Here is a 57671-nt window from a genome sequence, read left to right on the forward strand (position 1 = left end):
GGGGCGTTTGCCAAAAGTGACCCGCTGTAAGAGCGGAACCATAAGTGGCCGTTACCTAAATAACGGATATACACCCGAAAACCCAGCAATCGCAGTTAAACCTTTCCCCCACCCCACAGGTCTCTGAATTACACCCCCAGAGCCCCAAGCATGGCCAAATCCCGCAATTTCGCCAAAGACTGGTTCACCGCCAAAAACTGGAACCCATTCGCCTTCCAGAAACAGGTATGGAAGGCCGTGAAGGAAGGCCAATCAGGACTACTCCACGCCAGCACCGGCGCCGGCAAAACCTACGCCCTGTGGTTCGCCGCCCTCAACCGCTTCGCCATCACCGAAACCACCCCCCGCAAACGCAAAGCCCCCGCCGAACCGCTGACAGTCCTGTGGATCACCCCAATGCGCGCCCTCGCCGCAGACACCGCCCGCGCCCTTGAAGCACCGTTGGAATCCCTGAACATCCCCTGGACCGTCGGCCTGCGCACCGGCGACACCAGCAGCAGCGAACGCGCCCGCCAGAGCCGCCGCCTGCCCACCACCCTGATCACCACCCCGGAAAGCCTCACGCTGATGCTGGCTCGCGCCGACAGCCAGACCAGCCTGTCACACCTGCGCATGGTGGTAGTGGACGAATGGCACGAACTGATCGGCAACAAACGCGGCGTGCAACTGCAACTGGCCCTCGCCCGCCTGCGACAATGGCGTCCAGAGCTGATTGTGTGGGGCATTTCCGCGACCCTGGGTAATCAGGCCCACGCACTGGAGGTGTTGATCCCACAAGGCGGCGGGATCAACGTCCAAGGCCAAACCACCAAACAGTTGCAAGTGGACACCCTGTTGCCACCGGTTATCGAGCGCTTTCCATGGGCCGGCCATATCGGCCTGAAAATGCTCCCGCAGGTGGTAGCCGAGGTCGATGCCAGCAGCAGTTGCCTGGTGTTCACCAACACACGAGCGCAATCGGAAATCTGGTACCAGGCCCTGCTCGACGCTCGCCCCGATTGGGCCGGAGTGATTGCCCTGCACCACGGCTCGCTGTCCCGGGAAACCCGGGATTGGGTGGAACGGGCCTTGAAGGAAGGGCAACTGAAGGCCGTGGTGTGTACGTCGAGCCTCGACTTGGGGGTGGATTTCCTGCCGGTGGAACGGGTGCTGCAGATTGGCTCGGCCAAGGGCGTGGCGCGCCTGATGCAGCGCGCCGGGCGTTCCGGCCATGCGCCAGGCAGGCCGTCGCGGGTCACGCTGGTGCCGACCCACAGCCTCGAGCTGGTGGAAGCCGCCGCCGCGCAGGACGCTATCGCTGAACGGCGTATCGAAGCCCGTCAGTCACCCCACAAGCCTTTGGATGTGCTGGTGCAACATCTGGTGAGCATGGCGCTGGGCGGCGGTTTTGTGCCGGATGAGCTGCTGGCGGAGGTGCGTACCGCATGGGCCTATCGTGACTTGAGCGAGGCAGATTGGGCCTGGGCCCTGGGCTTCGTGCGTCATGGTGGGCTGTCGCTGACGGCCTACCCGGATTACCGGCGGGTCGAGCCGGACGAACACGGCATCTGGCGCGTTCCCGACGCACGACTGGCGCGACGCCATCGCATGAGCGTGGGCACCATCGTCAGCGACGCCAGCATCCAGCTGAAATTCTGGAGCAAAGGCGGGGGTGGCAAGACCTTGGGCAGTGTCGAGGAAGGCTTTATTGCACGGCTGAAGCCGGGAGATGGCTTCCTGTTCGCCGGGCGCTTGCTGGAGTTGGTGCGAGTAGAAAACATGACCGCCTATGTGCGACGCAGTACCGCGAAAAAGGCTGCCGTGCCGCGCTGGAACGGCGGGCGCATGCCGCTTTCCAACGAGCTGGCCCAGGCGGTGGTCGAGCGCTTTGATGCGGCTGCCCATGGGCAATTCCTCGGCCCGGAGATGCAGGCGGTGCAATCGTTGCTGGACACCCAGTTGCGCTGGTCCGGGCTGCCAACCCGCGAGCATTTGCTGGCCGAGGCCCTCAAGTCCCGGGAAGGCTGGCATCTGTTCCTGTATCCGTTCGCCGGGCGCCAGGTGCATCTGGGGCTGGCGAGCCTGCTGGCCTGGCGCGTCAGTCGGCAGCAGGCGGTGACGTTCTCGATTGCGGTCAATGACTACGGGCTGGAGCTGCTGAGCGCGACCGAGGTGGACTGGCCTGAGTTACTGAGCGGGGAGTTGCTGAGTGCGGATGATCTGCTGGATGACGTGGTAGCGAGCCTGAATGCCGGTGAGCTGGCCCTGCGGCGCTTTCGCGAGATTGCGCGGATCGCCGGGCTGGTGTTTGCCGGCTACCCTGGTGCGCCGAAAAGTACGCGTCAGGTTCAGGCGTCCAGCGGCTTGTTCTTTGAAGTGTTCAAGCAATATGACCCGCAGAACCTGTTGCTGACCCAGGCCGGAGAAGAAGTCCTGCGGGAAGAACTGGATATTCGTCGGCTGGAAGAGACGTTGCGCCACTTGTCGGGGTTGAAATTGGACCTGCATCGGATAAAACGGCCTACGCCGCTGGCGTTCCCTTTACTGGTGGAACGTTTTCGGGAAAGCCTGAGTTCGGAAAAACTCTCGGAGCGGATTGCGCGAATGGTCAAGGATCTGGAAAAAGTCGCCGATAACGGGAAGCCCTGATGCCCGCTCATTACCCGATACACTTGGCGGAAGAAGCGCTGTGGTTGCTGGCGGACAAGGCTGTGTATTGGCCCGCGAGAAAGTGCCTGCTGATCGCCGACGCGCATTTTGGCAAGGCGTCAGCCTATCGCAGCCTGGGCCAGCCAGTGCCCCAAGGCACGACGACGGACAACCTTCAACGCCTGGACCGGCTGCTGGCGGCTTTCCCATGCTCGCAGGTGATCTTTCTCGGCGACTTTCTCCACGGGCCCGGCTCTCACGCCAGCGGCACCCTGAACGCGCTGAGAGCCTGGCGTGAGCGTCATGCAGACGTGGGACTCACGCTGATTCGCGGCAACCATGACAAGCGCGCTGGCGACCCACCGGTAGATCTGAACATTGAGGTGGTGACCGAACCCCTGCTGATAGGCCCGTTTGCGTTGCAGCACGAGCCCGACGCCCACGCCAGCCACCATGTGCTGGCTGGGCACGTGCATCCGGTGTATCGCCTGCGGGGCAAGGGCCGGCAAAGCTTGCGCCTGCCGTGCTTCCTGCTCGGCAACCAGGTCAGCCTGTTGCCGGCGTTTGGCGCATTTACCGGGGGTTATTCAGTGACGCAGGAAGAAGGCAGCCGGATCTTCGTGATCGGAGACCATGAAGTATGGCCAGTGCGTTGAGCATCTGACCATTGGCGACACGTGCAGGAAATCAAGCCACAGGGGCGGGAGGCGGTTCGTCGGGGAGCGTAGGTTCGCCAGGCTCTTCAGGCTGGTTGGGCCAGGGATCATCCGGGCCGGGCTGGCCGGGAATGCCGCCTGCGGCGGGATCGGCCATCAAGGACCAGGCCATCACACCAATCTGATTGGGTTCAAGCCGGGCGAGTTCGGCGCTGATTCGCGGATCGAGCTTCATAGGGGACTCCTCAAGCGTGGCCCGGCGCGTTGTGCACGCGTCGGGGCAGTACACTCAATAGAGTGCATGCCCGCTGACAAATTCCCTTAGCCTGTAAGACGATTCGATCAGGTGCGTGGGAGAGTAACGCCGCGCTGGCCCTGATACTTGCCGCCGCGGTCCTTATAGGACACTTCGCACTCTTCGTCGGATTCGAAGAACAACATCTGAGCGACACCTTCGTTAGCGTAGATTTTTGCCGGCAACGTGGTGGTGTTGGAGAACTCCAGGGTGACGTGCCCTTCCCATTCCGGCTCCAGCGGCGTCACGTTGACGATGATGCCGCAGCGCGCGTAGGTGCTCTTGCCCAGGCAGATGGTCAGGACGTTGCGCGGGATACGGAAGAATTCGACGGTGCGCGCCAGGGCGAAGGAGTTAGGCGGGATGATGCAGACGTCGCTCTTGACGTCGACGAAGCTTTTTTCGTCGAAGTTTTTCGGATCGACGGTTGCCGAGTTGATGTTGGTGAACACCTTGAACTCATCGGCGCAGCGTACATCGTAGCCGTAGCTGGAAACCCCGAACGAAATCAGCCGCTCAGCGCCTTCGCCGCGCATCTGGCGCTCCACGAAGGGCTCGATCATGCCGTGCTCTTGCGCCATGCGGCGAATCCACTTGTCCGATTTGATGCTCATGGCGGGTGTCCTGAATAGCGAGGTGAAAAAATTCTGTTGGGCATCTTACCGGGGCTGGCCCCGTGGTTCAAAGGGGCGGCTGTTTTTCTTGGCGCCGCGCAGCCCCTGCTGGGCGGGACGCACCTTCAATTGCGGGGTATTGGTGCTGTATCAGGCTGCCGCCAGTCACGAAAATAGAGAAACCTTCGGAAATACCATTGGCACGTTCCGGAAAAAGGGTTAAGGTGGCGCCACTGTGCTGCTTGTGTCACTGAGAATCTCTACACGATATGTTGAATTTCGATCCAACCATCTCCAAGAATTTTTCCTGCTCTTTGCACTCAGTCTCGGCCAGGGCTTTTCCTGAGTCGCAGTTAACTTTGTCCAAGGAGATACACCATGTCTAATCGCCAAACTGGTACCGTTAAGTGGTTCAACGATGAAAAAGGCTTCGGCTTCATCACTCCACAATCCGGTGACGACCTGTTCGTTCACTTCAAAGCTATCCAATCCGACGGCTTCAAAAGCCTGAAAGAAGGCCAACAGGTTTCTTTCATCGCTACCCGCGGTCAGAAAGGCATGCAAGCTGAAGAAGTTCAAGTTATCTAACTTGTACTGATTTAGTCGAAAAGCCCCGCCCTTAAAAGCGGGGCTTTTTTGTGCCCGCTCGTTCCCACGCAGAGCGTGGGAACGAGCAATCACACGATGTAATTCCATGCACAAAGAAATGTGGGAGCCCACCTATGTGGGAGCCGGGCTTGCCCGCGATAGCATCACCTCGATCTATCAGTTGCACCGAGGTGATGCTATCGCAGGCAAGCCAGCTCCCACACAAGCCCGCTCCCACATTTCGTCCTGCGTCGTTTACTGGAACAACGACTCACTCGACAAGCCATTCTTCTCCAGGATCTCGCGCAAGCGCTTGAGACCCTCGACCTGGATCTGCCGCACCCGCTCACGGGTCAAGCCAATCTCCAGGCCAACATCTTCCAGCGTGCTGCTTTCGTGGCCGCGCAGCCCGAAGCGGCGAATCACCACCTCACGCTGTTTGTCCGTCAGCTCCGAAAGCCACTGGTCGATGCTTTGCGACAGATCGTCGTCCTGCAGCAACTCACAAGGGTCCGTAGGACGATCATCGGTCAGGGTGTCCAGCAGGGTTTTATCCGAATCCGGACCCAGCGAGACATCGACTGAAGACACCCGCTCATTGAGACCGAGCATGCGCTTGACCTCTCCCACCGGTTTTTCCAGCAGGTTGGCGATTTCTTCAGGCGAAGGTTCATGATCGAGTTTTTGTGTCAGCTCGCGCGCCGCCCGAAGGTAGACGTTGAGCTCTTTGACCACATGGATCGGCAACCGGATCGTACGGGTTTGATTCATGATCGCCCGTTCGATGGTCTGACGAATCCACCAGGTGGCGTAGGTTGAAAAGCGAAAACCCCGCTCAGGGTCAAACTTCTCCACCGCCCGGATCAAGCCGAGATTGCCTTCCTCGATCAAGTCCAACAGGGACAGCCCACGATTGACGTAGCGTCGGGCGATTTTCACCACCAGCCGCAGGTTGCTTTCAATCATGCGCTTGCGCCCAGCCGGATCGCCCTTTTGCGACAAGCGCGCAAAAAAGACTTCTTCTTCGGGAGTGAGCAGAGGGGAAAAGCCGATTTCATTGAGGTACAACTGAGTCGCGTCGAGCGCCCGGGTGTAATCAATGTACTTGTGTTGCTTTAACGCGGTGGAGTTCTTGGATTTGGTGCGAACTGAAGGTACAGCAGGTCCCTCATTCGACATCGATTCCGTAGCAATGCCGGTCTCCATAAGGAGAACCTCATCGTCGATGTCAAACTCCGGCGCTTCTTTACTGAGAGCCATTGTTATAGTCCTTTGGTGAGTTCGACCTCAAGCTCAAGCGACGCCTTTATCCTTGGCAACGCTGGAGCCTGTTCCTTCTACGTGAGGGAACAGGCTGTGCAACATATCAACGACGGGGAAGGAATTGCAGCGGATCAACAGGTTTCCCTTGGCGGCGAATCTCAAAGTGCAGTTTCACCCGGTCTGTACCAGTTGACCCCATTTCGGCAATTGTCTGTCCGACTTTGACCTGCTGCCCCTCCCGAACCAACAGCCTGCGGTTATGACCGTAGGCACTGACGTAGGTATCGCTGTGTTTGATGATGACCAGCTCGCCGTAGCCCCGTAAACCACTCCCGGCGTACACCACTGTCCCATCAGACGCAGCTAAAACAGGCTGTCCCAAATCTCCGGCGATATCAATGCCTTTATTCAAACTACCGTTTGAAGAGAATTTTCCAATAAGAATGCCATTTGAGGGCCATCCCCAACCCGTAGGAGCAGGCCCTGCTGGCGGCAGCGGCGCAGGTGCCGGCTTGCTCGCAACGCTAGGCGCGGCGGTGCCTGCAGGCCGGGTGATGATGGTGGTTTTGCTCGAAGACGACGGCGAAGAAGCTGTGTTTGTGACGACGGCGGTCGGTGTTGAACCGGTACGGCCATCGAAACGAATGGTCTGACCTGGATGTATCGTATATGGCACAGGAATGTTGTTACGGGCGGCCAGCGCTTTGTAATCCCAACCATAACGGAAGGCAATCGAGAACATCGTATCGCCCTTGCGCACGACATATTGCCCGGTGGTAACCGTAGGCTTTTGCGGCACCGCATTATTGCGGTCGACCACCCGGGCACCACCGGATGGCGTGCTTGAGCAAGCCGCCAGCAAGGAACTCAAGACAAGGCCAATCACCAGTCGCTGAAAGCTTGTTTGACTCATACGCTGTGCAATGACCGTGAGACTCACCCGCCGCTCCCTTTATGGTGGCTGACTATGAACGCCTGTATCAGGCTTGAAATATGACGCAAGTATAACTGGCCATTGGGTTTTTACTGGAAACACGATTCTAAAGAAATTTTCATCATGTTTAATTCCCACGGCGGATCACGTTGACTCAATAGACCCCGCTGTAAGACACATACCCGGCAATAGAATTCAGTACGCAGGAATAATTGATCAGGCCAGCGGACCGTTAAGCAACGGGACAAAACGCACCGCTCCGAGCACATGCCGGGAAAAGCCTTCTTCCTCGCGAATGATCAACATTAATTGTTGCACTTCGCCGGAGCCCACCGGGATCACCAGGCGCCCGCCGGGAGCCAGCTGATCGAGCAAGGCCTGGGGCACGTCGGTGGCCACGGCGGTGACGATAATGCCGTTATACGGCGCCAGCGCCGGCCAGCCTTCCCAACCGTCGCCCCAACGAAACACCACATTGCGCAGGTTCAGCTCCACCAGGCGTTCCTTGGCCCGGTCTTGCAACACCTTGATGCGCTCGACCGAAAACACCCGCTCAACCAGCTGCGACAACACGGCCGTCTGGTAGCCGGAGCCGGTCCCGATTTCCAGCACCTTGTCCAGCGGGCCCGCCGCCAGCAACAGCTCACTCATCCGCGCCACCATATAAGGCTGGGAGATGGTCTGGTTGTGGCCGATGGGCAGCGCGGTGTCTTCATAGGCACGATGCGCCAGGGCTTCATCGACAAACAAATGCCGCGGGGTACGCCGGATGACTTCCAGCACCTGGGCGTTGGACAGCCCTTCTTCATACAGGCGCTGGATCAATCGCTCGCGGGTGCGCTGGGAAGTCATCCCAATGCCCCGTCGCAGCAGGTCGTCTTGTTCGCGCGCCATCAGAGCACTCCCTCCAGCCAGCCATCGAGGCTACTGAAGGCATCACTGAAGGTGCGATCAAGTTGCAACGGAGTAATCGAAATATAACCTTGCATCACCGCATGAAAGTCCGTGCCTTCGCCGCCGTCTTCGGCATCGCCGGCAGCGGCAATCCAGTAACCTTCCTTGCCACGCGGGTCCACCACCTTCAGCGGTGCCGCAGCGCGGGAGCGATGGCCCAGGCGGGTCAGCTTGAAGCCGCGAATATGCTCAACAGGCAGGTTCGGAAAATTGACGTTCAGCACCGTACGCGGCGGCAAATCCAGAGTGTGATGGGCCTCCACCAGCTTGCGGGCGAAGTAGGCCGCCGTCTCCAGGTTGTCCAACTGACGCGACGCCAGCGAAAACGCGAACGAGGTCCGGCCCAGGAAACGCCCCTCAAGGGCCGCCGCCACCGTGCCGGAATACAGCACGTCGTCACCGAGGTTGGCGCCCAGGTTAATCCCGGAAACCACCAAGTCCGGCTCGCGGTCCAGCAGGCTGTTGATTGCCAGGTGCACGCAATCGGTCGGCGTGCCATTCACGCTGATAAAGCCGTTGGGCAACGTCTGTATGTGCAACGGACGGTCGAGCGTCAGCGAGCTGCTGGCGCCGCTTTTGTCCTGGTCCGGGGCTACCACCACGCACTCGGCGTAATCCGCCAGCGCAGCATGAAGCGCGGCAAGGCCGGGTGCGGTGACCCCGTCGTCGTTAGATATCAGAATACGCATGGGCTGTCCGTCTGCCCCACCGGCACCAGATCTACAAGCTCGCGCACCAAGACAGTGGCGAAGCATCCGGCCGGCAGGACGAATTCCAATTGCAGAATGTCAGGTTCGGGATAATGCCACGTCAACCCGCCAATGGGCAGTCGAAGAATGCGACGTTCCTGGCTCATGCCGGCATTCACCAGCCAATCCCGCAGGTCAGCTTCACCGTCGGCGATCGCCTGTTCCAGAGCGAAGGTTGCCCCCGACGCCGGCGAATCACCTTCGCCCCACTGTGGACCTGTGGGATGCAAGTCGAGAATCGCCAGGCGCGGGTCGCTGCATTCAGCCTCCCCCGCCGGGAAAAAGCTGCGGCTGTCGGTAAACGCCAGCAAGTCACCGACCTGGGCGCACTGCCAGGAACCGTCGGCTACCCGCGCCGCCAGCACTTTATTGAACAGGAAGCTGCGGGCCGTCGAGAGCAAGCGCGAACGCACATTGCGCTGCTCCGGCAAGGCCTTGCGCGCGGCCCAGTCGCGGGCATCGACGACGTTGCCGCCGTTATGACCGAACCGCTGGGCGCCGAAATAGTTGGGAATGCCTTGCTTGGCGATCAGTTGCAGGCGCGCGTCGATAGCCGCGGCATCACCGGCAAACTGGGTCAGGCGCAAGGTAAAGCCGTTGGCCGAATGTGCGCCGCGCTGCAGCTTGCGCTTGTGACGGCCGGTCTTGAGGATCTTCAAGGTCTCGTTTTCTGCAGCGCTCAGGTCCGGGTCCGCCTTGCCCGGCAATTGCACACTGAACCACTGCCGGGTCAGCGCCTGGCGATCCTTGAGCCCGGCGTAGCTGACGGTGCGCAACGGCACGCCCGCCGCCTTGGCAATCCGCCGTGCCGCTTCTTCGGTATTCAGGCCGCGCTTTTCCACCCACAACCACAGGTGTTCACCCTCGCCGGTCAGCGGGATATCCAGCACTTCATCCACTTGGAAATCTTCAGCGATGGCCTTCAGAACAGCGCTGCCCAGGGCCTCGCCATAGGCACGCGGGCCCAGCAGTTGCAGATCATTCATGCGCGCAGCAACAAGGCAACGGAGTGCACGGCAATGCCCTCTTCGCGACCGGTAAACCCGAGCTTTTCGGTGGTGGTGGCTTTTACGTTCACTTGATCCAACTCAACTTGAAGATCCGCGGCAATCAGCGCGCGCATCGATTCGATATGCGGGGCCATCTTGGGCGCCTGGGCGACGATGGTGTTGTCGACGTTGCCGACCTTCCAGCCCTTGGCATGGATCAAGCCGACCACGTGACGCAACAGCACACGGCTGTCCGCGCCCTTGAAGGTCGGGTCGGTGTCCGGAAAGTGCTTGCCGATGTCACCCAACGCGGCGGCGCCGAGCAAGGCATCGCTCAAGGCATGCAGCACCACGTCGCCGTCGGAATGAGCCAGCAACCCGTGGTGGTGCGCGATCCGCACGCCGCCCAGGGTGATGAAATCGCCTTCGGCGAAACGGTGCACATCATAGCCGTGGCCAATACGCATAAAAAAACGCCCCGATTTAATTCAGGGCGTGATTCTACCTACTTTTGCCTCACATTAACCGAGCAAAGCGCGCGCGTGATGGCGTAAATGGTCTTCGATGAAGCTGGCGATAAAGAAGTAGCTGTGGTCATAGCCCGGTTGCAGGCGCAGCTCCAATGGATGGTTCGCCGCCCTGGCCGCTTGTTGCAAGGCTTCAGGCTTGAGCTGAACGGCCAGGAAATCGTCACGATCGCCCTGGTCCACCAGCAGCGGCAGCTTTTCCGAGGCTTCGCTGATCAACACGCAGGCGTCCCATTCGCGCCACTTCGATCGCTCTTCCCCGAGATAGCGGGAGAACGCCTTCTGGCCCCACGGGCAATCCATCGGATTGTTGATCGGCGAGAACGCCGACACCGACTGATAACGCCCCGGGTTGCGCAAGGCACACACCAGTGCGCCGTGGCCGCCCATGGAGTGGCCGCTGATCCCGCGTTTGGCCGACGCCGGGAAATGCGCCTCGATCAATGCCGGCAATTCCTGCACCACGTAATCATGCATCCGATAGTGCTGGGCCCAGGGTTCCTGGGTGGCGTTCAGGTAGAAGCCGGCGCCGAGGCCAAAGTCCCAGGCATTGTCCGGATCACCCGGCACACCGGGGCCGCGGGGGCTGGTGTCCGGCGCAACAATGATCAACCCCAGCTCGGCCGCCATGCGCTGGGCGCCGGCCTTCTGCATGAAGTTCTCATCGGTGCAGGTCAGCCCCGACAGCCAGTACAGCACCGGCAATTTTCCGCCCTGCTCCGCTTGCGGCGGCAGGTACACGGCGAAGGTCATGTCGCAACCCAGCACGTCGGAATGGTGCTTGTAGCGTTTATGCCAGCCACCGAAGCTTTTCTGGCACGACAGGTTTTCCAGACTCATGGCCGACCTCAGAAGTGAATGACGGTGCGGATGCTCTTGCCTTCATGCATCAGGTCAAACGCCTTGTTGATATCTTCCAGGCCCATGGTGTGGGTGATGAAGGTATCCAGCGGGATTTCGCCGGCCTGGGCCATCTCCACGTAGCTTGGCAATTCGCTGCGACCCCGCACGCCACCAAACGCCGAACCGCGCCAGACGCGACCGGTCACCAGTTGGAACGGACGGGTAGCAATTTCCTGACCCGCACCGGCCACGCCGATGATCACCGACTCGCCCCAGCCTTTGTGGCAGCACTCAAGGGCCGCACGCATCAGTTGGACATTGCCGATGCACTCGAAGGAAAAGTCGACGCCGCCATCGGTCAAATCGACAATCACGTCCTGGATCGGGCGATCGTAGTCTTTCGGATTGATGCAGTCGGTAGCGCCCAGTTGCTTGGCGATTTCAAACTTGGCCGGGTTGATGTCGATGGCAATGATGCGACCGGCCTTGGCTTTCACTGCACCGATCACTGCAGACAGGCCGATGCCGCCCAAGCCGAAGATGGCCACGGTGTCGCCCGGTTTGACCTTGGCGGTGTTGATCACCGCACCGATACCGGTGGTGACGCCACAGCCCAGCAGGCAGACTTTTTCCAGCGGCGCTTCTTTAGGAATCTTCGCTACGGAGATTTCCGGCAGCACGGTGTATTCGGAAAAGGTCGAAGTCCCCATGTAGTGGAAAATCGGCTGGCCCTTGTAGGAAAAGCGCGAGGTGCCATCTGGCATCAGGCCCTTGCCTTGGGTGGCGCGAATCGCCTGGCAGAGGTTGGTCTTGCCCGACAGGCAGAATTTGCACTTGCCGCATTCCGGGGTGTACAGCGGGATCACGTGATCGCCTACCGCCACCGAGGTCACGCCTTCGCCGATGGCTTCCACCACAGCGCCGCCTTCGTGGCCAAGGATCGATGGGAAGATACCTTCCGGGTCCGCGCCCGACAGGGTGTAGGCGTCGGTATGGCACACGCCGGAAGCAACCACTCGCAGCAGCACCTCGCCCGCCTTGGGCATGGCCACATCCACTTCAACGATCTCGAGGGGTTTCTTGGCTTCGAAGGCTACGGCCGCGCGGGACTTGATCATCCGGTTTCTCCATCGGGTTAAAAACGTAAGGCCAGCAGTGTAAAACATGCCCATCTGATTAATAATCCAGACAAAAGCAAAACATTATTGCCGTACAGGGATAATCAGCATGTTGGAAAACCGCTGGGAAGGCATCGACGAGTTCGTCGCCGTGGCCGAATGCAGCCAATTCACCGCGGCCGCCGAGCGCCTGGGCGTGTCGTCGTCCCATATCAGCCGCCAGGTGGCGCGACTGGAGGAGCGCCTGCAAACACGCTTGCTGTATCGCAGCACGCGCAAGGTGACGCTGACCGAAGCCGGCCAGACCTTCCTGCAACATTGCCAGCGATTGCAGGACGGTCGCGAAGAAGCCTTGCGCGCCGTGGGCGACTTGGCCAGCGAGCCCAAGGGAATGTTGCGCATGACGTGCGCAGTGGCTTACGGCGAGCGTTTTATCGTGCCGCTGGTGACGCGTTTCATGGCGCTTTATCCGCAATTGCGCGTGGACGTGGAATTGACCAACCGCCAGCTGGACCTGGTGCACGAAGGCCTGGACCTGGCGATTCGCCTCGGGCGCCTGGCGGATTCGCGCATGGTTGCCAGCCGCCTCGCGCCGCGGCGTATGTACCTGTGCGCATCACCGTCCTACCTGGCCAGGTACGGCCGGCCACATAGCCTGTCGGAATTAAGTCGGCATAACTGCCTGATCGGCAGCTCGGATATTTGGCAACTGGCCCAGGACGGGCGCGAATTTTCCCAGCGGGTACAAGGAAACTGGCGCTGCAACAGCGGGCAAGCGGTGCTGGATGCGGCCCTGCAAGGTGTCGGCCTTTGCCAGCTGCCGGACTACTACGTGCTGGAGCATTTGCACAGCGGCGCACTGGTGTCGTTACTCGAAGCCCATCAACCGCCCAACACCGCGGTTTGGGCGCTGTACCCGCAACAACGCCACCTTTCGCCCAAGGTGCGAAAACTGGTGGACTTTCTCAAGGAGGGCCTGGGCAACCACTCCGTCTACCTGCGATAGACAGCTACCGCCCATGCAGCGCCTGAGTGCCGGTAAATAGCCTTTTTTTACTGCGTAACCAGGCACCCCATGATAACCAACGGCCCGCAACTCCAGCGCATCAGTCATTTCGTTCGCAAGGTCCTGGCGGATTTCCCCGTACCTTCGCAAATCGCCGCCCAGTTGATCCGTGAGCGCGTACAGCCCCTCAGCCAGGTCGAGTTCGACCCGGACACCACCCTCCTCACCACCCTCGAATACAACACCGACAACCCCAACGCGGCCTTCACCGCCATGGTGATCCAGTCGATGTCGCTGACCGAGGCCATGGTCTGCAATGCGCCCCAGCCCCCGGGCGGCATGCTCAATACCACCGGGTTTTCCACCACTGCGCCTTATTTCAATATTGTCAGCGAGCTGCCGCGTTTGATGGATAACCGGATTCCGGCAATGTTCAACGAAGAGTTCATCGTCTCGGGCTGGATCCCGCCCAGGCGTTATGAGGCGCTGTATCTGCAAAGCCAGCCCCAGGTTTACGACCCGAGCACGCAGCTGGAGATTTCACCAAAAACCTTCAGGCACATCGTTAACTCAAGCCATTTCGAACAAGCCTACGACGAGGCGATCGGCAAGTTCTGGAACAACCACCGGGAAAACTACAACACCCTGATGCGCATCGCGTTCACCAAAGCCTATCTGGAACAGTTCCATGAGTTCACCCTGACCGTGGCAGAGAGGCACCTGGCGGCACGGGCGGCGGGGATTGGCATCGACAAGAACCACGACAACCTCACCCTGGAGGACTTCCAGGCGCCCTATCGTCTTGATCCAAACCTGTCCCTACGGCTATTGCGCATCCACAACAGCGAATCCACCGACATCCTGACCATCACCGACAACCAAAGCCAGGTGACCCTGCTCTACATCCCGGGCAACTCCTCGCCCTTCCATGGGTTCAACAACCCGGCAGACATGCGCAAGTGGCTGGTGGAAACGGCAAGGGACGCCACTCAACGCAAGACGCTGACCCAACACTTCGATGAGGACGCCATCGACTCCGGCCTGATCTACAGCGGCGTGGAGGAGGCACTGGTGGGGATGGCGGTGTTTCCGAAGCCGGCAACCTCCCCGGGTTTGTTCAACAGCCTGCGGGCCGATAACTACTGGGATCCCGAGCAGTACATCAATAATCCGACGTATCCGGCACTGGGCAGTAACCCGTTTGAGTTCATCGCCCGGCAGATCAGGTTACGCCTCGCAAAAATAGCGGCGCGAAGCTTTATTTCGCCCCTGGATACGCTCAAGACCGACACCCTGGACGCCCTGGAAAAAGGCTGCATCCTGGCGATTCCCGTGGCACTGGCCATGGGCAACGCGCTACTGGCGGAATTTTGCTTCCTGACCTCCGGCGCGACTGAAATGGTGGTGGGTGCCGACGACCTGCTGCGCGGCAAACCTCACGCGAAGGAGCGCATTGTATTTGGCGCCCTTAACGCGCTGCCGGTAGTCGCCCATGGCGTGGCCAAGGGGCTCAAGGGCCTCGAACGCCTGCGCCCTACACTGGGCCCGGCAGTACGCCAGGATGCGGGCCGGATCAGCGTCACCGCCATCAACGAAACTTCCGTTGCGGCCAGCACCGAGACCCGCACCCTGAGCCCACGGATAACTCCCGGCGGCCTGCAGACCATCCGGATTCACGGAGACCTGTACCTGACCTACAAGACACCCAATGAATCAGGCTTCTTCGAACTGTTCGTAATGGCCCCCAACGCGCCAAACACCCTGCAATCCACCGGCCTGTATGCCATCCAGAGCGCGGACCTGAAATGGCGCACGACCGGGCTGGCCGGCGGAGGCGCATTTCGCAATGCCTGGCAAAGGGTCTACACGCTGTTCGGCGGCCCGGAACACGCGACGTTCTACAGTGCCTACGAGATGCCCCCCGTTGCGCGTGAGACCGTTTCGGAGATGCTCACCGATACCAGTTCGTTTTCGGAAAACCTTGAACCCGTGGGCAGCGGCGCCCAGCCAATGAAAGACACTCGCAAGTTGTTTTTTGAGAAACGAACCAAGCTGTCTGAAGATGCCACGGTGTTCTTTGCCAACCTGCCGTTTTCACCGATGCGGCCCTTGCTTCCAAGGCTCAGCCTTAATGAGTCGCAGCCGAACATCATTCAAAAACTGCTGCACGCCAGCGACGGCCTGGTGATCGGCGAAAGCCACGGCGCGCTGTCGAGCAAGGCGTTCCTGATCAACAACATGCCGCTGTTGGCCAGCCAGGGTGTCAAACGCATCTATTTCGAGCATCTGCTGACGGATGTACACATGCCCTTGCTCAAGGCGTTCTACCGTACCCGAAGCGCGGTGATGCCCGAGGAACTCAAGGGCTTCCTCAACAACATCTACCCGCCTTTGCGCGACCGGCACTACTCGTTCGTCAACATCGTCACCCAAGCCCGTGACGCCGGGATCAAAATCCAGCCGATCGACTGCACCGTCAGCTATATGCTCCGCGACCTGCCGGACACCGCCGACAACTTGCGCCAGCGCATGCTGAACTACTACGCCACCGAGGTAATTCAATGGATACAGACCACCAAGCCGCGCCCTGGCAAATGGGTTGCACTGGTGGGTGACAGCCATACCAATACCTACAAAGGCATTCCTGGAATCGCCGAACTCACCGGCAGCATCGGCCTGCGGATCGAGGATGCAGAGGCTGGCGGGCACCTCGGCGTCGAAGTGGACACGGGACGCACCGCCAGCCTGGGCATCGGCAAGGGCGAGGGAACGGTCAAGGCCAACCTGGTCCTGCGGGTGGACCGCGCCAGCTTGCAACGTCCGGCGCCACCGACACCTGGCCCCTCCCAGCCCCAAGCCAAAACGCCACAGACGCTGCTGACCAAACCCGGTCAGTTCATGCTGATCCCGGCCACCGTTACGACACCGGCACACCTTCACTACCGTTCACGCCGAGGCGACGTACGCCATTTCAGGATCGATCAGCAGGGCGGCCGGTATGCCATCAGCGCACCCGGTTGGGCCGTGGACGGTAAACCGTTCGACAGCATTCAGGCGCTGGTGGATGAGTTCAAGACCCCAGCCGGGGTTGAACAGATGATGGGATGACCGTCAGGAAGACTGGAAAGTCCGACGCTGACGCAACCATTCAAGGTCTTCCGGGCGGGTGACCTTGAGGTTGTCGGACCGGCCTTCGATCAGGCGGGGGGCATGCCCGGCCCATTCCATGGCCGAGGCCTCGTCGGTGATGACCACGTCCGAGACCAGGCTGTCGGCCAACGCCCGGTGCAGCGCGCCAAGGCGGAACATCTGCGGGGTGTAAGCCTGCCAGATCGGCGTGCGATCGACTGTTTCCAACACGCGCCCGTGCTTGTCGGCGCGCTTGAGGGTGTCCCGCGCCGGAACGGCCAGCAGCCCCCCCACGCTGTCGTCCGCCAGTTCGAAGAGCAACTTGTCCAGGTCATCGCGGCTGAGGTTCGGCCGGGCGGCGTCATGCACCAGCACCCAATCGTCATCGCTGGCGCCCTGACTGTGCAGGTAAAGCAACGCATTGAGCACCGAGCCCGAGCGCTCTTCGCCGCCGTCCACCCGCGTAATGCGGGGATCGGTGGCGCAAGCCAGGTTCGGCCAATAAGGGTCGTCGACAGCAAGACTGACCACCAGCCCCTTGAGACCCGGATGATCGAGGAAACAGCCAAGGCTGTGTTCGAGAATAGTGCGCCCGCCCAGTTGCAAGTATTGCTTGGGACGGTCCGCGGCCATACGGGCACCCACGCCCGCGGCAGGAATCACGGCCCAGAAGGCCGGTGACGAAAGGCTCATTGGGCCAACTGGTAGAGGGTCTCGCCCTCCTTGACCATGCCCAACTCATGGCGAGCCCGTTCTTCAACGGTCTCCATGCCTTTTTTCAGTTCAAGCACTTCGGCATCGAGCACGCGATTGCGCTCCAGCAACACCTCGTTTTCGGCGTGCTGTGCGGCAATTTGCTGGGTCAGTTCGGTGACCTGCGCCAAGCTGCCATTCCCCACCCATAGGCGGTACTGCAGGCCAGCCAGCAGCAAGAGCAAGACGAGGAACAACCAATTGGGACTGCGCATCGAATATCGGGTATCCAGTGAAAAAAGACAGCCATGCAAAACTTTTGAAGCAACTGATAGCACGAAGCCTGGAATAACCAGGCTTGTGCTTGATAGCCAAGAGATTAGCGCCGAAATTCACGCTGTCGTGATTTTTCCGACGTAATCCGCTGACCTTTTACCATTTAACAATCAGCCGCGAAACTCGCTGCGACCGTTGTACTTGGCTTTACCGCCCAGTTGCTCTTCGATACGCAGCAATTGGTTGTACTTGGAAACGCGATCGGAACGGCACAGGGAACCGGTCTTGATCTGCCCAGCCGAAGTGCCCACGGCCAGGTCGGCAATGGTCGAATCTTCGGTTTCGCCGGAGCGGTGGGAGATCACGGCAGTGTAGCCCGCAGCCTTGGCCATCTGGATGGCTTCCAGGGTTTCGGTCAGGGTGCCGATCTGGTTGAACTTGATCAGGATCGAGTTGGCGATCTTCTTGTCGATGCCTTCTTTCAGGATCTTGGTGTTGGTCACGAACAGGTCGTCGCCTACCAGCTGGATCTTCTCGCCGATCTTGTCGGTCAGCACTTTCCAGCCAGCCCAGTCGGACTCGTCCAGGCCGTCTTCGATCGAGATGATCGGGTAGCGCTCGGTCAGGCCCTTGAGGTAATCAGCAAAACCTTCCGAGGTGAATACGTGGCCTTCACCGGACAGGTTGTACTTGCCGTCTTCGTAGAATTCGCTGGCCGCGCAGTCCAGGGCCAAAGTCACGTCAGTGCCCAGCTTGTAGCCAGCGTTGGCCACAGCTTCGGAGATCACTTTCAGTGCATCTTCGTTGGACGCCAGGTTCGGTGCGAAGCCGCCTTCGTCACCCACGGCAGTGCTCAGGCCACGGGCCTTCAATACAGCCTTGAGGTGGTGGAAAATCTCGGTGCCCATGCGCAGGCCTTCGGAGAAGGTCTTGGCGCCAACCGGCTGCACCATGAACTCCTGGATGTCGACGTTGTTATCCGCGTGCTCGCCACCGTTGATGATGTTCATCATCGGAACCGGCATCGAGTAAACACCCGGGGTGCCGTTCAGGTTGGCGATGTGGGCGTACAGCGGCAGGTCCTGATCCTGTGCAGCAGCCTTGGCGGCAGCCAGGGACACGGCCAGGATGGCGTTGGCGCCGAGGCTGCCTTTGTTTTCAGTACCGTCGAGCTTGATCATCGCATGATCGAGGGCTTTCTGGTCCAGTGGATCCTTGCCCAGCAGCAGGTCGCGGATCGGGCCATTGATGTTGGCGACTGCCTTGAGTACGCCCTTGCCCAGGTAACGGCTCTTGTCGCCATCACGCAGTTCCAGTGCTTCGCGGGAACCTGTGGAAGCACCGGACGGCGCGCAGGCGCTACCGATGATGCCGTTATCGAGAAGCACGTCGGCTTCGACGGTAGGGTTGCCACGGGAGTCGAGAACTTCACGACCTTTGATGTCGACGATTTTTGCCATTGTTGTAAACACTCCAAAGTTGACGAAAACGACGCAGCTGAAGGAAATCTTTTGACCGACCGCAAGGGTGGAACAACGGGGCAGGCTTGCAGGCGACAAGGCTCAGGCCCGGGGGCCTGAGCGTTTAGCGTGGGATACTTTACCGGAGAAATGGCAGTTACGCGGTCTCTACCGTCGGAAAACTCTTGACCAGGTCGTCCAACTGCTTCAACTGGGCCAGGAATGGCTCCAGCTTGTCCAGGCGCAGGGCGCATGGGCCGTCGCACTTGGCGTTGTCCGGGTCCGGGTGGGCTTCCAGGAACAAACCTGCCAGGGACTGGCTGATACCGGCCTTGGCCAGGTCCAGTACCTGGGCACGGCGCCCGCCAGCGGAATCGGCGCGACCACCGGGCATTTGCAGCGCGTGGGTCACGTCGAAGAACACTGGGTATTCGAATTGTTTCATGATGCCGAAACCGAGCATGTCCACCACAAGGTTGTTGTAGCCGAAGCTCGAACCGCGCTCGCAGAGGATCAACTGGTCGTTACCCGCTTCCACGCACTTGTTCAGGATATGTTTCATTTCCTGGGGGGCGAGGAACTGGGCTTTCTTGATGTTGATCACAGCGCCGGTCTTGGCCATGGCGACCACGAGGTCGGTCTGGCGCGACAGGAAGGCCGGCAACTGGATGATGTCGCACACCTCGGCGACCACGGCAGCCTGCTCAGGCTCGTGGACGTCGGTGATGATCGGCACGCCGAAGGCTTGCTTGATGTCCTGGAAGATCCGCATGCCTTCTTCAAGGCCCGGGCCGCGGTAGGAGGTCACGGACGAACGGTTGGCCTTGTCGAAGCTGGCCTTGAACACGTAAGGGATACCGAGTTTCTCGGTCACCTTCACGTACTCTTCACAGACCTGCATCGCCATGTCGCGGCTTTCCAGCACGTTCATGCCGCCGAACAGCACCATGGGCTTGTCGTTGGCAATCTCGATGTCGCCTACGCGAATGATCTTCTGGGCCATCAGGTTTACGCCTTCTTCTGATGTTGCGTCAGTGCTGCTTTAACGAAGCCGCTGAACAACGGGTGACCGTCGCGCGGGGTCGATGTGAACTCCGGGTGGAACTGGCAAGCCACGAACCATGGATGATCCGGTGCTTCAACCACCTCAACCAGTGCGCCATCACCGGAACGACCGGAGATTTTCAGGCCGGCTTCCATGATTTTCGGCAGCAGGTTGTTGTTCACTTCGTAGCGGTGACGGTGACGCTCGACGATCACGTCCTTACCGTAGCAATCGTGAACCAGCGAACCCGGCTCCAGCAGGCAATCCTGCGCGCCAAGGCGCATGGTGCCGCCCAGGTCGGAAGCTTCGGTACGGGTTTCGACAGCGCCGGTGGCATCTTCCCACTCGGTGATCAGGCCCACGACCGGGTGGCCGCTGGTGCGATCGAACTCGGTGGAGTTGGCGTCTTTCCAGCCCATGACGTTACGGGCGAACTCGATGACCGCCACTTGCATGCCCAGGCAGATACCCAGGTACGGCACCTTGTTCTCACGAGCGTACTGGACGGCAGTGATCTTGCCTTCCACGCCACGCAGACCGAAGCCGCCCGGAACCAGGATGGCGTCAACGCCTTCCAGCAACGCAGTACCTTGGTTCTCGATGTCTTCGGAGTCGATGTAGCGCAGGTTGACCTTGGTACGGTTGCTGATGCCCGCATGGCTCATCGCTTCGATCAGCGACTTGTAGGCGTCCAGCAGCTCCATGTACTTGCCGACCATGGCGATGGTGACTTCATGCTCAGGGTTGAGCTTGGCGTCGACCACGGCTTCCCACTCGGACAGATCGGCGCCGCCACACTGCAGGCCGAAACGCTCGACGACAAAATCATCCAGGCCCTGAGAATGCAGGATGCCCGGGATCTTGTAGATGGTGTCGGCGTCTTCCAGGGCGATCACCGCACGTTCTTCAACGTTGGTGAACTGGGCGATCTTGCGACGGGACGCGATGTCGATCGCGTGGTCGGAGCGGCACACCAGCACGTCCGGCTGCAGGCCGATGGAACGCAGTTCCTTGACCGAGTGCTGGGTAGGCTTGGTTTTGGTTTCGCCGGCGGTGGCGATGTACGGCACCAGTGTCAGGTGCATCAGCATCGCGCGCTTGGCGCCGACTTCGAAACGCAACTGGCGGATGGCTTCGAGGAACGGTTGGGACTCGATGTCACCCACGGTGCCACCGATCTCGACCATCGCCACGTCGGCATCGCCTGCACCCTTGATGATGCGGCGCTTGATTTCGTCGGTGATGTGCGGGATCACCTGGATGGTTGCACCCAGGTAGTCACCACGGCGCTCCTTGCGCAGCACGTGCTCGTAGACACGGCCGGTGGTGAAGTTGTTGTTCTGGGTCATGGTCGTGCGGATGAACCGCTCGTAGTGGCCCAGGTCCAGGTCGGTCTCGGCGCCGTCGTGAGTGACGAACACTTCACCGTGCTGGAACGGGCTCATGGTGCCCGGGTCAACGTTGATGTACGGGTCCAGCTTGAGCATGGTGACCTTAAGTCCCCGCGCCTCCAGGATGGCCGCCAATGAAGCGGAGGCAATGCCTTTCCCCAATGAAGAAACAACACCGCCCGTGACGAATATGTAGCGCGTCATGAAAAACCCTAGAAGTCTGCGTTAAAGCGGTCCGAGCCGCCGGGGAAAGCGAAGGAAGGCCGAAGCCCCCGATCACCTGCATTAATCACAGTGCACCTTTCAAAAAAACCGCCGCGTTGTGACAGACCAGCAATGAAACACCGGTACGTTGATCGCTACACATTTTTTGGAATCGCCCAGCAAAGACTGCTTGGTAATCGGCAACTGCTGCGATTCAGGCGAATCCACAGAAGTTGTATCAAGAAGGGAGCGTAGTCTACCGGAAAGGCTCTATCAGCTCAAACCTTGATCGCAGGTTGGTGGCATCCAATGTAATTGCCAGTCGGTACCGCCACTTGCCGCAAGCCCCGGCAGGTTGGCCACAGCCAGCAATTGTTGGCCCTGATACAGCAGCGGCAATCTGCCACGGATGAAGCCTGGCACGGCACTTTCGTTAAGCAACCGCTTCAGGTCACGCCGGCCCCGGCCTGGCAATTCCATGATTTCGCCGCCTTGGCGATAACGGATGCTCAGGGGACCTTCGGGTGCGCTGCCGCTGAAGTGCAGTTGGCCGTTACCGGGTAACTGTAGTGGGTTTTGTGGCTGTGACCAGCTCACCGATGCGTCAGAAAAATCCGACCAACTGGCGGGTAACCACCAGATATGCCCACCGCAACGGTGCAATTGACCGTCGGCCAGACGCCACAGCGGCTGTGCGTCTTCCTTGGCGTCGCGCAGGGTCGCCCAGCCGGCCCAGTGCTCGCTGTCGGGCAAGCGTGTCAGCGGTGTCAGCCAGTGCATGAGTGCGTTGCGCTGGCGGGCCTCGGAGAGCGCGGCAAGCGGTTCAAGGGTCAGCGAGGGCAATACGAGCCAGGGAAACGCCGGGGGCTGGCTGGCGGTCAGCAGGTCCATTTGTGCCAGTTCGTCGAGCAAGCCCTGGGCTTCGCTCAAATGTTCGGCGCTGCGGGCCATGGTACTGACGGCTTGGGGCCAACGTTCGATCAGGCGCGGGAAAACATGGTGGCGCAGGTAATTGCGGGAGAAACGCGGATCGGCGTTGGACGGGTCTTCAATCCAGTCCAATTGATGCTCGCGGGCGTAGGCTTCCAGATCGGCGCGGGATACATGCAGCAAGGGCCGCACCAGGTAGCCACCCGCCAATGGACGCTGCACAGGCATCGCCGCCAGCCCACGCACGCCGCCGCCACGCAGCAAGCGAAACAACAAGGTTTCAGCTTGATCGTCGCGGTGCTGGCCCGTGATTAGCAACTCCCCTGCCCCGGTGACCTCGGCAAACGCTTGATACCGCGCCTCACGGGCGGCGCGCTCCAGGCTCGCGCCGGGTCGCACCTGCACGCGGATCACTTGCAGGGGAACGCCCAGGGCGTCGCACACAGCCCGGCAATGCGCCGGCCACGCGTCAGCCGCAGCTTGCAGCCCATGATGGACATGGATAGCACTGAGTGGCGGGAGTGTGTCGGTTTTGGCCAGAGTGGCCAGAAGGTGCAGCAGGACGGTGGAGTCGAGGCCGCCGGAGAAGGCGATATACCAGGCCGGAGCGCTGCGCCAGGGGGCGAGGATTTGCAGAAGTTTGGCGGTCAAGGTGGGCTTCATAGCAAAGTACGCCATCAATCCGGATGCGATAACCCAGCATACACAAAGCAAATGTGGGAGCCGGGCTTGCCCGCGATGCAGCCAACTCGGTTTATCTAGCGCACCGAGTTGATGCTATCGCAGGCAAGCCAGCTCCCACACAAGCCCGCTCCCGCATTTGGTAACGCGTCGGCTTAGAGACCGTAGCTCATCAGTCGCTCGTAACGACGGGCCAGCAGCGCCTCGTTGTCGAACTTCTTGAGCATCGCCAGTTGCGAGCTGAGTTCAGCACGAATGGTCGCGGCAGCGGCAGCCGGGTCACGGTGGGCGCCGCCCAATGGCTCGGCGATCACTTTGTCCACGATACCCAGGCCTTTCAGGCGATCTGCGGTGATGCCCATGGCTTCAGCGGCATCCGGCGCTTTCTCGGCGGTTTTCCACAGGATCGAGGCGCAACCTTCCGGCGAGATCACCGCGTAGGTCGAATATTGCAGCATGTTCAGTTGGTCGCAGACGCCAATGGCCAGCGCACCGCCGGAACCGCCTTCGCCGATCACGGTAGCGATGATCGGAGTCTTCAGGCGAGCCATCACCCGCAGGTTCCAGGCAATCGCTTCGCTTTGGTTGCGCTCTTCAGCGTCGATACCCGGGTAGGCGCCCGGGGTGTCGATGAAGGTCAGGATCGGCATCTTGAAGCGCTCGGCCATTTCCATCAGGCGGCAAGCCTTGCGGTAGCCTTCGGGACGCGGCATGCCGAAGTTGCGACGGACTTTCTCACGCACTTCACGGCCTTTCTGGTGACCGATCACCATCACTGGCTGGTCGTCCAGGCGAGCGATACCGCCCACAATGGCGGCGTCGTCGGAGAAGTGACGGTCGCCGTGCAGTTCATCGAACTCGGTGAAGATGTGCTCGATGTAGTCCAGGGTGTACGGACGGCGCGGGTGGCGGGCCAGACGCGCGATCTGCCAGCTGGTCAGCTTGCCGAAGATGTCTTCGGTAAGCGTGCTGCTCTTGTCTTGCAGGCGAGCGATTTCATCGCCGATATTCAGCGAATTGTCATTGCCGACCAGGCGCAGCTCTTCGATCTTGGCTTGCAGGTCAGCGATCGGCTGTTCGAAATCAAGAAAATTCGGGTTCATAAGCGTCCGTCTTGGGTCGACGGCCAAGGGGTGCCTGGCCAGCCGGTTGTCTATTCGCGCCCTACCTTAAGGGAGAGGCGCGGTTAGGTCGAGATTAAATGTTCGGTCGAGATCAGGCGTTCTTTGTACGGCCTGACCGTCAACGGTATTGGAGGAAGACGTTGTCACGCCCGAACTGGTCACGCAATGCTTGAATCAAGCCATCAGCGGGATCAATTCGCCACGTCTCTCCAAACTGCAACATCGCCTTGGCATCGTCGCGGGTGTACTCCATGGTCACCGGGCAGGCGCCACGGTGGCGTTTAAGCAAGTCACCCAACCAGCGTAGCTGATCGCCTTTGAGCGCATCGGTCTTGACCTTCAAGCGCAGGCTTTCGGCGAGGTTGGTGCGAGCATCTTCCATGCTCATCACGCGCTTGATCCGCAGGCGCAGGCCGCCGGAGAAGTCGTCGTTGCTGACCTCCCCTTCCACCACCACCATCGCGTCGGTCTGCAACAGCGACTGGGCGGAGTGGAATGCATCGGCAAACAGCGACGCTTCGATGCGGCCCGAGCGGTCGTCGAGGGTAATGAAACCCATCTTGTCGCCCTTTTTATTCTTCATCACCCGCAGCGCGATGATCATGCCCGCGACGGTCTGGGTGTCCCGCGCCGGCTTCAGGTCGATGATGCGCTGGCGGGCGAAACGCCGGATTTCACCTTCGTACTCGTCAATCGGGTGACCAGTGAGGTACAGGCCCAGGGTGTCCTTCTCTCCCTTGAGGCGCTCCTTGAGGGTCAGGTCCTTGGCCTTGCGATGGTTGGCGTAGACGTCGGCGTCTTCTTCGACGAACAGCCCGCCAAACAGGTCGGCGTGGCCGCTGTCGTGGGTGCGCGCGGTCTGTTCGGCGGCCTTGATCGCTTCTTCCATGGCGGTCAGCAATACCGCGCGATTGCGGTCGATGTTGGCCTGGTAAGCCTTCGGCTCATCATGGAAGTACGGACCCAGACGATCCAGGGCACCGCTTCGGATCAAGCCATCCAGGGTACGTTTGTTGATGCGCTTGAGGTCGACCCGGGCGCAGAAGTCGAACAGGTCCTTGAACGGCCCGTCCTGACGCGCTTCGGTAATCGCCTCCACCGGGCCTTCGCCCACGCCCTTGATCGCGCCGAGACCATAAATGATGCGGCCTTCGTCGTTGACCGTGAACTTGAACTCGGAGGTGTTCACGTCCGGCGCGTCAAGGCGCAGCTTCATGGTCCGCACTTCTTCGATCAAGGTCACGACCTTGTCGGTGTTGTGCATATCCGCAGACAGTACCGCGGCCATGAACGGCGCCGGGTAGTGAGCCTTCAGCCAGGCCGTCTGGTACGACACCAGGCCGTAGGCGGCGGAGTGGGATTTGTTGAAGCCGTAACCGGCGAATTTCTCTACCAGGTCGAAGATGTTACCGGCCAGGTCGGCGTCGATGTTGTTGGTGGCGCAGCCCTCAATGAAACCACCGCGCTGCTTGGCCATCTCCTCGGGCTTTTTCTTACCCATGGCTCGACGCAGCATATCCGCGCCACCGAGGGTATAGCCGGCCATGACCTGAGCAATCTGCATCACCTGTTCTTGATACAGGATGATGCCGTAGGTCGGTGCCAGTACTGGCTTGAGGCCTTCGTACTGGTAGTCGGAGTGCGGGTAAGCCAGCTCGGCACGTCCGTGCTTACGGTTGATGAAGTCATCCACCATGCCTGATTGCAGCGGGCCCGGACGGAACAGGGCCACCAGTGCGATCAAGTCTTCCAGGCAGTCGGGCTTGAGCTTTTTGATCAGCTCTTTCATGCCGCGGGATTCAAGCTGGAACACGGCCGTGGTTTCAGCCTTTTGCAGCAGGCTGTAGGTCGGTTTGTCGTCCAGCGGGATAAACGCGATATCCAGCGGTGGCTCGTTGACCTTGGCGCGGTCCCGATTGATGGTCTTCAGCGCCCAGTCGATGATCGTCAGGGTCCGCAGGCCGAGGAAGTCGAACTTCACCAGGCCGGCCGCCTCCACGTCATCCTTGTCGAACTGGGTTACCAGGCCGTCGCCTTCTTCGTCGCAATAGATCGGCGAAAAGTCAGTCAGCTTGGTAGGCGCGATAACCACACCACCGGCGTGTTTACCGACGTTACGCACCACGCCTTCGAGCTTGCGCGCCATGTCCCAGATTTCGGCCGCTTCTTCATCGACCTTGATGAAGTCCCGCAGGATTTCTTCCTGCTCGTAGGCTTTTTCCAGGGTCATGCCGACTTCGAATGGAATCATCTTCGACAGTCGGTCAGCCAGGCCGTAGGACTTGCCCTGCACCCGGGCCACGTCGCGGATTACCGCTTTAGCCGCCATGGAACCGAAGGTGATGATCTGGCTTACGGCGTTGCGGCCGTATTTCTCGGCCACGTATTCAATAACCCGGTCGCGACCATCCATGCAGAAGTCGACGTCGAAGTCGGGCATCGATACCCGTTCCGGGTTAAGGAAACGTTCGAACAGCAGGTCATATTCCAGCGGATCGAGATCGGTGATCTTCTGCACATAGGCCACCAGCGACCCGGCACCCGATCCACGGCCTGGGCCCACTGGCACGCCGTTGCTTTTGGCCCACTGGATAAAGTCCATTACGATCAGGAAGTAACCGGGGAACCCCATCTGGATAATGATATCCAGCTCGAAATTCAGCCGGTCGACGTAGACCTGGCGCTTGGCTTCATAATCTTCAGTGGTGTCCTTGGGCAGCAGGACGCTCAGGCGTTCCTCCAGCCCGTCGAAGGACACCTTGCGGAAATACTCGTCGATGGTCATGCCATCGGGGATCGGGAAGTTGGGCAGGAAGTGCTTGCCCAGCTTCACTTCAATATTGCAGCGCTTGGCAATTTCGACGGAGTTTTCCAGGGCCTCGGGCAGGTCACTGAACAGCTCGGCCATTTCATCGGCGCTTTTGAGGTACTGCTCTTCGCTGTAGTTTTTCGAGCGGCGCGGATCGTCCAGCGCCCGGCCTTCGCCAATGCATACGCGGGTTTCGTGGGCCTCGAAGTCTTCCTTCTTGATAAAGCGCACATCGTTGGTCGCCACCAGCGGCGCACCAAGCTTTTCAGCCAGGGCCACGGCGGCGTGCAACTGTTCTTCATCGTTGGGGCGGTTGGTGCGCTGGATTTCCAGGTAGAAACGGTTGGGGAACACCTCCATCCACTCACGGGCGAGTACTTCTGCCTCGTGGGGATTGCCGCCCAACAGCGCGATGCCGATCTCACCCTCTTTGGCCGCCGAGAGCATGATCAGCCCTTCGCTGGCCTCGGCCACCCATTCGCGCTCGATGATGATCGAGCCGTTGCGCTGGCCATCGATGAAGCCACGGGAAATCAGTTCGGTGAGGTTGCGATAACCCACGCCGTTCATCGCCAACAGGCTGATGCGGCTCAATGGGTTATCCGGGTCTTTGTTCGACAGCCACAGGTCGGCGCCGCAGATCGGCTTGATGCCGGCGCCCATGGCGGCCTTGTAGAACTTGACCAGGGAGCACATGTTGTTCTGGTCAGTCACCGCCACGGCAGGCATGTTCATGCCCACCAGGGTTTTGACCAGGGGTTTGATCCGTACCAGGCCGTCGACCAGGGAGTATTCAGTGTGCAGGCGCAGGTGAACGAATGAAGCCGGCATAGTGATCCTGTCTAAAAACGTGGAGACAACAAGGCCCGGATTGTACCGGGCCTTGAGCAAAACATCAGCCTCGCGACTAAACCTCGCTGAGACTCTCCCGCGCTTCGTAAGCCTGGCGAACCGGGGCGAACGAGAGGCGGTGGATCGGGGTCGGGCCCAGCCGCGCCAAAGCTTCCAGATGAACGGGCGTTGGATAACCTTTGTGCCCGCCGATGCCGTAGCCCGGGTAGATCAATTCAAAAGCTGCCATTTCGCGATCTCGGCTGACCTTGGCCAGGATTGATGCAGCGGCAATCGCTGGCACCTTGCTGTCGCCCTTGACCACCGCTTCTGCGGGCATCGTCAGCTTCGGGCAGCGGTTGCCGTCAATCATCGCCATTTTGGGCGCGATGTGCAGGCCTTCAATGGCGCGCTGCATGGCCAGCATGGTGGCGTGCAGGATGTTCAGTTCGTCGATTTCTTCGACCTCAGCCCGGGCGATGTGCCAGCTCAGGGCTTTCTCACAGATCTCGTCGTAGAGCTTTTCACGACGGGCTTCGGTGAGTTTCTTCGAATCGTTGAGGCCGAGGATCGGGCGGTTCGGGTCGAGAATCACTGCGGCGGTGACGACTGCGCCGCACAGCGGGCCGCGACCGACTTCGTCAACACCGGCAACCAGATCAAGGGCATCGGCGACCAGGCTGAAATCCAGGCCCATTTGCGTCTTCATAGGGTTTCCTGTTTATGGCCGATCAAGGTCAGCACAGCGTCCGCCGCCTGGTTCGATGCGTCACGGCGCAAGGTGCGGTGGATTTCGTCGAAACCACGGGTTTGTTCTTCGCCGCCGTCGATCAGCGGGAGCATGGTTTGCGCCAAGGCTTCGGGCGTCGCGTCATCCTGCAGCAATTCGGGCACCAGCAGTCGCTGGGCCAGCAAATTGGGTAGCGAGATGTACGGGCTTTTGACCATACGCTTGAGAATCCAGTAGGTCAGCGGCGCCAGCCGATAGGCTACGACCATCGGGCGTTTGTAGAGCAAGGCCTCGAGGGTCGCGGTGCCGGAGGCGATCAGCACCGCATCGCAGGCAGCCAGGGCCAGGTGCGAGCCGCCGTCGAGCAGGGTCAACGGCAAGTTGCGACCTACCAGCAGCTCTTCAATTTGCGCGCGACGCTGAGGGCTGGCGCACGGCAATACGAAGCGCACGCCCGGCTTCAGCGCTTGCAGACGTTCGGCAGCATCAAAAAACAGCGCGCCGAGACGACCGACTTCGCCACCACGGCTACCCGGCATCAAGGCGACCAACGGCCCGTCAGGCAAGCCCAGTTCGGCACGCGCCGCAGCACGATCCGCCTGGAGCGGGATGGTATCGGCCAAAGTGTGGCCAACAAACCGCACCGGCACGCCCTTCTCTTCGTAGAACCTGGCCTCGAACGGCAGCAGGGTCAGCATCAGGTCGCAGCCTTCGCGAATCTTCAGCACGCGCTTTTGCCGCCACGCCCACACGGACGGGCTGACGTAATGCACGGTCTTGATCCCGGCCTGACGCAACTTGAGTTCGATATTGAGGGTGAAGTCCGGAGCGTCGATTCCGATAAAGACGTCGGGCTTTTCTTCGATCAGGGTCTGGATCAGCTTTTTGCGGCGAGCCAGCAGCTCACGCAACCGGCCCAGCACTTCCACCAGCCCCATGACCGACAAGCGCTCCATGGGAAAGTAGGACGTGAGGCCTTCAGCCTGCATCAGCGGACCGCCGACACCGATGAATTCAACCGCCGGATGCTGGAGCTTGAGAGCCCGCATCAGGCCTGCACCGAGAATATCGCCGGAAGCTTCTCCGGCCACCAACGCTATACGCAGCTTGGCCATGATCAGCGGGTGATGCCGCGAGTCGACGACTGGATCGAGTCACGGAATATCGCGACTTCCGGAAACAATGTTGCGGGTTCCGTCAGTTCGATCAACGCCTGATCGACCGTCAACCCCTGGCGGTAAACCACCTTGTAGGCGCGGCGCAGGGCGTGAATGGCGTCTTCGCTGAAGCCCCGACGGCGCATGCCTTCGAAGTTCATGCTGCGGGCTTCGGCCGGGTTGCCGAATACCGTGACGAATGCCGGAACATCCTTGCCAATGGCGGTGCCCATGCCGGAAAAGCTGTGGGCGCCGATATGGCAGTACTGATGCACCAGGGTGAAGCCGGACAGGATCGCCCAATCATCAACATGCACGTGGCCGGCCAACGCGGTGTTGTTGACCAGGATGCAGTGGTTGCCGATGACGCTGTCATGGCCGATGTGCGCGTAGGCCATCACCAGGTTGTGATCACCCAGGGTGGTCTCGGCGCGGTCCTGAACGGTACCGCGGTGAATGGTCACGCCTTCACGGATGATATTGTGATCACCGATTACCAGACGCGTTTCTTCACCCTTGTACTTCATGTCCGGGGTGTCTTCGCCTATCGATGAGAACTGATAGATGCGGTTGTGTTTGCCAATGCGCGTCGGGCCTTTGAGGATCACATGCGGCCCGATGACTGTTCCCTCGCCGATTTCCACACCTGCGCCGACGATCGACCAAGGGCCGACCTCAACGTCGGCGGCCAGTACGGCCGTCGGATCGATGATTGCGCGAGGGTCAATCAAACTCATAGTTTGCGTTCCGCACAGATGATTTCAGCCGAGCACACCGGCTTGCCGTCGACCGAAGCCTGGCATTCAAACTTCCAGATCTGGCGCTTGCAGCTGATGAACTTGGCTTCCAGGATCAACTGGTCACCCGGGGTAACCGGGTTGCGGAAGCGCAGTTTGTCGGAGCCCACGAAATAGTAGAGCGTGCCATCGGCAGGCTTCAGGTCGAGCATTTTGAAACCAAGGATACCGGCAGCCTGGGCCATCGCTTCGATGATCAATACGCCTGGCATGATGGGATGCGCAGGGAAGTGACCGTTGAAGAACGGTTCGTTGATGCTGACATTCTTGTAGGCACGAATGCGCTTTTCCTCAACATTGAGGTCCGTCACACGGTCCACCAGCAGGAACGGGTAACGGTGAGGCAGGTATTCGCGAATCTCGTTGATGTCCATCATTTCGGGGGGAAGCCTGTAATAAAGATTGGGAGCGTGCGGACTAAGGCACGCCCCTCTAGCAAATCAAGGAGGCAGTCTAGCGGCTGTGCACACTTGATATGGAAATGGTATCAGCCATCTGATGAAGCATTACCGCCAGGGGTCACGTCCCCAACACGCTTTTCCAGATGTTTCAGGCGTCGAGCGATATCGTCGAGTTGCCTCAGACGCGCCGCGCTCTTGCGCCATTCGGCCGCAGGCTGCATGGCCGTACCGGATGAATAGGACCCAGGTTCGGTAATCGAATGGGTCACCATGGTCATGCCGGTGATGAATACGTTGTCGCACACTTCGATATGGCCCACCAGGCCAACACCGCCGGCGAGCATGCAATGCTTGCCGATCTTGGTGCTGCCGGAGATCCCCACGCAGGCGGCCATGGCGGTGTGATCGCCAATCTGCACGTTGTGGGCGATCTGAATCTGGTTATCCAGTTTCACGCCGTTACCAATGACGGTATCGGCCAATGCCCCGCGGTCAACAGCGGTGTTGACGCCAATTTCAACGTCATCGCCGATCAACACACCGCCCACTTGGGCAATCTTGTGCCAGACACCCTTCGAGTTAGCGAAGCCGAAGCCCTCGCCGCCGATCACGGCACCTGACTGAATCACCACACGCTCACCAATACGCACGTCGTGGTACAGGGTCACACGCGGGGCCAGCCAGCCACCGGCACCAATCTCGCTGCGGGCGCCGATAAAGCACTGAGCACCCACCGTTACGCCCGGTCCGATACGGGCGCCGCTTTCGATCACCACAAAAGCACCGATGCTCGCGGCAGGGTCAACCTGCGCGTCATCCGCGATCACCGCCGAAGGATGGATACCGGCGGCTGCCTTGGGTTTTGGATCGAACAGGTGCGATGCCCGGGCATACGCCAGGTACGGGTCGGCAACAACCAGCGCATCCCCGGCAAACCCTTCGGCATCAGCAGCCTTCAGCAACACGGCCGCGGCGCGGCTGTCGCCCAGGTATTTACGGTATTGAGGATTTGCCAGGAAGCTCAACTGAGCTGGGCCAGCCTCCTGCAAGGTGGCTAGCCCAGTGATTTCCTTCTCCGGAGAGCCACTCAAGGTGGCCCCCAGGAACTCGGCCAATTGGCCGAGCTTGATAGTCGCAGTCATGGCTTACTTCAGCTGATTCATGCGCTCGATCACCTGACGGGTGATGTCGTACTGAGGTTTAACGTCGATGACTGCACCGCGTTCGAATACCAGGTCAAAGGCACCTTTCTTGATGACTTCTTCCACAGCGCTGTCGAGTTTCGGCTTGAGCTGCTTGAGCATTTCGCGGTCAGCAACAGCCTTGGCTTCGTTCAGTTCCTTGGACTGGAACTGGTAGTCACGGGCCTTTTGCTTGAATTCAAGCTCCAGACGCTCGCGCTCGCCTTGCTGCATCTTGTCGCCACCGGCTACCAGACGATCCTGGATGCCCTTGGCGCTGCTTTCCAGCGTCTTCAGCTTGGTCAGCTGAGGACCGAATTTCTTCTCGGCATCTACGGCATATTTCTTGGCCGCATCGGATTCCAGCAGGGCCATCTGATAGTTCAGAACGGCAATTTTCATTTCGGCAAAGGCCGGGGTCGCTACCAGGACAGTCGCCAGGAGAACCAATTGAGTCAACTTACGCACGATGCACTCCTACAGAATCCGTTGTCATTATCTTGGGTCAGACGCTTAGAACGTCTGGCCGAGGGAGAATTGGAAAATCTGGGTTTCAGCGTTATCCGGTTTCTTGACCGGCATGGCCAGAGCAAAGCTCAACGGGCCAAGAGCAGTAACCCAAGTCACACCGACACCGACAGAGCTTGCCAGGTTGCTGAAGCTCACATCGTTACACTGGGTGTTGGACTTCGAGCCATTCGGGTTGGTGACCTGTTCGCACTTGGAGTCGAACACGTTACCCACATCCCAGAAGACCGAAGTACGCAGGGAACGTTGATCTTTCACGAATGGCAGCGGGAACAGGATTTCCGCACCACCCTGGATCAATACGTTACCACCGAATGGCAGCGGGTCGTTGTCCGAGTCAGCCACTGTACCTTGGTTACCCGTTACACCCACACCACGGCTCGGTGTACCACGAGGCCCCAGGGTGCTGTCCTTGAAGCCACGTACCGAGTTGAAACCACCCGCATAGTAGTTCTCATAGAACGGCAAGCCGCTGGTCGAACCGTAACCGTCGCCATAACCCAGTTCGGTGTGCAGGCGCATGGTGTAGTTTTCGCTCAATGGCTGGAACAACTGGCCACGGTAATCAAGCTTGAAGAACGACAGGTCGCTGCCCGGCGTGGTTGCTTCCAGAGTCAAGCTCTGGGAATGGCCACGGGTTGCCAACACACCTTTGTTCAGAGTCGATTCCGACCAGCCGGCCGAAGCCTTGAAGTTCAGGAACTGGTCGCCTTCTTTACGCACGAAGTTGAAGATCTCATCCACGGTGTACACACCGGTCTTGATCTTGTCCTGTTGCGCGGTCAGGCCGAAGGTCAGACGCGAGGTCTCACTGATCGGGTAACCAATGTTGGCGCCAACACCCAGGCTGTCGATGGCATAGCTTGCAACGTCAACGTCGAGGTCTTTGTAGTCGGTTGTGCGGTAGAAGGCGTTGTAGCCCAGGCTCACACCGTCAGCTGTCCAGTAGGGGTCGACATAACCGAAGTTATAGCGGCTCTGGTATTCGCTTCGGGTCAGGCCGATGGAAACCTTGTTACCGGTACCGAGGAAGTTGTTCTGGGTGATCGAACCACCGAGGATCAGACCGGCACTCTGGGCGAAACCGACGCTGGCGGTAATCGAACCGGAGGCTTGCTCTTCTACGGCGTAGTTCACGTCAACCTGGTCATCCACGCCCGGTACAGCCGGGGTTTCAACGTTGACTTCCTTAAAGAAGCCCAGGCGCTCAAGGCGAACCTTGGACTGGTCGATCAGGTAAGTCGATGCCCAGCCACCTTCCATCTGACGCATTTCGCGACGCAGGACTTCGTCAGCAGACTTGGTGTTGCCACGGAAGTTGATGCGGTTCACGTAGGCACGCTTGCCCGGGTCTACGACGAAGGTGATGTCTACGGTATGGTCTTCGTCGTGCGGGGTCGGTACGCCGTTGACGTTGGCGAAGGTATAGCCTTCGTTACCCAGGCGACGGGTGATCAGTTCGGACGTGGTGGTCATCAGCTTGCGCGAGAACACCTGGTCTTTCTGCACCAGCAACAGCGACTTGACCTGGTCTTCAGGCACTTTCAAGTCACCGCTGAGCTTGACGTCACGAACCTTGTACTTCTCACCTTCGTTGACGTTGACAGTGATATAGACGTGCTTCTTGTCCGGGGTGATGGACACCTGGGTCGAAGCGATATCCATGTTGATATAGCCACGGTCCAGGTAGTAGGAACGCAGGCGCTCCAGGTCACCGGACAGTTTTTCGCGGGCGTACTTGTCATCGTTCTTGAAGAACGAGAGCCAGTTGGTGGTCTTGAGCTCGAACAGGTCGATCAGGTCGTCATCGGAGAACTTGGTGTTACCCACCACGTTGATGTGCTGGATCGCCGCCACGGTGCCTTCGTTGATGTTGACCTTCAGGCCAACGCGGTTACGCGGCTGCGGCACCACTTCGGTCTCGACGGTTGCCGAGTAACGGCCCTGGGCAACGTACTGGCGTTGCAGCTCGTTACGCACGCCTTCGAGGGTGGCACGCTGGAAGATCTCGCCTTCGGCAAGGCCCGATTGCTTGAGGCCTTTCATCAGGTCTTCAGTGGAGATCGCCTTGTTGCCTTCGATCTCGATACTGGCGACAGAAGGCCGCTCGACGACGGTGATGACGAGGACGTTACCTTCGCGACCCAGTTGGATATCTTGAAAGAACCCGGTTTTGAACAGCGCACGAGTGGATTCCACCAGGCGACGGTCATCAGCCTGTTCCCCGACGTTCAACGGCAAGGCACCAAAGACGCTACCCGCGGAAACCCGCTGGAGGCCGTTGACGCGAATATCGGAGATGGTGAAGGACTCGGCGTGAACTTCGGCGATCATCAATACGGTGAGAACCGCAGTTAGCAGCAGACGTTTCATGAAGTCCTTTCTTATTCCAACTGGCAATAAACAAACTGCCGCAAAATGCGGCAGATTCGCAATTCAGCGAAGCGTTACAGTCGTCCCAGATCGTTGACCAGAGCTAACAACATCACCCCGACCACCAAACTGATACCGATCTGTATCCCCCAACCCTGCACCCGATCCGACAAGGGGCGACCACGCGCCCACTCGACCAGATAAAACAACAGATGCCCCCCATCCAATACTGGAATGGGCAACAAATTCAGAACCCCAAGGCTAATACTCAGATAAGCCAGGAAATTCAGGAAATCTACAACGCCCGACTGGGCAGAAGCGCCCGCCACTTTAGCAATGGTTATCGGTCCACTCAAGTTTTTTACCGAGAGCTCGCCGAACAACATTTTCTTGAGGGAATCGAGGGTCAGCACACTCATGGTCCAGGTGCGTCTCGCACCCTCGCCAATTGCCGCCAACGGCCCGAAACTGACCTCTCGCACCATCGAAGGTGGCCACTCGACACCTTTCACACCGGCACCCAGGTAACCCCCGGCTGCCTTGGCCTCCCCGCGAACCGCCAGGGTCACAGGGACGTCGATTTGAGCACCATCGCGCTCAACTTTCAGCACAATTTTGGTATCTGGACGCACACGTACCAGGTCGACCACCTGCTGCCAGTCATTCAGTGCCTGGCCATCGAGGGCCAACAGGCGATCGCCGGTTTTCAGACCTGCGGCCTGGGCCGGCCCTTTCGGATCCAGCTCTGCCAGCACCGGCGGCAAGGCCGGACGCCACGGACGGATGCCCAGGGACTTGATCGGATCAGGCTCATCGGAGCCCTTCAGCCAGTGGTCCAGGGCCAGCTCGCGCGGGGTTTCGGCGGTGGAGTCCTGATCACGCACCACCAGCTTCACGATGCCGCTTTCACCCAAGCGACGCACCAACTGCAGATTGACCGCCCCCCAACCTGTGGTTGGCTCGCCATCAACTGAAACAATTTCCTGCCCGGCGATCAGGCCCGCCTTGGCCGCCATGCTGTCCACCTCGACCGCACCAATAACCGGACGCACTTGCTGGCTCCCCAGCATGGCCAGGACCCAGAAAAACACCATCGCCAACAGGAAGTTGGCGATAGGGCCTGCCGCAACGATGGCAATGCGCTGACGAACGGTCTTGCGATTAAAGGATTGGTCCAACTGATCAGCCGGCACTTCACCTTCGCGCTCATCGAGCATTTTGACGTAGCCGCCCAACGGGATGGCCGCAATCACAAATTCGGTGCCACGACGGTCGTGCCAGCGCAGCAACGGCATGCCGAAGCCTACGGAGAAGCGCAGCACCTTGACGCCGCAACGACGCGCGACCCAGAAATGGCCGAACTCGTGGAAGGTGACCAGCACACCCAGAGCAACCAGGGTGCCGACAATCATGTAGAGCGCACTCATCTAATTTCTCCGCCTTTCAATCCAGTGCCTGAAGGCTCAAACACGCCTAAAGACTAACGCGCATTGCGGTTCAACCACTGCTCAGCCAAGGCCCGGGCCTTTGCATCCGCTTCGAACACCGCACCCAGATCATTCACGGCGACGACGGGCTCAAGGTTTAAAACGTCCTCGATCATACTCGCGATCTGCGGAAAGCGGATGCGCCGGTCCAGAAACGCCGCCACAGCCACTTCATTGGCCGCATTCAGCATCGCCGGGGCGCTGTTACCTGCCTCGGCAGCTTGCCGCGCAAGACGCAGGCAAGGGAAGCGTTGCTCGTCGGGCGCTTCGAAGTCCAGACGGGCGATGGCAAACAGATCCAACGGCGCAACACCCGAATCAATCCGCTCCGGCCACGCCAGGGCATTGGCGATCGGCGTGCGCATGTCCGGATTGCCCAACTGGGCCAATACCGAGCCATCCACGTAATCCACCAGGGAATGAATCACACTTTGCGGATGGATCACCACCTCGACCTGATCCGGCCGGGCATCGAACAGCCAGCAGGCCTCGATCAGCTCCAGGCCCTTGTTCATCATGCTCGCCGAGTCCACCGAGATCTTGCGCCCCATGGACCAGTTCGGATGAGCGCATGCCTGGTCGGGAGAAACATGCTCCAGATCGGCCAACGGTGTCTGCCGGAAAGGACCGCCAGAAGCTGTCAGCAGAATCCGGCGTACACCGACCTGGCTCAGCCCACGGGCAAAGTCACCGGGCATGCATTGGAAAATCGCGTTGTGTTCGCTGTCCAGCGGCAGCAGCACGGCGCCGCTCTTGCGCACCGCCTGCATAAAGAGCGCACCGGACATCACCAGCGCTTCTTTATTGGCCAGCAGAATCTTCTTGCCTGCATCAACGGCGGCCAGGGTCGGACGCAAGCCGGCAGCACCGACAATCGCCGCGACGACGGTGTCGACATCAGGGTCAGCCGAAACCTGGCACAACCCCTCCTCCCCCACCAACACCTGAGTCGCCAGGCCTGCAGCGCGCAGGTCATCCTGCAAACCACGTGCAACTGCCGCTTCGGGCACCACTGCGTATTGCGGTGCGTGCCGTATACACAGTGCCAGCAGTTCGCTCAGGCGACTGAAGCCGGTCAATGCGAATACTTGATAACGCTCGGGATGACGGGCAATCACATCCAGGGTGCTTAGCCCCACCGAGCCGGTGGCGCCCAGCACGGTCACCTGTTGCAGGCGGCTCACGAGGCAGCCATCCACAGCAGTACGGCAAAGATCGGGATCGCGGCGGTCAGGCTGTCGATACGGTCCAGAACACCACCGTGACCCGGCAGCAGGTTACTGCTGTCCTTGATCCCGGCCTGGCGCTTGAACATGCTTTCAGTCAGATCACCGACCACCGAGATGAACACGACCACGGCCGCACCCACCAGGGACAGGAGCATTTCCTTGACGGTCCAGCCACGCACCACACCGACCACCAGGGTAATCACCAGGGTCAGCGCCAGGCCGCCATACACGCCTTCCCAGCTTTTACCCGGGCTGACAGCCGGCGCCAGCTTGCGCTTGCCGAAGGCACGACCAGAGAAGTAGGCGCCGATATCAGCCCCCCACACCAATACCATCACCGCCATGATCAGCCAGTTACCCAACTGCATCTGCTTGATGTAGACCAGCCCCTGCCAGGCAGGCAGCAAAATCAAAAGACCGATCACCAGTTTGCAGGCGACACTGGACCAGTGGCCGCTGGTGCCCGGATACGTCAGCACCAGATAGGTCGCCAACGCCCACCACAACACCGCCGCACCCAGTACCCAGGGTGCCAAGTCCGGCAGGATGTACATCAGGAACATCAACACCGCCACGACAGCGGCGTACACCACACGCGGCAACTGCGCGGCGAAACCAGCGAGGCGCGCCCATTCCCAGGCACCGAGTGCCACCACCAGGCCAATGAACAGTGCGAAGTTTGCACCTTCAAGCAGGAAAAACCCGCACAGGGCAATAGGCAGCAGGATCAGCGCCGTGATGATTCGTTGTTTAAGCATTAAACCCGGGCTCCAGCTTCGATCTGCTCGCTCGTTTTACCGAAGCGACGCTGACGGGAAGCGAAATCGGCCAGCGCATTGCGCATGGCATCGTGTTTGAAGTCCGGCCAGAACAGGTCGGAGAAGTACAGTTCGGTATAGGCCAACTGCCACAACAGGAAGTTGCTGATGCGATGGTCGCCACCGGTACGAATACACAGGTCGGGTAATGGCAGGTCGCCGGTCACCAGACAGGTTTGTAACAGCTCGGGCGTGATGTCTTCCGGGCGCAGATGGCCGGCCTGCACTTCCCGCGCCAGGCGCTGCGCTGCCTGGGCAATATCCCACTGGCCGCCGTAGTTGGCTGCGATCTGCAGCACAAAACGGTTGCTGCCGGCAGTGATCGCCTCAGCTTCGCGCATGGCCGCTTGCAGCTCCGGATGGAACCGCGAACGGTCGCCGATGATGCGCAGGCTGATGTTGTTCTCGTTCAGGCGCTTGGCCTCACGACGCAATGCCTTGAAGAACAGGTCCATCAAGGCACTGACTTCCTCGGCCGGGCGCTGCCAGTTTTCACTGGAGAACGCGAACAGGGTCAACACCTCGACCTTGGCCTCGGCACACACCTCGATCACGGCACGCACAGCATCGACACCCGCTTTATGCCCGGCAACGCCTGGCATAAAGCGCTTCTTCGCCCAGCGATTATTCCCGTCCATGATGATCGCGACATGGCGCGGCACCACGGAGGGCACAGTCTGCTTGGTCTTTTCCATGAAGGCGTCCTGACCCCTTATACGGCCATCAGGTCCTTTTCTTTATCTTCCGTGGCCTTGGTGATCTGGGCCTCGGCATCTTTAGTCAGCTTATCGATATCGGCGACGGCGCGACGCTCTTCGTCTTCGCTGATTTCCTTGTCCTTGACCAGCTTCTTCAGGTCACCCAAGGCATCACGACGAATGTTGCGCACCGCAACACGTGCGTCTTCCGCTGCACTGCGCGCCTGCTTGGTGAAGCCCTTGCGGGTTTCTTCGGTCAGGGCAGGCATGGAGATCAGCAGCAATTCGCCCAGGTTGGTCGGATTGAGGTTCAGGCCGGCGCTCTGGATAGCCTTGTCGACGGCGCCAAGCATGTTGCGCTCAAAGGCCACGACTTGCAGGGTGCGCGAATCTTTTACAGTGATGTTGGCCACTTGAGTGATGGAGGTATCAGCGCCGTAGTACGGCACCATCACGCTGCCCAGAATGCTTGGGTGGGCCTTGCCGGTACGAATCTGACCAAATGCATGGTTCAGAGACTCCAGGGATTTCTGCATGCGCTCTTGAGCGTCTTTCTTGATTTCGTTGATCATTGTTCGATTTCCTCGATCAGAGTCCCTTCCGCGCCGCCATGTACGATGTTCAGCAGGGCGCCGGGCTTGTTCATGTTAAATACGCGCAGCGGCATCTTGTGGTCGCGGCACAAGCAAATAGCCGTCAGGTCCATCACACCCAGCTTGCGATCCAGCACTTCATCATAAGTCAGATGATCGAACTTCTCGGCATGCGGGTCTTTGAATGGGTCTGCAGTGTAAACACCGTCAACCTTGGTGGCCTTGAGCACCACGTCCGCGTTGATTTCGATACCACGCAGGCAGGCTGCCGAATCGGTGGTAAAGAACGGGTTGCCGGTACCGGCAGCAAAAATCACTACTTCCTTGGCATCCAGGTGGCGCATGGCTTTGCGACGATCATAGTGATCCGTTACGCCAACCATGGAAATAGCCGACATCACGATAGCGGTGATATTGGCGCGCTCGAGGGCGTCACGCATCGCCAGGGCGTTCATCACAGTGGCCAGCATGCCCATGTGGTCGCCTGTCACCCGATCCATGCCGGCAGCGCTCAGCGCCGCACCGCGGAACAGGTTGCCGCCGCCGATCACCAGACCGACCTGAACACCGATACCGACCAACTGGCCGACTTCCAGCGCCATGCGATCGAGTACCTTGGGATCGATCCCAAACTCTTCCGAGCCCATCAGGGCCTCGCCGCTAAGCTTGAGTAGAATGCGTTTATAGCGAGCCTGATGACCACTGCCCTGCTGAGCCATTGCGAATCTCTCCTGCGGCGTATTTTTTGAAAATTCTTGGCAAGCCGTTTACGGCCTGCGTTCACTCTAGCTTGACGCTGTCACAGCGCCATCGGAACACGGCTTTGTAAGCCAGTTCCAAAGGGAAACCAATAAAATTGATCACCCCATTTGAAAAGAGGCTGCGCGCGTAAGCGGGCAGCCTCTTTTGGGCGACAGTTAAAAACCGTCTTACTTCTTGGTGGCAGCCAGCTGGGCAGCAACTTCTTCAGCGAAGTTGTCGACCGGCTTCTCGATGCCGTCGCCTACTTTGTAGTAGGTGAAGGAAACGATTTCAGCACCAGCTTTCTTGGCCAGTTCGCCAACCTTGATTTCAGGGTTCTTGACGAACGCCTGCTCAACCAGGGAAGCCTCAGCCAGGAACTTGCTGATACGGCCTTTAACCATGTTTTCAACGATGTTTTCAGGCTTGCCTTTGATTTTTTCTTCGTTCAGCTGCAGGAACACGGCTTTCTCGCGTTCGATGGCTTCAGCAGAAACTTCCGATGGCAGCAGGAATTCAGGGTTGCTGGCCGCTACGTGCATAGCGATGTCTTTGGCCAGTTCAACGTTGCCGCCTTTCAGGGCAACCACAACACCGATCTTGTTGCCGTGCAGGTAAGCACCCACAACATCACCTTCAACGCGGGTCAGACGACGAATGTTAACGTTCTCGCCTACTTTACCCACCAGAACCAGACGATCAGCTTCTTGAGCTTCGATCAGCGGAGCGGCGTCGGTCAGTTTGTCAGCGAACGCTTTTTCAACGCTGGCAGCGACAAAGTTTTTGAAGTCGTCTTGCAGGGCCAGGAAGTCGGTCTGCGAGTTAACTTCCAGGATAACGGCGGATTTGCCGTCTTCCTTGATTGCGATAGCGCCTTCAGCAGCGACGTTGCCTGCTTTCTTGGCAGCCTTGATGGCGCCCGAAGCACGCATGTCATCAATGGCTTTTTCGATGTCGCCGCCGGCCTTGGTCAAGGCCTTTTTGCAATCCATCATGCCTTCGCCGGTACGCTCACGCAGTTCTTTAACCAACGCTGCAGTAATCTCTGCCATTTTCAAAATCCTCTTGGATAGGTTTTCAACCATTCCACCCGATTGAACGGGCGATCAATTCTTCCCGAACCACCTTTGTAGGCCGCTGCACGTTACAGATGTTGTAGCTGCGCTGCCGACAAATGGTTTTCGAGGTGGCAAAAAGGGGGCCAAGCCCCCTTTTTGCTTACTGAGTCAACGCCAAGGCGTCAGTTACTCAGCTGCTGCTACCGGAGCTTCTTCAACGAACTGCTCGGTGCCGCCAGCAACGTGGTTGCGACCACGGATTACAGCGTCAGCCATCGAACCCATGTACAGCTGGATAGCGCGGATTGCGTCATCGTTGCCTGGGATGATGTAGTCAACGCCTTCCGGGCTGCTGTTGGTATCGACTACGCCGATAACCGGGATACCCAGCTTGTTAGCTTCGGTGATCGCGATGCGCTCGTGATCAACGTCGATAACGAACAGTGCGTCAGGCAGACCGCCCATGTCCTTGATACCACCCAGGGAACGATCGAGCTTTTCCAGGTCGCGAGTGCGCATCAGCGCCTCTTTCTTGGTCAGCTTGGCGAAAGTACCGTCTTCTGCTTGCACTTCAAGGTCACGCAGACGCTTGATGGAAGCACGGATGGTTTTGAAGTTGGTCAGCATGCCGCCCAACCAGCGGTGATCGACGTACGGCGAACCGCAACGTGCTGCTTCTTCAGCAACGATCTTGCCAGCGGAACGCTTGGTGCCGACGAACAGAATCTTGTTTTTGCCCTGGGCCAGGCGCTCTACGAAAGTCAGAGCTTCGTTGAACATTGGCAGGGTTTTTTCAAGGTTGATGATGTGGATCTTGTTACGCGCGCCGAAAATGTACTTACCCATTTTCGGGTTCCAGTAACGGGTCTGGTGACCGAAGTGCACACCGGCCTTCAGCATATCGCGCATGTTGACTTGGGACATGATAGTTCCTTAATAAGTCGGGTTTGGCCTCCACGTATCCCAATGACCAACCAGTGGCATTCGCCTCCGGCACCCAGGTCATCGTGTCGACACGTGTGTGGATTTAAGCTTTGCGGGGTATCCCCGGAAAGCGGCGCATTTTATACCACAGAGCTTGCAAAAACGAAACCCGCAATCACATTTGCCGTCAGTCGCTTTTGCCTAAGCCTTTGAATAGAGCCAGAATGCCCCCACCCTTATAGACAGAAGCGATCGCCAGACGCTCATGGTTTCACCCCTGCGTCTGCTAGAATCGCGTTTTTTGGGCTTGTGCGAATTCTGCAACCTTTTGTCGCACACCCGTAAACCGTATTGATTTCAGCGCGTCGCGCTAGAGAGAGCCTGTATGACCGTCACCCTCAAAACCGCCGAAGATATCGCTGGCATGCGTGTTGCCGGCAAACTGGCTGCCGACGTGTTGGAAATGATTGCCGAACACGTCAAGCCCGGCGTCACCACCGAAGCGCTGGACCGCATTTGCCACGACTATATCGTTGACGTGCAAAAAGCCATCCCTGCACCACTGAACTACAAGGGCTTCCCCAAGTCGATCTGCACCTCGATCAACCACGTGGTGTGCCACGGGATTCCCGGCGACAAGCCGTTGAAAGACGGCGATACCCTGAACATCGACGTCACCGTCATCAAGGACGGCTACCACGGCGACACCAGCCGCATGTTCCACGTCGGCACCGTGCCGGTCTGGGCCGAGCGCCTTTCGCAAGTGACCCAGGAATGCATGTACAAGGCCATCGAGATCGTCAAGCCTGGCTGCCGCCTGGGCGACATCGGTGAAATCATCCAGAAGCACGCTGAAAAGAACGGCTTCTCGGTGGTGCGCGAATTCTGCGGCCACGGCATCGGCAAGGTATTCCACGAAGAGCCACAGATCCTGCACTACGGCCGCGCCGGCACCGGCATGGAGCTGAAGGCAGGCATGACCTTCACCATCGAGCCGATGATCAACCAGGGCAAGGCCGACACCAAGGTACTGGGCGACGGCTGGACCGCCATCACCAAGGACCGCAAGCTCTCGGCCCAGTGGGAACACACCCTGCTGGTCACCGACACCGGCTACGAGATCTTCACTCTGCGGGCCGACGACACGATTCCCCGCGTTTCGGCGTAATGTTTGCACCGGTTTTCTAATAGCAACGCTGTGACCCATAGATAGAAAGGAAAACCGATCGATGCCCCAGGTGGATCCCGAACTCTTCGACCGCGGCCAGTTCCAGGCGGAACTGGCGCTGAAGGCCAGCCCCATCGCCGCCTTCAAGAAGGCCATTCGTCAGGCCCGCGAGGTGCTCGACGAGCGCTTTCGCACGGGCCGGGACATCCGCCGGCTGATCGAGGACCGCGCCTGGTTCGTCGACAACATCCTGCAAAAGGCCTGGGAACAGTTCAGCTGGAGCGAAGACGCTGATATCGCCCTGGTGGCGGTCGGCGGCTACGGCCGTGGTGAACTGCACCCCTACTCCGATATCGACCTGCTGATTTTGCTGGACAGCGCCGATCACGAAATTTTCCGCGACTCCATCGAGCGTTTTCTGACGTTGCTGTGGGACATCGGCCTGGAAGTCGGCCAAAGCGTGCGCTCGGTGGACGAATGCGCCCAGGAAGCCCGCGCCGACCTGACGGTGATCACCAACCTGATGGAAAGCCGCACCATCGCCGGCCCCGAGCGCCTGCGCCAGCGCATGCTGGAAGTCACCAGCACCGCGCACATGTGGCCGAGCAAGGACTTCTTCCTGGCCAAGCGTGCCGAGCAGAAAGCCCGGCACCACAAGTACAACGACACCGAATACAACCTGGAACCCAACGTCAAAGGCTCCCCCGGCGGGCTGCGGGATATCCAGACGATTTTGTGGGTCGCCCGCCGTCAATACGGCACCCTGAACCTGCGCGCCCTGGCAGGGGAAGGCTTCCTGGTAGAGAGCGAAAACGCCCTGCTGGCCTCCTCCCAGGAATTCCTGTGGAAAGTGCGCTACGCGTTGCACATGCTGGCCGGTCGCTCCGAAGACCGCCTGCTGTTCGACCACCAGCGCTCCATCGCGACCCTGCTGGGGTTTGAAGGCGAAGACGCGAAGACCAGCATCGAAAGCTTCATGCAGCAGTACTACCGGGTGGTAATGAGCATTGCCCAGCTCAGCGACCTGATCATCCAGCACTTCGAAGAAGTGATCCTGGCCCCGGAAGACGAAGCACCGCCGCAGCCGATCAACTCGCGCTTCCAGCTCCACGATGGCTACATCGAGGCACGCAACGACAACGTGTTCAAACGCACGCCGTTCGCGATGCTGGAAATCTTTGTGTTGATGGCCCAACAGCCGGAAATCAAAGGCGTACGCGCCGACACCATTCGTTTGCTGCGGGAAAACCGTCACCTGATCGACGACGACTTCCGTAACGACATTCGCAACACCAGCCTGTTTATCGAACTGTTCAAGTGCAAGATCGGCATCCACCGCAACCTGCGGCGCATGAACCGCTACGGGATCCTGGGCCGTTACCTGCCGGAGTTCGGCTTTATCGTCGGGCAGATGCAGCACGACCTGTTCCACATCTATACGGTGGACGCCCACACCCTGAACCTGATCAAGCACCTGCGTAAGTTGCAGTACACCCAGGTGTCAGAGAAATTCCCGCTGGCCAGCAAGCTCATGGCGCGGCTGCCCAAGCCCGAGCTGATCTACCTTGCCGGCCTGTACCACGACATCGGCAAGGGCCGCCACGGTGATCACTCGGAAATTGGTGCGGTGGACGCCGAAGCGTTCTGCCAGCGTCACCAGTTGCCACTGTGGGACAGCCGCCTGATTGTGTGGCTGGTGCAAAACCACCTGGTGATGTCCACCACCGCCCAGCGCAAGGACTTGTCCGACCCGCAGGTGATCCATGATTTCGCCCAGGCCGTCGGCGACGAAACCCGTCTCGACTACCTGTACGTGCTCACCGTCTCCGACATCAACGCCACCAACCCGACGCTGTGGAATTCCTGGCGCGCCAGCCTGTTGCGCCAGCTCTACACCGAGACCAAGCGCGCGCTGCGTCGCGGCCTGGAGAACCCGGTGGACCGCGAAGAGCAGATCCGCCGCACCCAAAGCGCGGCCCTGGATATTCTGGTGCGTGGCGGCAACGACCCGGACGACGTCGAGCAACTCTGGTCGCAACTGGGAGACGACTACTTCCTGCGCCACACTGCCGGCGACGTGGCCTGGCACAGCGACGCGATCCTGCAGCAGCCGGCCGATGGCGGGCCGCTGGTGCTGATCAAGGAAACCACCCAGCGCGAGTTCGAGGGTGGTACGCAGATCTTCATCTACGCCCCGGACCAGCACGATTTCTTCGCCGTGACCGTGGCCGCGATGGACCAGCTCAACCTGAACATTCACGACGCCCGGGTCATCACCTCCAGCAGCCAGTTCACCCTCGACACCTACATCGTGCTCGACACGGAAGGCGAGTCCATCGGCGACAACCCTGAGCGGGTGAAAAAGATCCGCAAAGGCCTCACCGACGCGCTGCGCAACCCTGACGACTACCCGACCATCATCCAGCGCCGGGTACCGCGCCAGCTCAAGCACTTTGCGTTTGCCCCTGAGGTGACCATCCACAACGACGCCCAACGCCCGGTGACGGTGCTGGAACTCAGCGCGCCGGACCGGCCTGGCCTGTTGGCGCGGATCGGCACGATCTTCCTGGAGTTCGACCTGTCGTTGCAGAACGCCAAGATTGCGACCCTGGGCGAACGGGTGGAAGACGTGTTCTTCATTACCGATGCCGACAACCAGCCGCTTTCCGACCCTGAACTGTGCCGACGCTTGCAGGAAGCCATCGTCCAGCAGTTGAGCGTCAATCAGGAGACCGGCGTCGAGATGTCACGCTTGAGCATCTGACCGACCGCCCATTTTCAGCTTCCAATGAATTGAACGAGATTTATCGATGAACAATGCCCTGAACCAACTGCAGCCCTACCCGTTCGAGAAATTGCGCGTCCTGCTGGGCAGCGTCACACCGAACCCGGACAAGCGTCCGATCGCCCTCTCCATCGGCGAGCCGAAGCATAAATCTCCGCAGTTCGTCGCTGACGCGCTGGCCAACAACCTGGACCAGATGGCGGTGTACCCCACCACCCTGGGCATTCCCGCCCTGCGCGAAGCCATTGGCGCCTGGTGCGAACGTCGTTTCAGCGTGCCCAAGGGCTGGCTGGACCCGGCGCGCAATATCCTGCCGGTGAACGGCACCCGTGAAGCGCTGTTCGCCTTCACCCAGACCGTGGTCAACCGTGGCGACGACGCGCTGGTGGTCAGCCCGAACCCGTTCTACCAGATCTACGAAGGCGCGGCGTTCCTCGCCGGAGCCAAGCCGCACTACCTGCCGTGCCTGGATGAAAACGGCTTCAACCCGGATTTCGACGCCGTATCGCCGGACATCTGGAAACGCTGCCAGATCCTGTTCCTGTGCTCGCCAGGCAACCCGACCGGTGCACTGATTCCCGTCGACACCCTGAAAAAGCTGATCGCCCTGGCCGACGAATACGACTTTGTAATCGCCGCCGACGAGTGCTACAGCGAGTTGTACTTCGACGAACAAACCCCGCCGCCAGGCCTGCTCAGCGCCTGCGTCGAGCTGGGTCGCCAGGATTTCAAGCGCTGCGTGGTGTTCCACAGCCTGTCCAAACGCTCCAATCTGCCGGGCCTGCGTTCGGGCTTTGTGGCCGGCGACGCCGAAATCCTCAAGGGCTTTTTGCTGTACCGCACCTACCACGGTTGCGCGATGCCGGTGCAAACCCAACTGGCGAGCATTGCCGCCTGGCAGGACGAAGCCCACGTGCAGGCCAACCGCGATCTGTACCGGGAGAAGTTCGATGCCGTACTGGCGATCCTGAAGCCGGTGCTGGACGTGCAAAATCCCGACGGTGGCTTCTACCTGTGGCCGAACGTGAAGGGCGACGACGCGGCGTTCTGCCGTGACTTGTTCGTGGAAGAACACGTGACCGTGGTACCAGGCTCGTACCTGTCGCGGGAAGTGGACGGGGTCAACCCGGGCGCCGGGCGTGTGCGCCTGGCGCTGGTCGCGCCGTTGGCGGAGTGCGTGGAAGCGGCGACGCGGATTCGCGACTTTATTACCCGCAATAAATAACTGCGCTGAATGTGGCGAGGGAGCTTGCTCCCGCTCGGCTGCGCAGCAGTCGTAAACCGGCTGATGCCGTTTTCCTGCATGAATGAAGTCGCCAGCGTTGGGGCGACTTCGTTACCCAGCGGGAGCAAGCTCCCTCGCCACAAGTAAGCACCGCGGTGTTATTTGATATGACCCAGATTCGCCTCGCTCATATCCAGATCCGCCAACACCTCCCGTAGCACGTCATCACCAATCTGGTGGTGACGGCTCAGGCTATACAGCTCCAGACGCTGCGCCCGCAGGGCCTTGAGCCGCAACTTGCGCTCCAGTTGGTCCATCTGAAACGCCAGCGCCTGGGCTTCGGCCGAATCATTGAACACCTCCAATTGATGACGATACTCCGACATCAACCGCGCCTTGAGCTCGGTGGCCAAGGCTGCCTGGGCGGCATCCAGAGGTGCAGCTTCAGCGGGATCTTCGGTTTCGAGTGCATGGATAGCCGCCACGGCGGTCTTCTTCCAGGCCTCGCGCACTTCATTGTGGCGTTTCTCATCCGGACTCTTCTCGATGCCGCGTAACAGCAGCGGCAAAGCGATGCAGGCCGCGACCAACGACAGCAGGATCACACCGGCGGCGATGAAGATCAGCAGGTCGCGCTCGGGGAAGTCCTGCCCCGGCGCAAGCAGTAACGGTACCGACATCACACCGGCCAGGGTCACGGCACCGCGTACCCCACCGACGGTCAACAGCCAGCAAGACCGCGCGGTGGGCACCAGTGTCAGCTCACTTTTCCCACGAATCCGGCGCAATAAACCCGACAGTCGCCAGATGCTCTGCACCCAGATAAACCGCAACACCACCAGCACCAGGAAAATCGCGACCACGTCCAGGCAGCGATACAACAAGGTCGGCCACAGCGTCGGCTCGTGACTCACCACCGCCTTGATAATGTCCGGCAATTGCAGGCCCAGCAGCAGGAAGATCAAACCGTTAAACGCAAACTCCAGCAGCGACCAGACACTGCGGTTGAGCAACCGGGTGCTGGTCTGGCGCGGCAGCAGGTCGAGCCAGCTTTGCATCATCCCCGCGGCCACCGCCGACAAGATGCCCGAGGCGCCAAGGCGTTCGGCCAGCACGTAGGCAGCAAACGGCAGCAGCAACATGAATACCACGTGCGTCGCCGGGTCGTCCCAGCCCCGGGCGATCATCCAGGACCGCAAGCGGCCCACCAGCCAGCTCAAGGCCACGCCAATGGCCAGGCCACCGACGGCCACCAGCACAAATGTCAGGCTGGCATTCGCCAGGGAAAACACCCCGGTCACCGCCGCCACCAGGGCGAACTTGAAGGTCACCAGGCCCGAGGCGTCATTCATCAGCGCCTCGCCCTGAAGCATATGCATCAGCGGTGTTGGCAGACGATTCTGGGAAATGGCTGACACCGCCACAGCATCCGTCGGCGACAACACGGCCGCCAGGGCGAAGGCCACCGGCAGTGGGATACTCGGCAACAGCCAGTGAATGAAGTAACCGGCACCGACCACGGTGAACAGCACCAGGCCCACCGCCAGCGTCAGGATCGGCCCGCGCAGGCGCCACAATTCACGCTTGGGCATACGCCAGCCATCGGAGAACAGCAGCGGCGGCAGAAACAGGAAGAGAAACAACTCGGGATCGAGGGCTACATGCAGGCCGAGGGTCGGCCAGGCCAACAAGGCGCCGGCGGCGATCTGCACCAGTGGCAACGGCAGTGGAATGATGCGCCCGACGAGGCGCGAAACGCTGACCAGCATCAGCAGGATAAGTACGGTGTAAGCGGTTTGCATAACGCGGGATTCCCAGACAATCAACTTGCAACAACACACATCAGGCAACAACTCGCCGTTGAAGTGCCATATTAGCCGCCTATGCTGCGCGATGGCCTTTGCACAAAAGTCGCACGCGAGCAAAACGTAAGTGTGACGAGCGGCGCCGAAAGCCGCTGGCCATGGCATAATCCTTGACCTTTCATCTGCGTCAGCCCAAAGGGGGGCAATTCCTTGACCGCTTCAAGCAAAACGTTGCACCTTTTCGGCATAAAAGCCTGCGACACCATGAAAAAGGCGCGCACCTGGCTCGATGAGCACGCTATCCAGTATGAGTTTCATGACTACAAAACGGCCGGTATCGACCGCGAACACTTGACCCAATGGTGCAATGAGCACGGTTGGCAGGTGGTTTTGAACCGTGCGGGCACCACCTTTCGCAAACTCGAAGACGAACGCAAAGCCGATCTCGACCAAGCGAAAGCCATTGAATTGATGCTCGCGCAACCCTCGATGATCAAGCGCCCCGTGCTTGATCTCGGTGACAAAACCCTGATTGGCTTCAAGCCAGATAGTTATTCGGCGGCCCTCAAGTAGGCCAGCCCACTCCATTTTTGTAGAGGTAACAGCATGTCCAATTCCCTGTTCAGCCTGGGCTTCGGCGTCGGCACTCAGAACCGCCAAGGTGCTTGGCTGGAAGTGTTTTACGCACAACCGCTGCTCAATCCATCGGCTGAAATCATCGCTGCCATCACCCCGATCCTCGGTTACACCGAAGGCAACCAGGCGATCACTTTCACCGTTACCCAGGCCCTGCAACTGGCTGACGCGCTCAAAGGCGTCGACGCCGCCCAAGCCGCCCTGTTGAGCCGCCTGGCTGAAAGCCACACGCCGCTGGTCGCCACCCTGCTGGCCGAAGACGCCGCACTGACTTCCACCCCTGAGGCCTACCTCAAGCTGCACCTGCTGTCCCATCGCCTGGTCAAGCCCCACGGCCTGAACCTGGCCGGTGTGTTCCCGCAGTTGCCGAACGTGGCCTGGACCAGCCAGGGCGCAATCGACATCGCCGAGCTGGCCGAGCGTCAGCTGGAAGCGCGCCTGCGTGGCGAGCTGCTGGAAGTGTTCTCGGTGGACAAGTTCCCGAAAATGACCGACTACGTGGTGCCGAGCGGCGTGCGTATCGCTGATGCCGCGCGCATCCGCCTGGGCGCCTACGTGGGCGAAGGCACCACCGTGATGCACGAAGGTTTCGTCAACTTCAACGCCGGCACCGAAGGCCCGGGAATGATCGAAGGCCGTGTGTCGGCTGGCGTATTCGTCGGCAAGGGTTCGGACCTGGGCGGCGGTTGCTCCACCATGGGCACCCTGTCGGGCGGCGGCAACATCGTGATCAAGGTCGGCGAAGGCTGCCTGATCGGCGCCAACGCCGGTATCGGTATCCCGTTGGGCGACCGCAACACCGTTGAGTCGGGCCTGTACGTTACCGCCGGCACCAAGGTTGCGCTGCTGGATGAAGCAAACCAGCTGGTCAAAGTGGTCAAGGCCCGTGAACTGGCCGGCCAACCGGACCTGCTGTTCCGCCGCAACTCCGAGACCGGTGCCGTGGAGTGCAAAACCCACAAATCAGCCATCGAACTGAACGCAGCGCTGCACGCTCACAACTAAGCAGCGACTCGATGCCACTAACGGCCCGCTTCTTCCGGATGCGGGCCGTTTATACGAGTCTTGATCACCATGCTTGTGCCCTCTCCCTGGCGCGCCGATTTTCCGGCCATCGCCACCCTGCAACGGCAAGACCAGACCTATCTGGACAACGCCGCCACCACGCAAAAACCTCAAGCCTTGTTGGACGCCATCAGCCATTACTACGCCAATGGCGCAGCCAATGTGCACCGTGCCCAGCATTTGCCGGGCGCCCATGCGACCCAGGCGTTCGAGGACAGTCGCAACAAGGTGGCGCAGTGGCTGAACGTCGGTGACAACGGGCAAATCATCTTCACCCACGGCGCGACGTCAGCGCTTAACCTCCTGGCTTATGGCCTTGAGCACCTATTCAACCCGGGCGACGAGATTGTCATCAGCGCCCTGGAACACCACGCCAACCTGCTGCCGTGGCAGCAACTGGCCAAACGTCGCGAGCTGGCGTTGGTGGTACTGCCGCTTAACGATGACGGCTTGATCGACCTGCAAGCCGCCGCCCAACTGATCGGCCCGCGCACCCGCCTGCTGGCGGTGAGCCAACTGTCCAACGTGCTCGGTGCCTGGCAGCCGTTGCCGCAATTGCTGGCGCTGGCCAAGGCCCACGACGCACTGACGGTGGTCGATGGCGCCCAGGGCATCGTCCATGGTCGCCACGACATGCAGGCCCTGGGCTGCGACTTCTACGTGTTTTCAAGCCACAAGCTCTACGGGCCGGATGGTGTTGGCGTGCTTTACGGTCGCACCGAAGCCGTGCATCACCTGCGCCATTGGCAGTTTGGCGGCGAGATGGTGCAGCAGGCTGACTACCAAAGCGCCAGCTTCCGCCCGGCGCCCCTCGGGTTCGAAGCCGGTACCCCACCGATCGCCAGCGTGATCGGCCTGGGCGCAACCCTGGATTACCTGAGTTCCCTGGACCAGCAGGCGGTGACGGCCCACGAAGCCGCCCTGCACGACTACCTGCTGCGTGGCCTGCAGGCCCGCAACGGCGTGCGCCTGCTGGGTTCGCCGCACGTGGCCCTGGCCAGCTTTGTGGTGGACGGCGTGCACAACGCGGACCTTGCCCACTTGCTGACCGAACAAGGGATTGCCGTACGCGCCGGTCATCATTGTGCGATGCCATTGCTCAAGCAGATGGGGTTGCCGGGGGCGATTCGGGTGTCGCTGGCGCTGTACAACGACTCCGATGACCTGGAGCGCTTTTTTGAAGCGCTGGATCAAGCCCTGGATATGTTGCGATGAATTTGCCGCCGGAGGCTGTTTTCGCGCTGGAGACGTTTCAGGCCGTCGGCAGTTGGGAACAACGGGCCCGCCTGCTGATGCAATGGGGCGAGCGTCTTCCCGCCTTGCCGGATGAAGACAAGGTCGACGTCAACCTGGTGCAGGGCTGTGAAAGCCTGGTGTGGCTGGTGGGGCGTTTGCAGGATGGCCACTGGCAGTTTGCCGCCAGCAGCGATGCACGACTGATACGCGGGCTGGTGGCGCTGTTGCTGGCACGGGTTAACGGTTTGTCTGCCGCTGAGTTGCAGGCGGTCGACTTGCCCGGCTGGTTTGAACAACTGGGCCTGTCGCGGCAGTTATCGCCGTCGCGCAGCAATGGGTTGAATGCAGTGCTGCAGCGCATGCGGCAGCTGAGCCTCACACAAAACTGAATGTGGGAGCGGGCTTGCTCGCGAAAGCGGTGTATCAGTCGACCTGTCTGGTGACTGACACTCCGCTTTCGCGAGCAAGCCCGCTCCCACATTTTGATCTTTTCAGGGTGCAGAGATCGGTGCTGCCTGAACTCTGTCAGCAGGCCGGCGCACCCCGGCCACAATCTTGTCCACCGCCTTGGTCGCCGCCACCATGCCGAAGGTCGCGGTGACCATCATCACCGCGCCAAACCCACCGGCGCAGTCCAGTTTCACGCCATCCCCGACAAAACTCTTCTGCAAACAGATGCTGCCGTCCGGCTTTGGATAACGCAGCTGTTCGGTGGAAAATACGCAGGGCACGCTGTAATGGCGGGTCACGGTGCGCGAGAAGCCGTAGTCGCGGCGCAGGGTGGAGCGCACTTTCGACGCCAGTGGGTCATTGAACGTGCGGTTCAAATCACACACCTGAATCAGCGTCGGATCAATCTGCCCGCCCGCGCCGCCAGTGGTGATGATCTGGATCTTGCGCCGCTTGCACCAGGCGATCAGCGCGGCCTTGGCGTTCACACTGTCGATGCAGTCGATCACGCAATCGATATTGGGCGTGATGTACTCGGCCATCGTCTCGCGAGTGACGAAATCCGCCACCGCATGCACGGTGCAGTCCGGGTTGATGCCCTTCAGGCGCTCGGCCATGACCTCGACCTTGGCCTTGCCCACCGTGCTGTCCAGCGCATGCAACTGGCGGTTGCTGTTGCTGACGCACACATCATCCAGGTCAAACAGCGAAATCTCGCCCACCCCACAACGGGCGATGGCTTCCGCCGCCCACGAGCCCACCCCGCCCACGCCGACGATGGCCACATGGGCCGCCTTCAAGCGTTCCAGGCCTTCAATGCCATACAAGCGGGCGACGCCGGCAAACCGTGGATCTTCTGTACTCATGACCATTACCCCAAAAACCGGCGCGCATTATAGGGCTACGCAGCGACAAGTTTTAAGCTACAAGCTACAAGTAAGAGAACTTACGACGAGTTGCACTGCCCAATGTCCGGTTTTTCTCGGCTTGCTGTACGGTCGGTGAAAGGCCAGTGTAGGATGCGCGCCGTTCGGCGTAGGCCGACACCTCTTTTCGTTCCACACCCTTTGGAACCCGAAATAGCCATGTCATCGCGTAAATTTGGACTCAACCTGGTGGTGGTGCTGGCAATTGCCGCGCTGTTCACTGGCTTCTGGGCGCTGATCAACCGCCCGGTCAATGCCCCTAACTGGCCCGAGCAGATCTCCGGTTTTTCGTACTCGCCGTTCCAGCAAGGCCAGTACCCACAGAAAGACCAGTATCCGACCGACGATCAAATGCGTCAGGACCTTGCGATCATGAGCAAGCTGACGGATAACATCCGTACCTACTCGGTCGACGGCACCCTGGGGGATATCCCCAAGCTGGCGGAAGAGTTCGGCCTGCGGGTGACCCTGGGGATCTGGATCAGCCCGGACCTCGAGCGCAACGAGCGCGAGATCCAGCGTGCCATCGAAATCGCCAACAACTCCCGCAGCGTAGTGCGGGTAGTGGTGGGTAACGAAGCGCTGTTCCGCGAAGAAATCACTCCGGAAGCGCTGATCGTGCTGCTGGATCGGGTACGGGCCGCCGTCAAGGTGCCCGTGACCACCTCCGAGCAATGGCACATCTGGGAACACAACCCGCAACTGGCCAAGCACGTCGACCTGATCGCCGCGCACATCCTGCCGTACTGGGAACATATCCCGGTGGACAAGGCCGGCCAGTTCGTCCTCGATCGCGCACGGGACCTGAAGAAGACCTTCCCGAAAAAGCCGCTGTTACTGTCGGAGGTTGGCTGGCCAAGCAACGGACGGATGCGTGGCGGTGCTGACGCCTCTCCGGCCGACCAGGCGATTTACCTGCGCACGCTGGTTAACACGCTGAACCGCCAGGGCTACAACTACTTCGTGATCGAAGCGTTTGACCAGCCGTGGAAAGCCAGCGACGAAGGTTCGGTGGGCGCTTATTGGGGCGTGTTCAACGCCGCACGCCAGCAGAAATTCAATTTTGATGGCCCGGTGGTCGCGATTCCGCAATGGCGAGTGCTGGCGATCGGCTCGGTGGTGCTTGCGCTGCTGTCGCTGACCCTGCTGATGATCGACGGCTCGGCCCTGCGCCAGCGTGGTCGTACGTTCCTGACCTTTATCGCCTTCCTGTGCGGTTCAGTATTGGTGTGGATCGGCTACGACTACAGCCAGCAATACAGCACCTGGTTCAGTTTGACGGTAGGCTTCCTGCTGGCACTCGGCGCCCTGGGCGTGTTTATCGTGTTGCTTACCGAAGCCCACGAACTGGCAGAGGCGGTCTGGACTCACAAACGCCGGCGTGAATTCCTGCCGGTTGTAGGAGATTCGGACTACCGCCCGAAAGTCTCGATCCACGTGCCGTGCTACAACGAGCCGCCGGAGATGGTCAAACAGACCCTCGACGCCCTGGCCGCCCTCGACTATCCGGACTACGAAGTCCTGATCATCGATAACAACACCAAAGACCCGGCCGTATGGGAGCCGGTGCGCGACTATTGCGAAACCCTGGGCCCGCGCTTCAAGTTCTTCCACGTCTCGCCCCTGGCCGGTTTCAAGGGCGGCGCGCTGAACTACCTGATCCCGCATACCGCCAAGGATGCCGAAGTGATCGCGGTGATCGACTCCGATTACTGCGTGTCGCCGAACTGGCTCAAGCACATGGTGCCGCACTTCGCCGACCCGAAAATCGCTGTGGTGCAGTCGCCACAGGACTATCGCGACCAAAACGAAAGCACCTTCAAGAAGCTCTGCTACGCGGAATACAAAGGCTTCTTCCACATCGGCATGGTCACCCGCAACGACCGCGACGCGATCATCCAGCACGGCACCATGACCATGACCCGTCGCTCGGTGCTTGAAGAGCTGGGCTGGGCCGACTGGTGCATCTGTGAAGATGCCGAGTTGGGCCTGCGGGTATTCGAGAAAGGCTTGTCGGCGGCCTACTACCACGACAGCTACGGCAAGGGCCTGATGCCCGATACCTTTATCGACTTCAAGAAACAGCGTTTCCGCTGGGCCTACGGGGCGATCCAGATCATCAAGCGTCACACCGCGAGCCTGTTGCGCGGCAAGGACACCGAGCTGACCCGCGGCCAGCGCTACCACTTCCTCGCGGGCTGGTTGCCGTGGGTGGCCGACGGCATGAACATCTTCTTCACCGTGGGCGCCCTGTTGTGGTCGGCGGCGATGATTATCGTGCCGACGCGGGTTGACCCGCCGCTGCTGATTTTCGCAATTCCGCCATTGGCGCTGTTCGTGTTCAAGGTCGGCAAGATCATCTTCCTCTACCGCCGTGCGGTGGGTGTGAACCTGAAAGATGCATTCTGCGCGGCGTTGGCCGGGTTGGCGTTGTCCCACACCATTGCCAAGGCAGTGCTGTACGGCTTCTTCACCACCAGCATTCCGTTCTTTCGTACACCGAAGAACGCCGATAACCACGGTTTCTGGGTGGCGATTTCCGAAGCCCGGGAAGAGATGTTCATCATGCTGCTGTTGTGGGGCGCGGCACTGGGGATTTACCTGGTGCAGGGCCTGCCGAGCAATGACATGCGCTTCTGGGTGGTGATGTTGCTGGTGCAGTCGCTGCCGTATGTGGCGGCGCTGATCATGGCGTTCCTGTCGTCGCTGCCGAAACCGGCACCGAAGCAAGAGCCTGTGGCCGCTGCTTAAAATCCTGCGCAATGCACTAAACGGCGGCCTCTGGCCGCCGTTTTGCTATAAGATAACGGCCATTTTGTGAGACTTGGCCCAGGCCATTGCTTTGTGTGGGAGCGGGCTTGCTCGCGAATGCGCCGGGTCAGTTCATACGTTGTTGACTGACACTCCGTATTCGCGAGCAAGCCCGCTCCCACACAAGCCTCCTCCCACATAAGCCTTGCGCCCTGACATGCTTCTGGAGTTTTTACATGACGGCCCACGCCGACCTTTCGCCGACCCTCCAACTCGCTATCGACCTGATCCGTCGCCCGTCGGTGACGCCGATCGACGCCGATTGCCAGAAGCTGATGATGCAGCGCCTGGGCGACGCCGGTTTTGCGCTTGAGCCGATGCGCATCGAGGATGTGGATAACTTCTGGGCCACCCACGGCAAACACGAAGGCCCGGTATTGTGCTTCGCCGGCCACACCGACGTGGTGCCGACCGGTCCGGTCAAGGCCTGGCAGAACGACCCGTTCGACGCGCTGATCGACGAAAACGGCATGCTCTGCGGCCGTGGCGCGGCCGACATGAAAGGCAGCCTGGCCGCGATGCTGGTCGCCTCCGAGCGTTTCGTCACTGACTACCCGGACCACAAGGGTTCGGTGGCTTTCCTGATCACCAGTGACGAAGAAGGCCCGGCACACCACGGCACCAAGGCTGTGATCGAACGCCTGGCAGCCCGCAAGGAACGCCTGGACTGGTGCATCGTCGGCGAACCGTCGAGCACCACCCTGGTGGGCGACGTGGTCAAGAACGGCCGTCGCGGCTCCCTCGGCGCCACCCTGACCGTGCGCGGCGTGCAAGGCCATGTGGCCTACCCGCACCTGGCGAAGAACCCGATCCACCTGGCCGCTCCGGCCCTGGCCGAACTGGCCGCCGAGCATTGGGACGACGGCAACACCTTCTTCCCGCCCACCAGCTTCCAGATTTCCAACCTCAATTCCGGCACCGGCGCCACCAACGTGATCCCGGGTGACCTGACGGCGGTGTTCAACTTCCGCTTCTCCACCGAGTCCACCGTCGAAGGCCTGCAGCAGCGGGTCGCGGCGATTCTCGACAAGCATGGCCTGGACTGGCATGTGGAGTGGGCGCTGTCGGGCCTGCCGTTCCTCACCGAACCGGGCGCGTTGCTCGATGCCGTC

At 60.0% G+C, this 57671-nt stretch carries 49 protein-coding genes (1 of these 49 running past the window's edge); 14 read left to right on the forward strand and 35 right to left on the reverse strand.

Annotation, left to right across the window (positions count from 1 at the left end; translation table 11 throughout):
* Positions 1 to 150: 150 nt before the first annotated feature.
* Together K0H47_RS02435 and pdeM are read left to right on the forward strand one after the other, a co-directional pair.
* Positions 151 to 2628, forward strand: coding sequence for a ligase-associated DNA damage response DEXH box helicase (locus K0H47_RS02435; RefSeq protein WP_219271862.1), 2478 nt, complete (start codon positions 151 to 153; stop codon positions 2626 to 2628).
* Positions 2628 to 3284: a ligase-associated DNA damage response endonuclease PdeM gene (pdeM, locus tag K0H47_RS02440; protein ID WP_219271863.1), complete on the forward strand. Its 657-nt coding sequence runs from the start codon at positions 2628 to 2630 to the stop codon at positions 3282 to 3284. The genes K0H47_RS02435 and pdeM overlap by 1 nt, the downstream gene beginning before the upstream one ends.
* Positions 3285 to 3315: 31 nt before the next feature.
* Here pdeM and K0H47_RS02445 read toward each other — a convergent pair whose 3' ends face one another.
* Positions 3316 to 3519: a hypothetical protein gene (locus K0H47_RS02445; RefSeq protein WP_003219272.1), complete on the reverse strand. Its 204-nt coding sequence runs from the start codon at positions 3517 to 3519 to the stop codon at positions 3316 to 3318.
* Between the two features lie 107 nt (positions 3520 to 3626).
* Positions 3627 to 4193 (reverse strand): dCTP deaminase, encoded by a 567-nt coding sequence (gene dcd, locus K0H47_RS02450; RefSeq protein WP_003219273.1) that lies wholly within the window; start codon positions 4191 to 4193, stop codon positions 3627 to 3629.
* Between the two features lie 378 nt (positions 4194 to 4571).
* Here dcd and K0H47_RS02455 point away from each other — a divergent pair, with 378 nt between their 5' ends.
* On the forward strand, positions 4572 to 4781 hold the full coding sequence (locus tag K0H47_RS02455) for a cold-shock protein (protein ID WP_002554837.1): 210 nt from the start codon (positions 4572 to 4574) through the stop codon (positions 4779 to 4781).
* Between the two features lie 255 nt (positions 4782 to 5036).
* Here the strand turns inward: K0H47_RS02455 and rpoS are convergent, their stop codons facing one another.
* From rpoS to K0H47_RS02495, 8 genes are all read right to left on the reverse strand, one after another.
* A complete protein-coding gene (gene rpoS / locus K0H47_RS02460; RefSeq protein WP_063032880.1) occupies positions 5037 to 6041 on the reverse strand; it encodes an RNA polymerase sigma factor RpoS in 1005 nt (334 codons plus the stop codon).
* Between the two features lie 106 nt (positions 6042 to 6147).
* Positions 6148 to 6984 (reverse strand): peptidoglycan DD-metalloendopeptidase family protein, encoded by an 837-nt coding sequence (locus K0H47_RS02465; protein ID WP_063032882.1) that lies wholly within the window; start codon positions 6982 to 6984, stop codon positions 6148 to 6150.
* A gap of 210 nt (positions 6985 to 7194) precedes the next feature.
* Positions 7195 to 7830 (reverse strand): protein-L-isoaspartate(D-aspartate) O-methyltransferase, encoded by a 636-nt coding sequence (locus K0H47_RS02470; protein ID WP_010176736.1) that lies wholly within the window; start codon positions 7828 to 7830, stop codon positions 7195 to 7197.
* A 41-nt stretch (positions 7831 to 7871) separates the two neighbouring features.
* Positions 7872 to 8621, reverse strand: a complete 750-nt coding sequence (gene surE, locus K0H47_RS02475) for a 5'/3'-nucleotidase SurE (protein WP_219271865.1) — start codon at positions 8619 to 8621, stop codon at positions 7872 to 7874.
* Positions 8609 to 9667, reverse strand: coding sequence for a tRNA pseudouridine(13) synthase TruD (gene truD / locus K0H47_RS02480; RefSeq protein ID WP_219271867.1), 1059 nt, complete (start codon positions 9665 to 9667; stop codon positions 8609 to 8611). Before truD ends, surE begins: the two co-directional genes overlap by 13 nt.
* Positions 9664 to 10137, reverse strand: a complete 474-nt coding sequence (gene ispF / locus K0H47_RS02485) for a 2-C-methyl-D-erythritol 2,4-cyclodiphosphate synthase (protein ID WP_010176739.1) — start codon at positions 10135 to 10137, stop codon at positions 9664 to 9666. Before ispF ends, truD begins: the two co-directional genes overlap by 4 nt.
* Positions 10138 to 10191: 54 nt before the next feature.
* Positions 10192 to 11037 carry an S-formylglutathione hydrolase gene (fghA, locus tag K0H47_RS02490; protein ID WP_201141129.1) on the reverse strand — a complete coding sequence of 282 codons (846 nt, stop codon included), beginning with the start codon at positions 11035 to 11037 and terminating at the stop codon, positions 10192 to 10194.
* Positions 11038 to 11045: 8 nt separating this feature from the next.
* Entirely contained in the window at positions 11046 to 12158 is a 1113-nt protein-coding gene (locus K0H47_RS02495) for an S-(hydroxymethyl)glutathione dehydrogenase/class III alcohol dehydrogenase (RefSeq protein ID WP_219271868.1), read from the reverse strand.
* A 109-nt stretch (positions 12159 to 12267) separates the two neighbouring features.
* Here K0H47_RS02495 and K0H47_RS02500 point away from each other — a divergent pair, with 109 nt between their 5' ends.
* Positions 12268 to 13164, forward strand: a complete 897-nt coding sequence (locus K0H47_RS02500) for a LysR substrate-binding domain-containing protein (protein WP_063032886.1) — start codon at positions 12268 to 12270, stop codon at positions 13162 to 13164.
* 69 nt (positions 13165 to 13233) lie between these two features.
* A complete protein-coding gene (locus K0H47_RS02505; protein WP_219271870.1) occupies positions 13234 to 16272 on the forward strand; it encodes a dermonecrotic toxin domain-containing protein in 3039 nt (1012 codons plus the stop codon).
* 3 nt (positions 16273 to 16275) lie between these two features.
* Here the strand turns inward: K0H47_RS02505 and ispD are convergent, their stop codons facing one another.
* The 23 genes from ispD to rpsB all read right to left on the reverse strand — a co-directional run bounded on the left by ispD (position 16276) and on the right by rpsB (position 42452).
* Positions 16276 to 16986: a 2-C-methyl-D-erythritol 4-phosphate cytidylyltransferase gene (gene ispD / locus K0H47_RS02510; RefSeq protein ID WP_177069710.1), complete on the reverse strand. Its 711-nt coding sequence runs from the start codon at positions 16984 to 16986 to the stop codon at positions 16276 to 16278.
* On the reverse strand, positions 16983 to 17261 hold the full coding sequence (gene ftsB, locus K0H47_RS02515) for a cell division protein FtsB (protein WP_003219292.1): 279 nt from the start codon (positions 17259 to 17261) through the stop codon (positions 16983 to 16985). Before ftsB ends, ispD begins: the two co-directional genes overlap by 4 nt.
* Before the next feature lie 171 nt (positions 17262 to 17432).
* A complete protein-coding gene (gene eno / locus K0H47_RS02520) occupies positions 17433 to 18722 on the reverse strand; it encodes a phosphopyruvate hydratase (protein ID WP_003219294.1) in 1290 nt (429 codons plus the stop codon).
* 157 nt (positions 18723 to 18879) lie between these two features.
* Positions 18880 to 19725, reverse strand: a complete 846-nt coding sequence (kdsA, locus tag K0H47_RS02525) for a 3-deoxy-8-phosphooctulonate synthase (RefSeq protein ID WP_003219295.1) — start codon at positions 19723 to 19725, stop codon at positions 18880 to 18882.
* A 5-nt stretch (positions 19726 to 19730) separates the two neighbouring features.
* Entirely contained in the window at positions 19731 to 21362 is a 1632-nt protein-coding gene (locus K0H47_RS02530) for a CTP synthase (RefSeq protein WP_003219298.1), read from the reverse strand.
* A 273-nt stretch (positions 21363 to 21635) separates the two neighbouring features.
* Positions 21636 to 22955, reverse strand: coding sequence for a tRNA lysidine(34) synthetase TilS (gene tilS, locus K0H47_RS02535; protein WP_219271871.1), 1320 nt, complete (start codon positions 22953 to 22955; stop codon positions 21636 to 21638).
* Positions 22956 to 23128: 173 nt separating this feature from the next.
* Complete coding sequence (locus tag K0H47_RS02540) at positions 23129 to 24076, reverse strand: acetyl-CoA carboxylase carboxyltransferase subunit alpha (protein ID WP_010176746.1); 948 nt, start codon at positions 24074 to 24076, stop codon at positions 23129 to 23131.
* Between the two features lie 139 nt (positions 24077 to 24215).
* Positions 24216 to 27737 carry a DNA polymerase III subunit alpha gene (dnaE, locus tag K0H47_RS02545; protein WP_063032894.1) on the reverse strand — a complete coding sequence of 1174 codons (3522 nt, stop codon included), beginning with the start codon at positions 27735 to 27737 and terminating at the stop codon, positions 24216 to 24218.
* Between the two features lie 76 nt (positions 27738 to 27813).
* Entirely contained in the window at positions 27814 to 28446 is a 633-nt protein-coding gene (gene rnhB, locus K0H47_RS02550) for a ribonuclease HII (protein WP_219271873.1), read from the reverse strand.
* Positions 28443 to 29582 (reverse strand): lipid-A-disaccharide synthase, encoded by a 1140-nt coding sequence (lpxB, locus tag K0H47_RS02555; protein WP_093201119.1) that lies wholly within the window; start codon positions 29580 to 29582, stop codon positions 28443 to 28445. Before lpxB ends, rnhB begins: the two co-directional genes overlap by 4 nt.
* Before the next feature lie 2 nt (positions 29583 to 29584).
* Positions 29585 to 30361, reverse strand: a complete 777-nt coding sequence (gene lpxA, locus K0H47_RS02560; protein WP_063032900.1) for an acyl-ACP--UDP-N-acetylglucosamine O-acyltransferase — start codon at positions 30359 to 30361, stop codon at positions 29585 to 29587.
* A complete protein-coding gene (fabZ, locus tag K0H47_RS02565) occupies positions 30358 to 30798 on the reverse strand; it encodes a 3-hydroxyacyl-ACP dehydratase FabZ (RefSeq protein WP_003219309.1) in 441 nt (146 codons plus the stop codon). The genes lpxA and fabZ overlap by 4 nt, the downstream gene beginning before the upstream one ends.
* Positions 30799 to 30908: 110 nt before the next feature.
* Positions 30909 to 31964, reverse strand: coding sequence for a UDP-3-O-(3-hydroxymyristoyl)glucosamine N-acyltransferase (lpxD, locus tag K0H47_RS02570; RefSeq protein WP_063032902.1), 1056 nt, complete (start codon positions 31962 to 31964; stop codon positions 30909 to 30911).
* Positions 31965 to 31967: 3 nt separating this feature from the next.
* Positions 31968 to 32471 carry an OmpH family outer membrane protein gene (locus K0H47_RS02575; RefSeq protein ID WP_003219314.1) on the reverse strand — a complete coding sequence of 168 codons (504 nt, stop codon included), beginning with the start codon at positions 32469 to 32471 and terminating at the stop codon, positions 31968 to 31970.
* A 45-nt stretch (positions 32472 to 32516) separates the two neighbouring features.
* Positions 32517 to 34904, reverse strand: coding sequence for an outer membrane protein assembly factor BamA (gene bamA, locus K0H47_RS02580; RefSeq protein WP_063032904.1), 2388 nt, complete (start codon positions 34902 to 34904; stop codon positions 32517 to 32519).
* A 74-nt stretch (positions 34905 to 34978) separates the two neighbouring features.
* The gene (gene rseP, locus K0H47_RS02585; protein WP_219271875.1) at positions 34979 to 36331 is read right to left on the reverse strand and encodes a sigma E protease regulator RseP; all 1353 of its coding nucleotides are present in this window, start codon (positions 36329 to 36331) and stop codon (positions 34979 to 34981) included.
* Between the two features lie 53 nt (positions 36332 to 36384).
* Positions 36385 to 37575 (reverse strand): 1-deoxy-D-xylulose-5-phosphate reductoisomerase, encoded by a 1191-nt coding sequence (gene ispC / locus K0H47_RS02590; RefSeq protein WP_017479412.1) that lies wholly within the window; start codon positions 37573 to 37575, stop codon positions 36385 to 36387.
* Positions 37572 to 38378 carry a phosphatidate cytidylyltransferase gene (locus tag K0H47_RS02595; protein ID WP_093201122.1) on the reverse strand — a complete coding sequence of 269 codons (807 nt, stop codon included), beginning with the start codon at positions 38376 to 38378 and terminating at the stop codon, positions 37572 to 37574. Before K0H47_RS02595 ends, ispC begins: the two co-directional genes overlap by 4 nt.
* Positions 38378 to 39133, reverse strand: a complete 756-nt coding sequence (gene uppS / locus K0H47_RS02600; protein ID WP_003219323.1) for a polyprenyl diphosphate synthase — start codon at positions 39131 to 39133, stop codon at positions 38378 to 38380. Before uppS ends, K0H47_RS02595 begins: the two co-directional genes overlap by 1 nt.
* 17 nt (positions 39134 to 39150) lie before the next feature.
* Positions 39151 to 39708, reverse strand: a complete 558-nt coding sequence (frr, locus tag K0H47_RS02605; protein ID WP_003219325.1) for a ribosome recycling factor — start codon at positions 39706 to 39708, stop codon at positions 39151 to 39153.
* Positions 39705 to 40448, reverse strand: coding sequence for a UMP kinase (gene pyrH / locus K0H47_RS02610; protein ID WP_003219327.1), 744 nt, complete (start codon positions 40446 to 40448; stop codon positions 39705 to 39707). The genes frr and pyrH overlap by 4 nt, the downstream gene beginning before the upstream one ends.
* A gap of 210 nt (positions 40449 to 40658) precedes the next feature.
* Positions 40659 to 41522 carry a translation elongation factor Ts gene (gene tsf / locus K0H47_RS02615; RefSeq protein ID WP_008432237.1) on the reverse strand — a complete coding sequence of 288 codons (864 nt, stop codon included), beginning with the start codon at positions 41520 to 41522 and terminating at the stop codon, positions 40659 to 40661.
* A 192-nt stretch (positions 41523 to 41714) separates the two neighbouring features.
* On the reverse strand, positions 41715 to 42452 hold the full coding sequence (rpsB, locus tag K0H47_RS02620; protein ID WP_003219330.1) for a 30S ribosomal protein S2: 738 nt from the start codon (positions 42450 to 42452) through the stop codon (positions 41715 to 41717).
* Positions 42453 to 42837: 385 nt separating this feature from the next.
* Between rpsB and map the strand changes: the two genes are divergently transcribed.
* The 3 genes from map (at position 42838) to dapC (ending at position 47630) form a co-directional block, all read left to right on the forward strand.
* Positions 42838 to 43620 carry a type I methionyl aminopeptidase gene (gene map / locus K0H47_RS02625; protein WP_003219332.1) on the forward strand — a complete coding sequence of 261 codons (783 nt, stop codon included), beginning with the start codon at positions 42838 to 42840 and terminating at the stop codon, positions 43618 to 43620.
* A gap of 61 nt (positions 43621 to 43681) precedes the next feature.
* Positions 43682 to 46384, forward strand: coding sequence for a [protein-PII] uridylyltransferase (locus K0H47_RS02630; protein ID WP_093201131.1), 2703 nt, complete (start codon positions 43682 to 43684; stop codon positions 46382 to 46384).
* Between the two features lie 46 nt (positions 46385 to 46430).
* Positions 46431 to 47630 carry a succinyldiaminopimelate transaminase gene (gene dapC, locus K0H47_RS02635; RefSeq protein WP_063032912.1) on the forward strand — a complete coding sequence of 400 codons (1200 nt, stop codon included), beginning with the start codon at positions 46431 to 46433 and terminating at the stop codon, positions 47628 to 47630.
* 158 nt (positions 47631 to 47788) lie between these two features.
* On the opposite strand, the gene K0H47_RS02640 is transcribed toward dapC, so the two are convergent.
* The gene (locus K0H47_RS02640) at positions 47789 to 49432 is read right to left on the reverse strand and encodes a Na+/H+ antiporter (protein ID WP_063032914.1); all 1644 of its coding nucleotides are present in this window, start codon (positions 49430 to 49432) and stop codon (positions 47789 to 47791) included.
* Positions 49433 to 49645: 213 nt separating this feature from the next.
* On the opposite strand from K0H47_RS02640, the gene K0H47_RS02645 reads away from it, so the two are divergent.
* From K0H47_RS02645 to K0H47_RS02660, 4 genes are all read left to right on the forward strand, one after another.
* Positions 49646 to 50008: an ArsC family reductase gene (locus K0H47_RS02645; RefSeq protein ID WP_003219341.1), complete on the forward strand. Its 363-nt coding sequence runs from the start codon at positions 49646 to 49648 to the stop codon at positions 50006 to 50008.
* 33 nt (positions 50009 to 50041) lie between these two features.
* Positions 50042 to 51076, forward strand: a complete 1035-nt coding sequence (gene dapD, locus K0H47_RS02650; protein ID WP_017479423.1) for a 2,3,4,5-tetrahydropyridine-2,6-dicarboxylate N-succinyltransferase — start codon at positions 50042 to 50044, stop codon at positions 51074 to 51076.
* A gap of 69 nt (positions 51077 to 51145) precedes the next feature.
* A complete protein-coding gene (locus K0H47_RS02655; RefSeq protein ID WP_219271876.1) occupies positions 51146 to 52351 on the forward strand; it encodes an aminotransferase class V-fold PLP-dependent enzyme in 1206 nt (401 codons plus the stop codon).
* Positions 52348 to 52761, forward strand: coding sequence for a SufE family protein (locus K0H47_RS02660; protein WP_219271878.1), 414 nt, complete (start codon positions 52348 to 52350; stop codon positions 52759 to 52761). The genes K0H47_RS02655 and K0H47_RS02660 overlap by 4 nt, the downstream gene beginning before the upstream one ends.
* 102 nt (positions 52762 to 52863) lie before the next feature.
* Here the strand turns inward: K0H47_RS02660 and tcdA are convergent, their stop codons facing one another.
* Positions 52864 to 53688, reverse strand: coding sequence for a tRNA cyclic N6-threonylcarbamoyladenosine(37) synthase TcdA (tcdA, locus tag K0H47_RS02665; RefSeq protein WP_167410168.1), 825 nt, complete (start codon positions 53686 to 53688; stop codon positions 52864 to 52866).
* A 219-nt stretch (positions 53689 to 53907) separates the two neighbouring features.
* Here tcdA and K0H47_RS02670 point away from each other — a divergent pair, with 219 nt between their 5' ends.
* Entirely contained in the window at positions 53908 to 56499 is a 2592-nt protein-coding gene (locus K0H47_RS02670) for a glycosyltransferase (RefSeq protein ID WP_093201156.1), read from the forward strand.
* Between the two features lie 236 nt (positions 56500 to 56735).
* Positions 56736 to 57671: the 5' portion of a succinyl-diaminopimelate desuccinylase gene (gene dapE, locus K0H47_RS02675; protein ID WP_063032923.1), read on the forward strand. Its footprint extends 216 nt past the window's final position; only the first 936 of its 1152 coding nucleotides appear in the window; its start codon is at positions 56736 to 56738; its stop codon lies off the right edge, out of view.

The organism is Pseudomonas sp. Xaverov 83 (assembly GCF_019352905.1).
Lineage (GTDB): Bacteria > Pseudomonadota > Gammaproteobacteria > Pseudomonadales > Pseudomonadaceae > Aquipseudomonas > Aquipseudomonas yamanorum.

Coding starts and splice junctions, on each gene's coding strand:
- eno (WP_003219294.1), bottom strand. CDS start 18,722: ATGGCAAAAATCGTCGACATCAAAGGTCGTGAAGTTCTCGACTCCCGT.
- tsf (WP_008432237.1), bottom strand. CDS start 41,522: ATGGCAGAGATTACTGCAGCGTTGGTTAAAGAACTGCGTGAGCGTACC.
- ispD (WP_177069710.1), bottom strand. CDS start 16,986: ATGAGCCTTTCGTCACCGGCCTTCTGGGCCGTGATTCCTGCCGCGGGC.
- dapC (WP_063032912.1), top strand. CDS start 46,431: ATGAACAATGCCCTGAACCAACTGCAGCCCTACCCGTTCGAGAAATTG.
- ftsB (WP_003219292.1), bottom strand. CDS start 17,261: ATGCGCAGTCCCAATTGGTTGTTCCTCGTCTTGCTCTTGCTGCTGGCT.
- map (WP_003219332.1), top strand. CDS start 42,838: ATGACCGTCACCCTCAAAACCGCCGAAGATATCGCTGGCATGCGTGTT.
- K0H47_RS02435 (WP_219271862.1), top strand. CDS start 151: ATGGCCAAATCCCGCAATTTCGCCAAAGACTGGTTCACCGCCAAAAAC.
- tilS (WP_219271871.1), bottom strand. CDS start 22,955: ATGAAGCCCACCTTGACCGCCAAACTTCTGCAAATCCTCGCCCCCTGG.
- K0H47_RS02530 (WP_003219298.1), bottom strand. CDS start 21,362: ATGACGCGCTACATATTCGTCACGGGCGGTGTTGTTTCTTCATTGGGG.
- pyrH (WP_003219327.1), bottom strand. CDS start 40,448: ATGGCTCAGCAGGGCAGTGGTCATCAGGCTCGCTATAAACGCATTCTA.
- K0H47_RS02505 (WP_219271870.1), top strand. CDS start 13,234: ATGATAACCAACGGCCCGCAACTCCAGCGCATCAGTCATTTCGTTCGC.
- frr (WP_003219325.1), bottom strand. CDS start 39,708: ATGATCAACGAAATCAAGAAAGACGCTCAAGAGCGCATGCAGAAATCC.
- tcdA (WP_167410168.1), bottom strand. CDS start 53,688: ATGAGTACAGAAGATCCACGGTTTGCCGGCGTCGCCCGCTTGTATGGC.
- bamA (WP_063032904.1), bottom strand. CDS start 34,904: ATGAAACGTCTGCTGCTAACTGCGGTTCTCACCGTATTGATGATCGCC.
- K0H47_RS02470 (WP_010176736.1), bottom strand. CDS start 7,830: ATGACTTCCCAGCGCACCCGCGAGCGATTGATCCAGCGCCTGTATGAA.
- kdsA (WP_003219295.1), bottom strand. CDS start 19,725: ATGGCCCAGAAGATCATTCGCGTAGGCGACATCGAGATTGCCAACGAC.
- surE (WP_219271865.1), bottom strand. CDS start 8,621: ATGCGTATTCTGATATCTAACGACGACGGGGTCACCGCACCCGGCCTT.
- fghA (WP_201141129.1), bottom strand. CDS start 11,037: ATGAGTCTGGAAAACCTGTCGTGCCAGAAAAGCTTCGGTGGCTGGCAT.
- rpoS (WP_063032880.1), bottom strand. CDS start 6,041: ATGGCTCTCAGTAAAGAAGCGCCGGAGTTTGACATCGACGATGAGGTT.
- K0H47_RS02660 (WP_219271878.1), top strand. CDS start 52,348: ATGAATTTGCCGCCGGAGGCTGTTTTCGCGCTGGAGACGTTTCAGGCC.
- lpxB (WP_093201119.1), bottom strand. CDS start 29,582: ATGGCCAAGCTGCGTATAGCGTTGGTGGCCGGAGAAGCTTCCGGCGAT.
- dapD (WP_017479423.1), top strand. CDS start 50,042: ATGTCCAATTCCCTGTTCAGCCTGGGCTTCGGCGTCGGCACTCAGAAC.
- rseP (WP_219271875.1), bottom strand. CDS start 36,331: ATGAGTGCGCTCTACATGATTGTCGGCACCCTGGTTGCTCTGGGTGTG.
- K0H47_RS02595 (WP_093201122.1), bottom strand. CDS start 38,378: ATGCTTAAACAACGAATCATCACGGCGCTGATCCTGCTGCCTATTGCC.
- ispF (WP_010176739.1), bottom strand. CDS start 10,137: ATGCGTATTGGCCACGGCTATGATGTGCACCGTTTCGCCGAAGGCGAT.
- K0H47_RS02445 (WP_003219272.1), bottom strand. CDS start 3,519: ATGAAGCTCGATCCGCGAATCAGCGCCGAACTCGCCCGGCTTGAACCC.
- fabZ (WP_003219309.1), bottom strand. CDS start 30,798: ATGATGGACATCAACGAGATTCGCGAATACCTGCCTCACCGTTACCCG.
- dcd (WP_003219273.1), bottom strand. CDS start 4,193: ATGAGCATCAAATCGGACAAGTGGATTCGCCGCATGGCGCAAGAGCAC.
- lpxD (WP_063032902.1), bottom strand. CDS start 31,964: ATGACTGCGACTATCAAGCTCGGCCAATTGGCCGAGTTCCTGGGGGCC.
- K0H47_RS02640 (WP_063032914.1), bottom strand. CDS start 49,432: ATGCAAACCGCTTACACCGTACTTATCCTGCTGATGCTGGTCAGCGTT.
- K0H47_RS02630 (WP_093201131.1), top strand. CDS start 43,682: ATGCCCCAGGTGGATCCCGAACTCTTCGACCGCGGCCAGTTCCAGGCG.
- K0H47_RS02495 (WP_219271868.1), bottom strand. CDS start 12,158: ATGATCAAGTCCCGCGCGGCCGTAGCCTTCGAAGCCAAGAAACCCCTC.
- pdeM (WP_219271863.1), top strand. CDS start 2,628: ATGCCCGCTCATTACCCGATACACTTGGCGGAAGAAGCGCTGTGGTTG.
- lpxA (WP_063032900.1), bottom strand. CDS start 30,361: ATGAGTTTGATTGACCCTCGCGCAATCATCGATCCGACGGCCGTACTG.
- rnhB (WP_219271873.1), bottom strand. CDS start 28,446: ATGAAGACGCAAATGGGCCTGGATTTCAGCCTGGTCGCCGATGCCCTT.
- K0H47_RS02540 (WP_010176746.1), bottom strand. CDS start 24,076: ATGAACCCGAATTTTCTTGATTTCGAACAGCCGATCGCTGACCTGCAA.
- K0H47_RS02670 (WP_093201156.1), top strand. CDS start 53,908: ATGTCATCGCGTAAATTTGGACTCAACCTGGTGGTGGTGCTGGCAATT.
- truD (WP_219271867.1), bottom strand. CDS start 9,667: ATGAATGATCTGCAACTGCTGGGCCCGCGTGCCTATGGCGAGGCCCTG.
- K0H47_RS02500 (WP_063032886.1), top strand. CDS start 12,268: ATGTTGGAAAACCGCTGGGAAGGCATCGACGAGTTCGTCGCCGTGGCC.
- K0H47_RS02655 (WP_219271876.1), top strand. CDS start 51,146: ATGCTTGTGCCCTCTCCCTGGCGCGCCGATTTTCCGGCCATCGCCACC.
- dnaE (WP_063032894.1), bottom strand. CDS start 27,737: ATGCCGGCTTCATTCGTTCACCTGCGCCTGCACACTGAATACTCCCTG.
- rpsB (WP_003219330.1), bottom strand. CDS start 42,452: ATGTCCCAAGTCAACATGCGCGATATGCTGAAGGCCGGTGTGCACTTC.
- K0H47_RS02455 (WP_002554837.1), top strand. CDS start 4,572: ATGTCTAATCGCCAAACTGGTACCGTTAAGTGGTTCAACGATGAAAAA.
- uppS (WP_003219323.1), bottom strand. CDS start 39,133: ATGGAAAAGACCAAGCAGACTGTGCCCTCCGTGGTGCCGCGCCATGTC.